General features: G+C 31.1%; 72 protein-coding genes and 8 tRNA genes (1 of these 80 only partly in view). 66 read left to right on the top strand and 14 right to left on the bottom strand.

What is annotated here, in order from left to right:
* The 17 genes from murC to K324_RS16340 form a co-directional block, all read left to right on the top strand.
* Positions 1 to 998 carry the 3' portion of a UDP-N-acetylmuramate--L-alanine ligase gene (gene murC, locus K324_RS0104840; RefSeq protein WP_026748163.1) on the top strand. It extends 364 nt beyond the left edge of the window, so only the last 998 of its 1,362 coding nucleotides appear in the window; the start codon falls outside the window, past its left edge; the stop codon is at positions 996 to 998.
* Positions 999 to 1,074: 76 nt separating this feature from the next.
* Positions 1,075 to 1,929: a UDP-N-acetylmuramate dehydrogenase gene (murB, locus tag K324_RS0104835; protein WP_026748162.1), complete on the top strand. Its 855-nt coding sequence runs from the start codon at positions 1,075 to 1,077 to the stop codon at positions 1,927 to 1,929.
* 142 nt (positions 1,930 to 2,071) lie between these two features.
* The gene (locus K324_RS0104830) at positions 2,072 to 2,743 is read left to right on the top strand and encodes a cell division protein FtsQ/DivIB (RefSeq protein WP_026748161.1); all 672 of its coding nucleotides are present in this window, start codon (positions 2,072 to 2,074) and stop codon (positions 2,741 to 2,743) included.
* A gap of 73 nt (positions 2,744 to 2,816) precedes the next feature.
* Complete coding sequence (ftsZ, locus tag K324_RS0104825) at positions 2,817 to 3,935, top strand: cell division protein FtsZ (RefSeq protein WP_026748160.1); 1,119 nt, start codon at positions 2,817 to 2,819, stop codon at positions 3,933 to 3,935.
* Between the two features lie 238 nt (positions 3,936 to 4,173).
* The gene (gene rpsF / locus K324_RS0104820; RefSeq protein ID WP_026748159.1) at positions 4,174 to 4,458 is read left to right on the top strand and encodes a 30S ribosomal protein S6; all 285 of its coding nucleotides are present in this window, start codon (positions 4,174 to 4,176) and stop codon (positions 4,456 to 4,458) included.
* 104 nt (positions 4,459 to 4,562) lie between these two features.
* A complete protein-coding gene (locus K324_RS0104815; RefSeq protein ID WP_026748158.1) occupies positions 4,563 to 4,988 on the top strand; it encodes a single-stranded DNA-binding protein in 426 nt (141 codons plus the stop codon).
* Between the two features lie 67 nt (positions 4,989 to 5,055).
* A complete protein-coding gene (rpsR, locus tag K324_RS0104810) occupies positions 5,056 to 5,295 on the top strand; it encodes a 30S ribosomal protein S18 (RefSeq protein ID WP_006806119.1) in 240 nt (79 codons plus the stop codon).
* 228 nt (positions 5,296 to 5,523) lie between these two features.
* A complete protein-coding gene (locus K324_RS0104805) occupies positions 5,524 to 6,174 on the top strand; it encodes a hypothetical protein (protein WP_026748157.1) in 651 nt (216 codons plus the stop codon).
* 41 nt (positions 6,175 to 6,215) lie between these two features.
* Positions 6,216 to 6,794: a DUF937 domain-containing protein gene (locus K324_RS0104800; protein ID WP_026748156.1), complete on the top strand. Its 579-nt coding sequence runs from the start codon at positions 6,216 to 6,218 to the stop codon at positions 6,792 to 6,794.
* Positions 6,795 to 6,915: 121 nt separating this feature from the next.
* The gene (crcB, locus tag K324_RS0104795) at positions 6,916 to 7,275 is read left to right on the top strand and encodes a fluoride efflux transporter CrcB (protein ID WP_026748155.1); all 360 of its coding nucleotides are present in this window, start codon (positions 6,916 to 6,918) and stop codon (positions 7,273 to 7,275) included.
* Between the two features lie 79 nt (positions 7,276 to 7,354).
* Positions 7,355 to 8,767 (top strand): MFS transporter, encoded by a 1,413-nt coding sequence (locus tag K324_RS0104790; protein ID WP_026748154.1) that lies wholly within the window; start codon positions 7,355 to 7,357, stop codon positions 8,765 to 8,767.
* 181 nt (positions 8,768 to 8,948) lie between these two features.
* A complete protein-coding gene (locus K324_RS0104785) occupies positions 8,949 to 9,914 on the top strand; it encodes a hypothetical protein (RefSeq protein ID WP_026748153.1) in 966 nt (321 codons plus the stop codon).
* A 176-nt stretch (positions 9,915 to 10,090) separates the two neighbouring features.
* Positions 10,091 to 12,022 (top strand): ABC-F family ATP-binding cassette domain-containing protein, encoded by a 1,932-nt coding sequence (locus K324_RS0104780; RefSeq protein ID WP_026748152.1) that lies wholly within the window; start codon positions 10,091 to 10,093, stop codon positions 12,020 to 12,022.
* A gap of 85 nt (positions 12,023 to 12,107) precedes the next feature.
* On the top strand, positions 12,108 to 13,010 hold the full coding sequence (locus K324_RS0104775) for a hypothetical protein (RefSeq protein WP_026748151.1): 903 nt from the start codon (positions 12,108 to 12,110) through the stop codon (positions 13,008 to 13,010).
* 29 nt (positions 13,011 to 13,039) lie between these two features.
* The gene (gene fic / locus K324_RS0104770) at positions 13,040 to 13,669 is read left to right on the top strand and encodes a protein adenylyltransferase Fic (RefSeq protein ID WP_051354391.1); all 630 of its coding nucleotides are present in this window, start codon (positions 13,040 to 13,042) and stop codon (positions 13,667 to 13,669) included.
* Between the two features lie 70 nt (positions 13,670 to 13,739).
* Positions 13,740 to 14,246 carry a hypothetical protein gene (locus tag K324_RS16345; RefSeq protein WP_248615353.1) on the top strand — a complete coding sequence of 169 codons (507 nt, stop codon included), beginning with the start codon at positions 13,740 to 13,742 and terminating at the stop codon, positions 14,244 to 14,246.
* Positions 14,247 to 14,447: 201 nt separating this feature from the next.
* Complete coding sequence (locus K324_RS16340; protein WP_248615352.1) at positions 14,448 to 15,272, top strand: tetratricopeptide repeat protein; 825 nt, start codon at positions 14,448 to 14,450, stop codon at positions 15,270 to 15,272.
* A gap of 41 nt (positions 15,273 to 15,313) precedes the next feature.
* On the opposite strand, the gene K324_RS0104760 is transcribed toward K324_RS16340, so the two are convergent.
* Complete coding sequence (locus tag K324_RS0104760; RefSeq protein WP_026748149.1) at positions 15,314 to 15,865, bottom strand: phosphatase PAP2 family protein; 552 nt, start codon at positions 15,863 to 15,865, stop codon at positions 15,314 to 15,316.
* A gap of 222 nt (positions 15,866 to 16,087) precedes the next feature.
* On the opposite strand from K324_RS0104760, the gene K324_RS0104755 reads away from it, so the two are divergent.
* The 3 genes from K324_RS0104755 to K324_RS16330 all read left to right on the top strand — a co-directional run bounded on the left by K324_RS0104755 (position 16,088) and on the right by K324_RS16330 (position 17,408).
* Complete coding sequence (locus tag K324_RS0104755) at positions 16,088 to 16,291, top strand: DUF333 domain-containing protein (RefSeq protein ID WP_036095167.1); 204 nt, start codon at positions 16,088 to 16,090, stop codon at positions 16,289 to 16,291.
* 131 nt (positions 16,292 to 16,422) lie between these two features.
* Positions 16,423 to 16,752, top strand: coding sequence for a C45 family peptidase (locus tag K324_RS16335; RefSeq protein ID WP_248615350.1), 330 nt, complete (start codon positions 16,423 to 16,425; stop codon positions 16,750 to 16,752).
* 26 nt (positions 16,753 to 16,778) lie between these two features.
* A complete protein-coding gene (locus K324_RS16330) occupies positions 16,779 to 17,408 on the top strand; it encodes a C45 family autoproteolytic acyltransferase/hydrolase (protein ID WP_248615348.1) in 630 nt (209 codons plus the stop codon).
* 84 nt (positions 17,409 to 17,492) lie between these two features.
* On the opposite strand, the gene K324_RS14270 is transcribed toward K324_RS16330, so the two are convergent.
* A complete protein-coding gene (locus K324_RS14270) occupies positions 17,493 to 18,962 on the bottom strand; it encodes a carbon starvation CstA family protein (protein ID WP_036095155.1) in 1,470 nt (489 codons plus the stop codon).
* 280 nt (positions 18,963 to 19,242) lie between these two features.
* Between K324_RS14270 and K324_RS0104740 the strand changes: the two genes are divergently transcribed.
* The 30 genes from K324_RS0104740 to secY all read left to right on the top strand — a co-directional run bounded on the left by K324_RS0104740 (position 19,243) and on the right by secY (position 39,480).
* Entirely contained in the window at positions 19,243 to 19,956 is a 714-nt protein-coding gene (locus K324_RS0104740; protein WP_026748147.1) for an N-acetylmuramoyl-L-alanine amidase family protein, read from the top strand.
* Between the two features lie 136 nt (positions 19,957 to 20,092).
* A complete protein-coding gene (locus tag K324_RS16325) occupies positions 20,093 to 20,866 on the top strand; it encodes an AlbA family DNA-binding domain-containing protein (RefSeq protein ID WP_026748146.1) in 774 nt (257 codons plus the stop codon).
* Positions 20,761 to 21,555: an ATP-binding protein gene (locus K324_RS16320; protein WP_248615347.1), complete on the top strand. Its 795-nt coding sequence runs from the start codon at positions 20,761 to 20,763 to the stop codon at positions 21,553 to 21,555. Before K324_RS16325 ends, K324_RS16320 begins: the two co-directional genes overlap by 106 nt.
* A gap of 349 nt (positions 21,556 to 21,904) precedes the next feature.
* The gene (rpsL, locus tag K324_RS0104725; protein WP_006806098.1) at positions 21,905 to 22,273 is read left to right on the top strand and encodes a 30S ribosomal protein S12; all 369 of its coding nucleotides are present in this window, start codon (positions 21,905 to 21,907) and stop codon (positions 22,271 to 22,273) included.
* A gap of 32 nt (positions 22,274 to 22,305) precedes the next feature.
* On the top strand, positions 22,306 to 22,776 hold the full coding sequence (gene rpsG / locus K324_RS0104720; RefSeq protein ID WP_021744579.1) for a 30S ribosomal protein S7: 471 nt from the start codon (positions 22,306 to 22,308) through the stop codon (positions 22,774 to 22,776).
* A gap of 156 nt (positions 22,777 to 22,932) precedes the next feature.
* Positions 22,933 to 25,017, top strand: a complete 2,085-nt coding sequence (fusA, locus tag K324_RS0104710; protein WP_026748144.1) for an elongation factor G — start codon at positions 22,933 to 22,935, stop codon at positions 25,015 to 25,017.
* Positions 25,018 to 25,077: 60 nt separating this feature from the next.
* A complete protein-coding gene (gene tuf / locus K324_RS0104705; RefSeq protein ID WP_026748143.1) occupies positions 25,078 to 26,262 on the top strand; it encodes an elongation factor Tu in 1,185 nt (394 codons plus the stop codon).
* Positions 26,263 to 26,804: 542 nt separating this feature from the next.
* A complete protein-coding gene (locus tag K324_RS0104700; RefSeq protein WP_026748142.1) occupies positions 26,805 to 27,908 on the top strand; it encodes a hypothetical protein in 1,104 nt (367 codons plus the stop codon).
* Between the two features lie 300 nt (positions 27,909 to 28,208).
* Positions 28,209 to 28,514: a 30S ribosomal protein S10 gene (gene rpsJ, locus K324_RS0104695; RefSeq protein ID WP_012806349.1), complete on the top strand. Its 306-nt coding sequence runs from the start codon at positions 28,209 to 28,211 to the stop codon at positions 28,512 to 28,514.
* Between the two features lie 61 nt (positions 28,515 to 28,575).
* A complete protein-coding gene (gene rplC, locus K324_RS0104690; protein ID WP_026748141.1) occupies positions 28,576 to 29,202 on the top strand; it encodes a 50S ribosomal protein L3 in 627 nt (208 codons plus the stop codon).
* A gap of 21 nt (positions 29,203 to 29,223) precedes the next feature.
* Complete coding sequence (rplD, locus tag K324_RS0104685; RefSeq protein ID WP_026748140.1) at positions 29,224 to 29,868, top strand: 50S ribosomal protein L4; 645 nt, start codon at positions 29,224 to 29,226, stop codon at positions 29,866 to 29,868.
* Positions 29,868 to 30,152, top strand: coding sequence for a 50S ribosomal protein L23 (gene rplW, locus K324_RS0104680; RefSeq protein WP_026748139.1), 285 nt, complete (start codon positions 29,868 to 29,870; stop codon positions 30,150 to 30,152). The genes rplD and rplW overlap by 1 nt, the downstream gene beginning before the upstream one ends.
* 210 nt (positions 30,153 to 30,362) lie before the next feature.
* Positions 30,363 to 31,190, top strand: a complete 828-nt coding sequence (gene rplB, locus K324_RS0104675) for a 50S ribosomal protein L2 (protein ID WP_026748138.1) — start codon at positions 30,363 to 30,365, stop codon at positions 31,188 to 31,190.
* A 237-nt stretch (positions 31,191 to 31,427) separates the two neighbouring features.
* Entirely contained in the window at positions 31,428 to 31,700 is a 273-nt protein-coding gene (gene rpsS, locus K324_RS0104665) for a 30S ribosomal protein S19 (protein ID WP_006806086.1), read from the top strand.
* A gap of 46 nt (positions 31,701 to 31,746) precedes the next feature.
* The gene (gene rplV, locus K324_RS0104660; RefSeq protein WP_021744153.1) at positions 31,747 to 32,085 is read left to right on the top strand and encodes a 50S ribosomal protein L22; all 339 of its coding nucleotides are present in this window, start codon (positions 31,747 to 31,749) and stop codon (positions 32,083 to 32,085) included.
* Between the two features lie 25 nt (positions 32,086 to 32,110).
* Entirely contained in the window at positions 32,111 to 32,767 is a 657-nt protein-coding gene (gene rpsC, locus K324_RS0104655) for a 30S ribosomal protein S3 (protein ID WP_026748137.1), read from the top strand.
* 1 nt (position 32,768) lies between these two features.
* Complete coding sequence (gene rplP / locus K324_RS0104650; RefSeq protein ID WP_026748136.1) at positions 32,769 to 33,194, top strand: 50S ribosomal protein L16; 426 nt, start codon at positions 32,769 to 32,771, stop codon at positions 33,192 to 33,194.
* Entirely contained in the window at positions 33,194 to 33,385 is a 192-nt protein-coding gene (rpmC, locus tag K324_RS0104645; protein ID WP_006806082.1) for a 50S ribosomal protein L29, read from the top strand. The genes rplP and rpmC overlap by 1 nt, the downstream gene beginning before the upstream one ends.
* 11 nt (positions 33,386 to 33,396) lie before the next feature.
* Positions 33,397 to 33,657: a 30S ribosomal protein S17 gene (gene rpsQ, locus K324_RS0104640; protein ID WP_018451266.1), complete on the top strand. Its 261-nt coding sequence runs from the start codon at positions 33,397 to 33,399 to the stop codon at positions 33,655 to 33,657.
* 95 nt (positions 33,658 to 33,752) lie between these two features.
* A complete protein-coding gene (rplN, locus tag K324_RS0104635) occupies positions 33,753 to 34,121 on the top strand; it encodes a 50S ribosomal protein L14 (protein WP_006806080.1) in 369 nt (122 codons plus the stop codon).
* 15 nt (positions 34,122 to 34,136) lie between these two features.
* On the top strand, positions 34,137 to 34,520 hold the full coding sequence (gene rplX, locus K324_RS0104630) for a 50S ribosomal protein L24 (protein ID WP_026748135.1): 384 nt from the start codon (positions 34,137 to 34,139) through the stop codon (positions 34,518 to 34,520).
* Between the two features lie 25 nt (positions 34,521 to 34,545).
* The gene (gene rplE, locus K324_RS0104625) at positions 34,546 to 35,100 is read left to right on the top strand and encodes a 50S ribosomal protein L5 (RefSeq protein ID WP_026748134.1); all 555 of its coding nucleotides are present in this window, start codon (positions 34,546 to 34,548) and stop codon (positions 35,098 to 35,100) included.
* A 30-nt stretch (positions 35,101 to 35,130) separates the two neighbouring features.
* Positions 35,131 to 35,418 carry a 30S ribosomal protein S14 gene (gene rpsN, locus K324_RS0104620; protein ID WP_006806077.1) on the top strand — a complete coding sequence of 96 codons (288 nt, stop codon included), beginning with the start codon at positions 35,131 to 35,133 and terminating at the stop codon, positions 35,416 to 35,418.
* A gap of 21 nt (positions 35,419 to 35,439) precedes the next feature.
* A complete protein-coding gene (gene rpsH / locus K324_RS0104615; protein WP_026748133.1) occupies positions 35,440 to 35,835 on the top strand; it encodes a 30S ribosomal protein S8 in 396 nt (131 codons plus the stop codon).
* Positions 35,836 to 35,867: 32 nt separating this feature from the next.
* Entirely contained in the window at positions 35,868 to 36,401 is a 534-nt protein-coding gene (rplF, locus tag K324_RS0104610; protein ID WP_026748132.1) for a 50S ribosomal protein L6, read from the top strand.
* A 13-nt stretch (positions 36,402 to 36,414) separates the two neighbouring features.
* Positions 36,415 to 36,777 (top strand): 50S ribosomal protein L18, encoded by a 363-nt coding sequence (gene rplR, locus K324_RS0104605; RefSeq protein ID WP_026748131.1) that lies wholly within the window; start codon positions 36,415 to 36,417, stop codon positions 36,775 to 36,777.
* Between the two features lie 18 nt (positions 36,778 to 36,795).
* Positions 36,796 to 37,305, top strand: coding sequence for a 30S ribosomal protein S5 (gene rpsE, locus K324_RS0104600; RefSeq protein WP_021768819.1), 510 nt, complete (start codon positions 36,796 to 36,798; stop codon positions 37,303 to 37,305).
* A gap of 21 nt (positions 37,306 to 37,326) precedes the next feature.
* Positions 37,327 to 37,506, top strand: coding sequence for a 50S ribosomal protein L30 (gene rpmD, locus K324_RS0104595; protein ID WP_006806072.1), 180 nt, complete (start codon positions 37,327 to 37,329; stop codon positions 37,504 to 37,506).
* A 5-nt stretch (positions 37,507 to 37,511) separates the two neighbouring features.
* The gene (gene rplO / locus K324_RS0104590; protein WP_026748130.1) at positions 37,512 to 38,126 is read left to right on the top strand and encodes a 50S ribosomal protein L15; all 615 of its coding nucleotides are present in this window, start codon (positions 37,512 to 37,514) and stop codon (positions 38,124 to 38,126) included.
* Positions 38,127 to 38,172: 46 nt separating this feature from the next.
* A complete protein-coding gene (gene secY / locus K324_RS0104585; protein WP_026748129.1) occupies positions 38,173 to 39,480 on the top strand; it encodes a preprotein translocase subunit SecY in 1,308 nt (435 codons plus the stop codon).
* Between the two features lie 97 nt (positions 39,481 to 39,577).
* Here the strand turns inward: secY and K324_RS0104580 are convergent, their stop codons facing one another.
* From K324_RS0104580 to K324_RS0104530, 12 genes are all read right to left on the bottom strand, one after another.
* Positions 39,578 to 39,772 (bottom strand): SH3 domain-containing protein, encoded by a 195-nt coding sequence (locus K324_RS0104580; RefSeq protein WP_026748128.1) that lies wholly within the window; start codon positions 39,770 to 39,772, stop codon positions 39,578 to 39,580.
* Between the two features lie 13 nt (positions 39,773 to 39,785).
* Positions 39,786 to 39,914 (bottom strand): hypothetical protein, encoded by a 129-nt coding sequence (locus tag K324_RS16615; protein ID WP_428829215.1) that lies wholly within the window; start codon positions 39,912 to 39,914, stop codon positions 39,786 to 39,788.
* The gene (locus tag K324_RS0104575) at positions 39,911 to 40,153 is read right to left on the bottom strand and encodes a hypothetical protein (protein WP_026748127.1); all 243 of its coding nucleotides are present in this window, start codon (positions 40,151 to 40,153) and stop codon (positions 39,911 to 39,913) included. Before K324_RS0104575 ends, K324_RS16615 begins: the two co-directional genes overlap by 4 nt.
* A gap of 535 nt (positions 40,154 to 40,688) precedes the next feature.
* Complete coding sequence (locus K324_RS0104570; RefSeq protein WP_232056086.1) at positions 40,689 to 41,495, bottom strand: PhnE/PtxC family ABC transporter permease; 807 nt, start codon at positions 41,493 to 41,495, stop codon at positions 40,689 to 40,691.
* A gap of 32 nt (positions 41,496 to 41,527) precedes the next feature.
* The gene (locus K324_RS0104565; RefSeq protein ID WP_026748125.1) at positions 41,528 to 42,322 is read right to left on the bottom strand and encodes a PhnE/PtxC family ABC transporter permease; all 795 of its coding nucleotides are present in this window, start codon (positions 42,320 to 42,322) and stop codon (positions 41,528 to 41,530) included.
* Between the two features lie 9 nt (positions 42,323 to 42,331).
* Positions 42,332 to 43,084 carry a phosphonate ABC transporter ATP-binding protein gene (gene phnC, locus K324_RS0104560; RefSeq protein WP_026748124.1) on the bottom strand — a complete coding sequence of 251 codons (753 nt, stop codon included), beginning with the start codon at positions 43,082 to 43,084 and terminating at the stop codon, positions 42,332 to 42,334.
* 125 nt (positions 43,085 to 43,209) lie between these two features.
* Entirely contained in the window at positions 43,210 to 44,712 is a 1,503-nt protein-coding gene (locus K324_RS0104555; RefSeq protein WP_026748123.1) for a hypothetical protein, read from the bottom strand.
* A 240-nt stretch (positions 44,713 to 44,952) separates the two neighbouring features.
* Positions 44,953 to 45,846, bottom strand: coding sequence for a peptidyl-prolyl cis-trans isomerase (locus tag K324_RS0104550; RefSeq protein ID WP_026748122.1), 894 nt, complete (start codon positions 45,844 to 45,846; stop codon positions 44,953 to 44,955).
* Positions 45,847 to 46,071: 225 nt separating this feature from the next.
* On the bottom strand, positions 46,072 to 46,359 hold the full coding sequence (locus K324_RS0104545; protein WP_026748121.1) for a putative quinol monooxygenase: 288 nt from the start codon (positions 46,357 to 46,359) through the stop codon (positions 46,072 to 46,074).
* Positions 46,360 to 46,453: 94 nt separating this feature from the next.
* Positions 46,454 to 46,530, bottom strand: a tRNA-Met gene (locus K324_RS0104540).
* A gap of 3 nt (positions 46,531 to 46,533) precedes the next feature.
* Positions 46,534 to 46,610: transfer RNA gene (locus K324_RS0104535), tRNA-Met, on the bottom strand.
* A 25-nt stretch (positions 46,611 to 46,635) separates the two neighbouring features.
* A tRNA-Leu gene (locus K324_RS0104530) sits at positions 46,636 to 46,723 on the bottom strand.
* 161 nt (positions 46,724 to 46,884) lie between these two features.
* Here K324_RS0104530 and K324_RS0104525 point away from each other — a divergent pair.
* From K324_RS0104525 to K324_RS0104450, 16 genes are all read left to right on the top strand, one after another.
* The gene (locus K324_RS0104525) at positions 46,885 to 48,417 is read left to right on the top strand and encodes a UDP-N-acetylmuramoyl-L-alanyl-D-glutamate--2,6-diaminopimelate ligase (protein WP_026748120.1); all 1,533 of its coding nucleotides are present in this window, start codon (positions 46,885 to 46,887) and stop codon (positions 48,415 to 48,417) included.
* 14 nt (positions 48,418 to 48,431) lie between these two features.
* On the top strand, positions 48,432 to 48,623 hold the full coding sequence (locus tag K324_RS0104520) for a hypothetical protein (protein ID WP_026748119.1): 192 nt from the start codon (positions 48,432 to 48,434) through the stop codon (positions 48,621 to 48,623).
* A 533-nt stretch (positions 48,624 to 49,156) separates the two neighbouring features.
* Positions 49,157 to 50,986, top strand: a complete 1,830-nt coding sequence (gene glmS / locus K324_RS0104515; protein ID WP_026748118.1) for a glutamine--fructose-6-phosphate transaminase (isomerizing) — start codon at positions 49,157 to 49,159, stop codon at positions 50,984 to 50,986.
* 48 nt (positions 50,987 to 51,034) lie between these two features.
* On the top strand, positions 51,035 to 51,346 hold the full coding sequence (locus K324_RS0104510) for a hypothetical protein (protein ID WP_026748117.1): 312 nt from the start codon (positions 51,035 to 51,037) through the stop codon (positions 51,344 to 51,346).
* A 149-nt stretch (positions 51,347 to 51,495) separates the two neighbouring features.
* Complete coding sequence (locus tag K324_RS0104505) at positions 51,496 to 51,672, top strand: PD-(D/E)XK nuclease domain-containing protein (RefSeq protein ID WP_248615346.1); 177 nt, start codon at positions 51,496 to 51,498, stop codon at positions 51,670 to 51,672.
* Positions 51,673 to 51,770: 98 nt separating this feature from the next.
* Positions 51,771 to 52,535: a site-2 protease family protein gene (locus K324_RS0104500; protein ID WP_026748115.1), complete on the top strand. Its 765-nt coding sequence runs from the start codon at positions 51,771 to 51,773 to the stop codon at positions 52,533 to 52,535.
* Between the two features lie 130 nt (positions 52,536 to 52,665).
* Entirely contained in the window at positions 52,666 to 53,547 is an 882-nt protein-coding gene (locus tag K324_RS0104495; protein ID WP_026748114.1) for a hypothetical protein, read from the top strand.
* Positions 53,548 to 53,564: 17 nt separating this feature from the next.
* A complete protein-coding gene (locus K324_RS14265; protein ID WP_051354389.1) occupies positions 53,565 to 54,683 on the top strand; it encodes a hypothetical protein in 1,119 nt (372 codons plus the stop codon).
* A gap of 226 nt (positions 54,684 to 54,909) precedes the next feature.
* A complete protein-coding gene (locus K324_RS0104485; protein ID WP_026748113.1) occupies positions 54,910 to 55,500 on the top strand; it encodes an IMPACT family protein in 591 nt (196 codons plus the stop codon).
* 121 nt (positions 55,501 to 55,621) lie between these two features.
* A tRNA-Glu gene (locus tag K324_RS0104480) sits at positions 55,622 to 55,696 on the top strand.
* A gap of 42 nt (positions 55,697 to 55,738) precedes the next feature.
* A tRNA-Val gene (locus K324_RS0104475) sits at positions 55,739 to 55,814 on the top strand.
* Positions 55,815 to 55,818: 4 nt separating this feature from the next.
* Positions 55,819 to 55,895 (top strand) — tRNA-Asp (locus K324_RS0104470).
* A 6-nt stretch (positions 55,896 to 55,901) separates the two neighbouring features.
* A tRNA-Thr gene (locus K324_RS0104465) sits at positions 55,902 to 55,977 on the top strand.
* A gap of 23 nt (positions 55,978 to 56,000) precedes the next feature.
* Positions 56,001 to 56,085 (top strand) — tRNA-Tyr (locus tag K324_RS0104460).
* 64 nt (positions 56,086 to 56,149) lie between these two features.
* Positions 56,150 to 56,509 carry a YbaB/EbfC family nucleoid-associated protein gene (locus tag K324_RS0104455; protein ID WP_026748112.1) on the top strand — a complete coding sequence of 120 codons (360 nt, stop codon included), beginning with the start codon at positions 56,150 to 56,152 and terminating at the stop codon, positions 56,507 to 56,509.
* Positions 56,510 to 56,558: 49 nt separating this feature from the next.
* Positions 56,559 to 56,846, top strand: coding sequence for a TM2 domain-containing protein (locus K324_RS0104450; RefSeq protein WP_051354388.1), 288 nt, complete (start codon positions 56,559 to 56,561; stop codon positions 56,844 to 56,846).
* Positions 56,847 to 56,973: the final 127 nt, after the last annotated feature.

Genomic DNA, 56,973 nt, shown 5'->3' with positions numbered 1-56,973 from the left:
GCTCAATGATGAGTGTGGCACTTTTGGAAAAGGAGCCATTTATAGTAGTTGGAGGAATTATTCCAGAAATAAGCAGTAACAGTCAGATTGGTAATTCAGAATATTTTATTGCCGAAGCCGATGAAAGTGACAATTCATTTTTATACATAAAACCAAAATATTCTGTTGTAACAAATGTGGAAGCTGATCACTTGGATCATCACGGAACTTTTGAAAATATAAAGAAATCATTTGAGCAGTTTATTGACAGTACAGAAAAAATTGCTATTCTTTGTAAAGATACTGTTGAAAAAGTTGGGCTTAATATAAAAAATAAAAATGTAGTCTGGTACAGTATAAAAGACGAAACAGCTGATATTTTTGCCAAAAATATAAGAGTGGAGGATGGAATAACAAGTTTTGAAGTTGTGAAAAAAGGTGAGGATTTGGGGACATTCAGCTTGAGCATTCCTGGAGATCATAATGTTGCAAATTCACTTCCGGTAATTTATTTTGCCCATGAGTTTAAATGTAATATGAAAAAAGTAAAAGAGAGAATCTTAAAATTTAAAGGTGCAAACAGAAGATACCAAGTTATTTATGACAATAATTTGAGAATAATTGATGATTACGCACATCATCCGACAGAAGTAAAAGTAACAATTAATGCGGCACACAATACTGAAAAAGGTAAAGTAACAGTAATTTTCCAGCCTCACCGATACAGCCGTACAAAATTTTTCTTTGATGATTTCGTAAATTCATTAAAAGATGCCGATGACTTGATTCTACTTCCAATATATGCAGCAAGTGAAGATAACACTTATGGTGTAACTTCAGAATCGCTTGCAGAAAAAATTGGAGGAAATGTCAGAGTGCAAACTCAGGAAGAAATAGAAGACATTATAAAAAATGATAGAAATAGTGGAAATACTTATGTATTCATGGGAGCTGGAAGTGTATCAAGGGTAGCTCATGAGATTGCAAATGATTTGAAAAAGATGGAAATTGATGGTTAGAATAAATAATATTGTAGAATAACCGATACAATAACGCTTATACAAAGATTCATAGAAAGTGAGAATGAAATAAAAAATGGAAATAATAAAAAATGCCAAGATGAAGGAATATTCAAATATGAAAGTTGGCGGAACTGCAAAAGAGCTTATTTTCATAGATGATAAAAATGAATTAAAAGAAGTTTTACAAACTAGAAATAACATTTTTCTTTTAGGAAATGGAACAAATACTCTTATTAATGATGGAAATTTAGATATAAGTTTTTTATCATTAAAAAGATTAAAAAATATAACAGTTGAAGAAAAAAAAGGCGATTATGATTTGATAAGAGTGGAAGCTGGACTGGATTTGAATGATCTAATAGATTTTATGGAAAAAAATAATTATACAGGGTTAGAGAATATTACTGGTATTCCAGGATCTGTTGGTGGGCTTGTAAATATGAATGGTGGAGCTTACGGGACAGAGATTTTTGATTGTATTGAAGAAGTGGAAGTTTGTAAAAATGATGGAGAAATTGTAAAAATTAAGACAACAGACTTGAACTTTAAATATAGAACTACCGAAATCAAGGAAAATAAATGGATTGTAATTTCTGCCCTTTTCAAATTTGGATTTGGGTTTGACAAGGCTGCTTCAGATGATAAAAGAGAACAGAGAAAAGTAAAACATCCATTAGATTTACCTAATTTAGGAAGTACATTCAAAAATCCGAAAGGGACATTTGCGGCAAGACTTATTTCTGATGCTGATTTAAAGGGATATAGAGTTGGAGATGTGGCAGTTTCACCAAAACATCCAAACTTTATAACAAATTTAGGAAATGCCACTTTTAATGATGTTATTTCCGTTATTGAACATGTAAAGGAAGTTGTCTTTGAAAAATTTGGAGTAAAGCTGGAAACAGAAATAATAATATTAAAAGGTTAATAAAAATAAAATATTGATAAATAAACTTAAATATTTAAACTCAGTTCTTGATTAAATTTATTATAAATTTAAATAAATTTATTTAATATGTTGAATAAAATCAAAAAAAAGTGTATAATAATAGAAAAAACGGAGTTTGAATATGAAAAAGTCAGTTAAGGTACTAATTTTATTATTTTTATTGGCAGGAATGATGTTTTTTGGTAAAAGATTTGTAGATACGGATTATTTTAAAATTCAGGAAGTTCTAATAGAGGGGCAATCAAAATTATTAAAACAGGATATAGCTGCTCAGCTGGAACAGATGAAAGGTAAAAATATTGTGTATCTGAACACCAGTGAAATTGAAAATCTTATAAAAACCGACGTGAGAGTAAAAAAAGTATCGGTAAAAAAACTTTTTCCAAGTAAAATAGAGGTAACTCTGGAAGAAAGGGAACCTTACGCATATGTGAAAAAGGGAGATAAAACGCTTTTAGCAGATAAAGATTTGAATATATACGGCGATATTTTAGAAGATCCTTCAAAAAATATTCCTGTAATAGATTACACAAGTGATGAAAGTTTAAATCAGATAAAAACAATACTTTCTAAAATAAAAAATAAAGATTTTTATGCTATGATTTCAGAAATACGGCAATCTGAGAAAAATTATGAAATAATACTTAATAATAATGTAAAAATTATAACAGATACTTTAGTAACGGAAAAAAAATATAATGATGCATATAAGCTATACGAAAAAATAAAAAAAGAAAGACCTGTGACTTCTATGGATTTAAGATTTATAGATATTGTTGTGAAAGGCGAATAATACTGTGTGTTAAAATAAGAGAAAGGAGAAGCTACTTTAAATAAGTTATAATAATCTAAGTAGCAAAGAAAAAATGGATAACTTTAGTAATGCAGCGAAACTGAAAGTAGTAGGAGTAGGTGGAGCAGGTGGAAATGCAATAAACGATATGATTGAAAGTAATATAACGACTGTTGATTTTATAGCAATAAACACAGATCAGCAGGATTTAGATAGATCAAAGGCACCTATAAAAGTTCTTTTAGGACGAGGAATGGGAGCTGGAGCGGATCCTGAAAAAGGGAGGATTGCGGCAAAGGAATCAGAAGAAAAAATAAAAGAAGTGCTGGAAGGGACAGATATGCTGTTTATAACTGCTGGAATGGGTGGTGGAACAGGTACAGGAGCATCTCCAATAATTGCTGAAGTTGCAAAAGCAATGGGAATTTTAACTGTAGCAATTGTTACAAAACCATTTAGTTTTGAAGGGCCATTAAAGAAAAATAATGCTGCAGTTGGAATTGATAATTTAAGAGAAAATGTAGATACATTAATTGCTATCCCAAATGATAGACTTTTTGAAATACCGGGAATGAATATTTCATTGATGAATGCCTTTAAAGAAGCAAATGGTGTTTTGAAAATGGGAATAAAAGGAATTTCTGACTTGATTACAAAACAGGGAATTGTAAACTTGGATTTTGCAGATGTAAAATCTATTATGCAAAATTCAGGAATTGCAATGTTAGGATTTGGAGAAGCAAATGGTGACGAAAAAGCTAAGAGTGCAACTGCACAGGCATTAAACAGCCCACTGCTGGAAAAATCCATCGAAGGAGCAAGAAAAATCTTGATAAACGTTACAGCAGGGCCAGATATTGGGTTACAGGAAATACAGGAAGTGGCTCAGACAATCGCAGAAAAAGCGGGGCATGACAAGGCTAACTTATTATGGGGATACATTATGGAGCCTGAATTGGAAGGAACAATAAGTGTATCATTGGTAGCAACAGATTTTCAGGAAGAATTTTTGACAGCTAATCCAGAGGCTTCAAGAACAATTAGATTTGCACCGGAAGAAGAAAAAACAGACGCAGAAAATAAAACAGAAGAAACTGATGAAGAAAATAATTATCAAAATGAAGAAGATGGTTACGAAGAAGACAAAGAAGAGGATGATAATTTTGTATTGCCGCCATTTTTTGAAGAGTAATCAAAAAACAAGCCTAATGCAAAGAAAGTTATTTTAAAACAATTTATTATAAAAATACAAACTATTTAGCGGATAATCTTAAATAGTTTTATTTTTGTTTATTCAAATTTTGAAAAAAAATAAACAGTATAAATAATTTTGAAAATGGCTTGATTTTGTTGGGTTTTTTTGTTATAATTATATAACCTGCTCTATTTGTGGAAGTAGGGCTAAAAAAGCCATAGGAAAGGAGAAAGAAATGAGAAATTATGAAATTATGTTTATTTTGTCTACACAATTGACAGATGAAGAAAAACAAGCTGGAGTTACATTTGTAGAAAATACATTGACAGCTGCCGGAGCAACTGAAGTTAAGACAGAAATCTGGGGAGATAGAAAATTAGCTTACCCAATTAAGAAAAAAGAAAACGGATACTACGTTTTAACAACATTCCAGGCAGATGGAACTAGATTTACTGAAATTGAAGCAAAATTAAACATTAACGAATCACTTTTGAAATACATGATTGTTAAAAATGACTAATTTGAAATAACTTAAATTATAAGAGGGTTAATACTTATAAATTAAATTTGAGGTTTTGTTATTTTAAATTTTAAAAATAAATATAAAAATTAGGGGGAAAAATTATGAATGTAGTAATACTGATGGGAAGAATGACAAGAGATCCTGAGTTAAAATATACTTCAGGAGGAAAAGCATTTGCAAATTTTTCATTAGCTGTGCAAAAAACAAGAGATGAAGTGGAATTTATTGACTGTACGGTATGGGAAAAAACAGCTGAAACAATTGCTGAATATTTTAGAAAAGGTAACAGGATTCTTGTACAGGGACGTTTAAGCGTAAGCAGTTACGAACAGAACGGTGAAAAAAGAAGAATGACAAGAGTTGTTGTAAACAGCTTTGAATTTGTTGAAAGTGCAGGAAATTCTGGGAATAGTGGTGGATACCAACAAAACCAATCTTTTAACAATAATAACAGTAAACCAGTACAAAATGACACTTTTGACAATGATAATGATGATATGGATGATGATGAAGAGTTTCCATTTTAATAATAGCTAAGTAAATTTTATAATAAAAAATGAAATTTGCTATAAAAGTTTTAGGAGGTGCAAATTAATGAGAGCTAAACCAGTTACAGAATTTAAAAGAAGAAAAAGACGTCCAAAAGTTAAATTTAAAGTAGAAGACATTAATTATAAAAACGTTGAATTGTTAAAAAACTTTATGAATGATAAAGGAAAAATCTCTCCAGCTAGAGTAACAGGATTAGAAGCTAAAGTTCAAAGAAAAATTGCTAAAGCAATCAAAAGAGCTAGACAAATCGCTTTAATGCCTTACACAAAAATTGAAAAATAAGAAGTTTTTGTTTTTATAAATTTTTAAGACTATTTAAAATGAGTATAACTTATTTTTAGATAGTCTTTTTTTTTGAAAAAATATGGAAAAATTAAGAATAATATTGTATAATGTATAAAATTGCTTCAAAATTGTATTGCTACAAATAAAGAATTGATTACTGTAATAAATTTTAGGCTGATTCGGTTTTGGAGAAGTTTAAGTATATAAAATTAGGTGGTAGTAAAAATGTTGAATAAAAGTAGAGTTGTATTTTTGCTTTTTTTATTTATTTTTATGACTAACTGTGGTAAAAAGGAGAGTCAGGAGAAAAAGAAAAATTCAGAAAATATACAGAATAAAGCTGCAAAGGAGAATATTTTTTCAAATAATTCAATTGAAAAAATAATTGAAACTTTCTCTAAAAAGTCTAAAGATAATAAAATAAGTATTGGAGATTTTGAAAAATTGGTGTATGAAAACAAGAACTACTATTATGCTAAAATACATTCAAAGGGAGATGCTATTTATGCACTGGATTACAGCGGAATAAGTGCTACAAGCATATTTTTAAAGGTAGGAAAGGTGGATGGGGCCAATCTTGCAATAATTGAAAATATGGTAATTAATCTGATACAAGTATCTGATGAAAACATCAAGGAAGCTGAAGCAAGAGCAATTTATACCAAGATTTTGGCAAATTTGGGAGATAAGGAACTGTCAAGTCTGTTGACATATACAAATGGAATAACTTATGGAATACAGATAGACTCTGTAACAAGTGAATTTGTATTTTATGCGAGGGAGTCAGAAACTGAAAACGCTGTAACAAGCATTCAAAACTTAAATTTTAGGAATAATGATGAAAAGAACACTAAAGTGGCAGTAAACTTTAAATAAAAACAATAATTTAAGAAATAAAAGAAAAAATAGGAGGGAAGATGAATTTAGAAGCATTATTTGGACTTTTACAGGGACAGGATCTAGGAAAATTGACAGAACAGATAGGAGGGAGCAGCACACAGGTAAAAGATGGAGTAGCGGCAGCTTTACCTGCAATATTGGCAGCAGTTAATAAAAATGCAAATAACAGTGAAAAGGCAGAAGGATTGAACAATGCGTTAAATCAGCACGACGGTTCAGTATTAAACAATCTTGGAAGTTATTTGCAAAATCCTGATTTAAAGGATGGTGCAGGAATTTTAGGACATTTGTTTGGAAACAATACACAAAATGTGGCCAATGCCGTTTCACAGTCAAGCGGACTTGATAATCAAGGAAGCATGAAAATCTTACAAACATTGGCTCCACTTGTATTAGGAGCATTGGGACAGCAAAAAAAGGAAAATAATCTGGATGTGCAAGGAATTGGAAACTTAACTTCAAACCTTGCAGCAAACTTCACAGGTGAAGGTGGAATTATGAGCACAATTACAAATATGCTCGATGCAAATAAAGATGGAAACGTAGTGGACGATGTAATGGGATTAGTTGGGAAATTTTTTGGCGGTAAAAAATAGAAAGTGTAAAAAATAAGTATGAAATTAGGCAAAGGGACTATTTTATTTTTAAAGTTATCTCATAAAAGCCTAATTTTTTTTACTTTTTATATAAATTTTTAATTATTAAGGATGGTAAATAATGAAATTTTTGATGGTTGGAATTGGTGGGGGAATTGGGGCGATTCTTCGTTATTTGATTAGTGCTGTGCCCCTGAAAGTGAGTTTTCCTGTACAGACTTTTGTTACGAATGTTTTGGGCGCAATATTGATTGGGGTTGTTGTTGAGGTGGTGGCTGGCAGGGAGATTTCGGAGAATTGGAATTTGTTTTTGAAAGTGGGAATTTGTGGTGGATTTACTACATTTTCTACGTTTTCGCTGGAAACGTATAATTTGATTGAGAAGGGAAATACTGGGATTGCATTGGGATATGCGGTTTTGAGTGTTGTGCTGTCGGTTGTGGGGGTTTTTATTGGAAGAGGGATTGTTAGAGTGGCATAAAAAGTGTAATGTAAAAAATTGGAATATTTTTATTAAATTTTGGTATGAGAAAACTTGAATATTTAGTGAAGGAGTTAATATGGATAAGGAACATTCAATAGAAAATACGAAAAAATATGCGATACTGGAGGTTATGTTCTTTAACGGGTATTCAGTTGGGATGCAGAGTTTTGTACTTTTGAGTTTGGCGATTTATTTTAATATGAGTTCTTTTTTTATATCAATTGTATCATCATTGCCAACTGCGGGATATTTACTGCAGATATTTACTAAGCGGGTAAATCTTCTGCTTGGGAGCAGAAAAAGGACGATGGTGATAGCGGCGACTGTTTCAAGGCTGGTTATTTGTGTTATGCCTTTTGCTGTTCTTTTTGATATAAGAAGGCAGGAAGTCTATTTTGCGGTAATGCTTATTTACGCTCTTGTTTCGCCTTTTTCAAATAACGTCTGGACAGCTGTGATGACGAAGATTATTGATAAAAGGGAAAGGGGAAAATATTTTGGGAAACGTAATTTGTTTTCATCGTTGTCTACTGTGGTTTACACTTTGTTTTATGGATATGTCTTATCAATGCCAGACAGGAAAAATGCAATGCTTATCTTGACAACGGCAATGTCACTTTCAGCAATAGGTTCAGCAATATTTATGTGTCTTCATTATGTGCCTGATTCAGAAAGAAATATGAAAAAAGTGAGCATAAAGACAGCATTTAAAAATAAAAATTTTGTCGTTTATCTAAAATTTGCTTCTGTGTGGCTGTTTACATGGGAATTTCTAAAGCCAATGACAGAATATTACAGGATAAAAATACTTGGTGTAAATACAATGTTTATTTCCCAAATGGGAGTTTTAACAGCGATATTGTCAAGTGTACTTTATCTAGTTTATGGGAAATTGTCTGATAAATACGGAAACAAGACAATGCTTAGAATGGGAATATTTTTTACAACATATTATGTGCTTACGTATTTTTCAATGACTCAGGATAATAAAATGTCAATGCTTTTTGCAGCCGCAGTAATTGATGCGATAGGATTTACAGCGATAACATTAAGTTTATTAAATTTGATGATGGAAGTTTCAGGAGAGCCTGCTGATGCTTATGTGGGAGCTTATGCGATGGTTTCAGGGCTTTCAGCAATATTGGCAGGATTGTTTGGTGGGATACTGGGAAAATTTATAAATAATGGGGTAATTTATATTTTCGGAGAACAATTTTACACAATAAGATTTGCCTTTGTTATAGGATTTATTTTAAGATTGTTTTCATTGCTGGAATTAACAAGGGTTTATTCATTTGAAAAAACATTTGTGTACGCTGGGGGAAGCAGCCGTATAAAAAGCATGTTTTCAAAAATAATGTTTTCAGGCTCAAGATACGTTATTCATTCTAATAAAGGAAAAAACGAGGATTCTGATGAAAAGGAGAATGATGTAAGTGGAGAAGAGAATGTCAATGGTAAATCTGATGAAAGTAGGGAAGAGTTATAATTAATTTGTAGCCAGTTATAAGAGTAAAAAGTTGCAGAAATTGAGTAGCATAGCAAGGAATCAAGACTCCTTGTCAAAGAGTGTAGAAAAATAAGGAAATTAAACATTAAAAAATATTGTGTTTATCGGGGTTTTTAGACTTTTACAAATGAGTAAAAGTTTTGTAGAATAGGAGAATTTTATGAAAAAGATTTTAGAGAAAATTGGGAAAGATGAGTTGCTAGAGTATTCACGTTTAGGAGATAGATTTTCTGTTGGGAATTATATTGGAAATAGTAGTAAATTTCATATTTTCACATCAATTAACCCTTACGGAAAGTATGAAGGATACAAATTTTTAAAAGATGAAGAATTAAAGAAATTAGGAAGAAAAAAATGGTATTTAGAATTAATGAAGGAAAATATAAAAGAGAGACTTTCCAATGAGGGAAAAACTGTTATTTTAAGAAAAGATAATTTTTTTGAACATTTATTTGAATATTTTGTAAAAAATAAAATAAGATTACAAATTTCTTATGATAGAGATTGGAATAACAATGGCTATTTAATTAAAAATTCAGATGAGTTTTTTTGGTTTCATTTTTGTGATGAAGAAGATGAAAACGAAGAAGAAATTATAAGAAAATACGGAGTAAAAATTATAAGAGCAGGAAAAAACGTTATAAAAGATATTATTGTAGAAGACGATGAAATTAAAAAAAATAAATTAATAAAAGTTTATGATTTAGAGGATGTTTTAGGTGATATTATTTTTCAAGACGATAATCATATTTTGATTAACGAGAAGGATTTATTTTTTGGCGATTATAAATTTACTATATTAAAAATGTCAGATATTGAAGAAATTAACGATAGAATGAATTTAATAGAAGTAAAAGATATAAATTTAGAAGAAATTTTTCCAAATATTGTAAAAATGAAAATAGAAGAAGTTTTGAAAAAATGCTTTGAGAATAAAATATTAGTACATTTTGAGCATGAGAAATCATATTCTGAAAAATTTGGAATAATTGAAAGATTTGATAACGAGAAAATAATTTTAAAAGAAATAGATAAAATGGCTGGAATTTTTGTTGCTAAATCTGAGATAATGATTGAAGATATTTCGTTTTTATTTGTTAGAAATTGTAAAGTTTTAGGAGTTTGAAATTTAAAAAAAGACTTTGTTTTTTATTGAATGGAGCCTTTTTTTATTTTTGTTGTATTTTATATGATTTCAAAAATTTCACAAACATTGTAAACAAATATCAAAAATGATATAATTTAAAAATAAATTTAAATAAAAATAATTTGATAAAAATGGGGAAAAGGAAAGGATATTTAATGAGTTTAGTTCAGTTTAACAAGGTATATAAGCAATTTGCAGGGGAATATATTTTGAGAGATGTTAATTTTACGATTGAAGAAAAGGATAAGATTGGGCTTGTGGGCGTAAATGGGGCTGGAAAGTCTACGATTATCAGGATGCTTTTGGGAGAAGAGCGGATTGATGGGAATGAGAATAATCTTAATGAGTTTGGGGAAATTGTGAAAAGTGGGGCTACCAAAATTGGGTATTTGTCGCAGAATACCGAGTTTTCAGATGAAAAAAATACGATTTATGAGGAAATGATGACTATTTTTGAGGAAGAGAGAAAAATTTGGGACGAGATTCAGAAGGTTAATATGCTTATGGGAACAGCAGATGAGGATGAAATGGAAAAGCTGATTAACAAGTCTGCTGAACTTTCTTATATTTACGAGGCAAAAAATGGTTATGAGATTGAATACAAGATTAAACAGGTGCTTACAGGGCTTGAGCTTACTGGGGAATACGAGAATTTGCTATTGCAGGATTTGAGCGGTGGAGAAAGGACACGTGTTTCGCTTGCAAAACTGCTTTTATCTGAACCTGACTTGCTGATTCTGGACGAGCCAACAAACCATCTGGACTTGATTTCGATTGAGTGGCTTGAGGATTATTTGAAAAAGTATAATAAGGCGTTTTTGCTTGTTTCTCACGATAGAATATTTTTGGATAATGTCTGTACAAAAATTTTTGAGTTGGAAAATAAAAAATTGCATAAGTATGATGGCAACTTTTCATCGTTTATTCTTCAAAAAGAGATGATTTTGAAGGGGGAAATCAAGAGATATGAGAAGGAACAGGAAAAAATTAAGAAAATGGAGGAATATATTGACAGATTTCGAGCTGGAATAAAGGCAAGACAGGCGAAAGGACGACAAAAAATACTGGATAGAATTGAGAGAATGGAAGATCCTGTATTTAATCCGCAAAGAATGAGGCTAAAATTTGAAGCGGCTAAAATGAGCGGGGAAAATGTGCTAAAAGTTAGAAATTTGTCTAAAAGCTTTGATGGGAAAAAAGTTTTGAATAATATAAATTTTGAACTTTTCCGTGGAGAAAGAGTAGGAATTATTGGGAAAAATGGGATTGGGAAATCTACACTTCTAAAAATACTTTTGGATAAGTTGCCGAAGGATACAGGGGAAATTGAGTTTGGAACAAGGCTAAAAATCGGATATTATGATCAGAATCATCAGGAATTTTCACAGGAAAGCACAATTTTACAGGAAATAAATAATTCACTTGATTTGACGGAAGAATACTTGCGAACACTCGCAGGTGGATTTTTGTTTTCAGGCGACGATGTACAGAAAAAAATCAGTATGCTAAGCGGTGGGGAAAGAGTTCGTGTGGCATTTTTGAAACTTTACATGGAAAAAGCCAACTTTTTGATTTTAGATGAGCCTACAAACCATCTGGATGTTTATTCCATCGAAGTGCTGGAGGACGCTTTGGAGGATTTTGACGGAACAATGCTAGTTGTTTCCCACAACAGACACTTTTTAGACACAGTCTGTAACACAATTTACTGCCTTGATGAAAACGGATTGACAAAATTCAAAGGAAATTACGAAGACTATAAAGAAAGCCTAAAAACAGCAAAATCAGATTCTCAAGGAACAGACATCGAAACGAAGGAAGAGAAAAAACTCTCATATCAGGAGCAGAAGGAGCAGTCAAGAAAAATCGCAAAATTGAACCGTGATATTGAGAAACTGGAAAAGGAAATGGAAAAAATCACAGAAATTAGAGAAAACTTGAATGCTGAATACGAAAAAGCTGGAAAAGAAAATAATGTGGAAAAACTTATGGAAGTGCAGGAAAAACTGGACAGGCTGGAAGAAGAAGAGATGGAGAAGATGGAAGAGTGGGATGTGAAAAGTGGGGAGTTGGAGAGTTTGGAATAGGATTTAATTTCATTTGGAAAAAATTTAAAAGGAATAAAAAATAATTTTTAAATAAAAATACAAAAAACTTAGGAGGATAAAAATTATGCAAAATGAAAAAAGCTACGTAGAAATGGAAAGAATGAGAGAGCAATCAGAATTAGGGAGGAAAGAAGAAAAAATAGTAAACTGTGTGGATATTTCAGACAATCAGAAAGTGTTTATAAAATTTAGCACAGTTACGTATAGAAATTTAATAAAATGGGTTATTATTGGTGGAATTTGTGGGATTTTGATGCCTTTTTTTCAAGTGGCGATGCTTGGTGTGATAGTTTCGGTATTTTGCTGTTTTTCGATATTGATGACGATATTGTTTAATGGGATAAGAACTGTGGAATTGAAGGAAAATACTTTTGTTACAAATGTTGAAAATGAAGATATAGATTATAAATCTTTGGAATATTTTATAATAACAACATATTCAGGGGATTTCCTGGCTTATAGAAATAATAAGAATTACTGGAGAACAATATCTGAAATAGCTTTTCCATCACAAACTATACAAAGTCTTCTAAAAAATCATCTGCTTGACAGAATACCTGTTTCCAAAGAAATTATAAATTCAGATGGGGAAGAAGTTTTTGGCGTACGTTCAGAAGAAGACATAAAAGCTGATTACCGTAAAAGAGATTTTCTTGGAAAGCGTAGAGATAGAGTTTATCGTGCTATGAGAGATAAAGTTGTGCCTCTTGACAGACTTCAAAATGAAGCTCGTAAAGTTTTTGAAAATCCAAATAATAAGTTGATAATAAAAAAAGAAGGATTAGTTGTGGATGGTGCAATTTATCCGTGGAATAGACTACAGCCAATAAAAGTTTCCAGAAATTTTGGAGGAATGTTAGAAATAAAAACAAGAGAAGATGAAATAATTTTTTCTGAAAGGGCAACAGCGATAGTAAAACTTCCTTTATTTGAGGCATTATATAATTCAATGGTTTTTCAAAAATAAGAATAATTTTATGAAAGCAGGAAAAGCAAATGGCAAATAATAAATACATTTGGGAAAACGAAAGTGACAAAATTTTAAAAAGGTTAGTTTCACAAGATGATGAAGAATTTTTGAGTAAAAAAAGGGCAAAAGAGTTATTTGATAATGGGATATTGAAAAAAATTCAAGTGGGAACTTTTGAAGGATTGAAGGAAATACATCGGTATTTGTTTCAAGAATGTTATGGAACTGCAGGAAAAATACGGGAACATGATATTCGGAAAGGCGATACTGTATTTTGTCGTGCGATGTATCTTGAAGATAATTTAAAGACAGTTTCTAAAATGCCTGAAAATAATTTTGAGGAAATAATTGAGAAATATGTTGAGATGAATATAATGCATCCGTTTTATGAGGGAAATGGGAGAGCTACTAGGATTTGGCTGGATCAGATGTTGATAAGAAGTCTTGGAATGTGTGTGAATTGGCAAAATATTAATAGAAATGATTATTTATCGGCAATGAAAAGAAGTGTGGTTAATGATTTGGAATTGAAATTTCTTTTGAAGGAGAATTTGACGGAAGATGTGGAAAGCAGAGATATATTCATGAAAGGGATTAATCAGTCTTATGAATATGAAAATATGAGGAAATATGATGTGAAAGAATTAGGGAAATAAAGGATAAAAATCGTGAATACAATGAATATTGCCAAGTAAAAAAGAAGTTTTAACAGCAGGGAGAAAGTGTATGGAAATATTAATATCGGTATTAATCGTAGTTATCGGAATTGTAATTTTGATAATAATGAATTTTAGAAATCGTAAAAAAATGTATGAATTTGATGATTTTTCGAGAAAAAAAGAAAACAGGGAAAATGAAGAGGAATCAGATAATGTGGATAGATTTGGGCATAGGGTTGTTTCAATAGATGATATTGTTGAAGTGGATTATTCACAAAATTATGAAGGAAATGAAGAAGAAAGAAATGAAGAGTATCAGAAAAGTATTTTTTTTGCACATCAAAGTATAATTCTGGGAAATTTTGAGAGGGCAAAGAAAGAGCTGGAAAGAGCAGCAGGATTGAAGATGAGTGGGAATTATGAGCTGGGTAAATTTTATTATTATTGTAAAAAGGATATACAAAATGCGATTAATATGTTCAATTTTGCGTACAATGATGGAGTAAAAGAAGCGGCTTATTATCTTGGAATGATTGAAGAGGGAGCGGAAAATGATGAGCTTGCACAGGACTAGTATAACGAGGGTGCAAAAAATAGCGAAATTAATTCAATAATTAGGCTAGGAAAAATTGCTGAAGAAAAGAAGGATTATGAAGAAGCAGAAAGTATTTATCTAAAAATTGCTGATACAAAAAATGCTGAATTAATATACAATCTTGTAAGAATTTACTTTAAGCAGAATAAAAGAGAAAAAATACTAGAATGGCAGGAAAAATTGTTAAATGAAAAGCAAATTATGGGATTGAATTCTGAAATAATCAAGAATATTGAATTTATGCTTGGAAATGAAAAAGACAGAAAATACGTGGAACTGATTAATCAGGGAAATGAACTTTTGGAAAAGAGAGATAAGGGAAATGCTCAAAAACTGTTTCTTGAAGCGGCACAATATAATGAAAGAGGATATTTGTTGCTTGCAAAATCATATTATGTTGCAGGCAATGGAGAAAAAGCCAAAGATATGTATAAAAAGGCTTATTCTCTAGGAGTGAAAGAGGCGGCTTATGAACTGGGGAAATATTTTGATACGGTTGAAGAAAATGAGAAAGAAGCTGAAAAATGGTATAAAATTGGGCAGGAACTGGGAGATGCAAAATCTATTTATGAACTTGGGATACTTTATGAATGCAGTAAGGATGAAGAGGAAGCATACAAGCTATATGAAAAAGTCGCTAATATGAAATATGCTCCTGCAATTAGCGATATGATATATTACAATAATAGACAGGAAAGTGGGAATAAATCAAAGGAATGGGCATTTAAAGTATTAAATGAAACAGGATTGATTGAACTTGGGAGAGAAGCAATAAGAGATGCACAGGATTTTCTGGAAGAAATGGGAGAATATACGGGCGATAAAATTTCAGAAAAAAATTATGAAATTGAATACGATAACGATTTGAGATATTTTATAGAAAAAAATTCTAAAGGCAGAAATATAAAGGAAGAAACTTATAAAAGAAAAAAGTCAAATTTCTGGATGATATTTGGAATTATAATTTTTATACTGCAACTGATTATAAAATGTTCAGAGTATTAGTTATGAAAAATAAATTTTTATACAAAAAAAGCTAGTAAATCCTAACTTTTCATCAAATTATTTTTCTTATTAAAAATTTTCTCCCCTAAAAATCCTGCAAACAATCCAATAAGCAATCCAGCCAAAACATCACTTGGAAAATGTACAGTTAAGTATAACCTTGAAAAAGCAATAATAATGCTTGTTATCAGCACAGCTGGGAAATATTTTTTTAAATGTTTGTAAAAAATATATACCATTGTAAAAGATGCTGAAGTATGTCCTGAAGGAAAAGAAAAATCCTTTGGGGCTTTGACTAAAAGAATAATGTCAGATATTTCTGTAAAGGGTCTTGCTTTATGCGTAAGATTTTTTAAAATGACATTTACAATAATTGCATTTATAATCAATGAAATTACCGATAAATATCCGATTTTTCGATATTTTTTGCTAGAAAGCAGAAATAATGTTATTGCAATCCAGATTAATCCGTGATTTCCTAAGCCAGTAAAAAATATCATTATGCTGTTCAGAAGTTTGGAATTTAAGCTGTGCTGGAAATTGTAAAATAGATTAATAGTAAAAATATCAATATTTTGTATAAAGTTTAGCATTTTTTCTCCTAAATAATATATTTTTGGAAATATTATATATGAAAAAGTTAAAAAAATAAAGTGAAAATTTTGGAATTTGAATAGAACAGTAAAAAATATTGTAGAGAGGTTAAGATTCTTTGCTATAAATAAAAGATATTAATTTTTAATGTAAATACATAATACAAAAAAGATACGATATACTATAATCATGTGAAATTAAAGTCAAAAAATAGAACAAAAATGAAAAATTTAAAAGTGGCTGCAAGTGTATTTATGATTGCTGCCTCTATTGTTAGAATGCCAAATCCAGCTTCAGTTTTTTGTGAAAAACATGGTGGAAAGTCTATTAATGCAAAAGATAAAGATGGAAATGAAGCAGGAAAATGCCAGTTTAAAGATGGAACGAGAGTGGATGAATGGCATTATTACAGAGAAAACAATTAGTATGATAAAAAATTATACTTGAAGAAATTATAATTTTGAAATTAGAAGATTTGATTATACGAGTAGACTTATATTTTTTATTGTGGTACATTTTATACAGCAGTAAATAATATTTTTGTGGAGGTATTAGAATGTATCATTCAAGATGGAAAAATAGTCATGAGGTTGCAGGATTTTCATATGGAGAAAGATTATATAAAAATGGAATTAAAATTAATTTTGAAAAATATCTTACAAAAGAAAAATTATCTTATTCTCAAAAAGTAATTCGTATTTATGAAAAATATTATCTTGAAATAGTTGAAGAAATAAAAGGATTTGCGGCAGGCCAAAAGTCAGATTTTGAAAAGGTGTTCGCTTTTTTAGCAGGCATGTATGTTTTTACCTATGATACTCAATGTTCAATGGTTGCAGTATCTAATAAAAATGGTATTTTTTTGCAAGGAATAGCGATTTCTTAACAAAAATTGAAAAACTTGCTGACAGTGTGCTGTATAAGCTGGATAAAGGCTTTTCATTTGTTGGGAATACAACAGCTATGATAGAAATGGAAGATGGAATTAATGAAAAAGGACTTGCTTGTGGGCTGACATTTGTATATCCTACTGTAAAAGGTGAAGGCTTTAATGCGGGATTTTTGGTTAGGTATATTTTAGAAAAATGTGAAAATACTGAACAGGTGAAGGAGTTTTTGGAAAAAGTTCCTATTGGTTCATCACAAAATATAATTGCTGCTGATAGGTTTGGAAAAATTTTATCTGCTGAATTAAATGTTAAAGTTAAAAATATTGTAATAACAGATAATATTAATTATAAAACGAATCATTTTGTAGAAAAAGATATGCTTTGTTATAATTACGAGGCAGAAGATGATATTTTTTCACATAAAAGATATGAAACATTGAAAAAGCAAAATTATTTAGGTTATAATTTAGATGATATATTTGGATTATTGAAAGGGGAGAAAGGTTTTTTGTGTCAGTATAATAGAACCAAAGGTTTTGATACAATTTGGTCTTCAGTTTACGATATAAAAAATAAAATTGTGTATAGATGCGAAGGTAATCCAAGAAGAAAAAAATTTAACATTGATAAAAGATTGAAATTTTCTTATTAAAAAATAAATAAAAACAGTCAAGCAAAGATTTCTGGGTAAAAACTTGTTTGACTGTATTTTATTACATAATTTTTTCAAAAAAGCCTATTTGGCAACTTTTAAGTTTCCAGTTGGATGACTATGCAAATGATGTTTATAGTTAAATAATAATGCTGTACAGATAATTGTAACTACACTTGCGATTAATATTCCGTAAAATTCGATAGTGTGAACAGGCACATTTTTGAAAAATCTTACAAATCCTTCTGGAGCGATTATGATGTAAGTTGTAACAACCATTGTCATAAACATTGAAGGAATTAATGCGAATAAGAAAGGTTTTTCCTTCTTAACAAGCCATACTGTTGCAGTCCATAATGAAACGGCCGCCAAAGTTTGATTTGCCCATGCAAAATATCTCCAGATAATGTTAAAGTCAATAGTTGTCAAATAGATACCGATAACAAACAACGGAATTGCAATTAAAAATCTATTTTTTATTGGACTTTGCTTAATTTTGAAAATGTCGGCAATAATTAATCTTGAACCTCTAAAGGCAGTATCTCCCGAAGTAATAGGACAGGCAACAACACCAAGCACAGCCAGGAATGCCCCAAATATACCAAGCAGCTGAACAGATGCCTTATTTACAACAACCGCAGGAGTTCCAGCAGCAGCAAGTTCCTTAATTCCGCCAAATACTGTCATCGCAGCGGCAGCCCATACTAGTGCAACAACACCTTCTGCAATCATTGCTCCATAAAACACTTTTCTTCCTTCAGTTTCATTTTTTATACAACGTGCAACCATTGGAGATTGAGTAGCGTGGAAACCGCTTACTGCACCACAGGCTATTGAGATGAATAAGTAAGGGAACATTGAAGTTCCTTTAGGATGAGGATTTCCCTTGAAAATTTCAGTAATTTCAGGAATTGCGAAAGCTCCTGTAAATTGTCCATAAATTAACATTCCTCCAATACCAATCGCCATAAATAGTAATGCAAAACCAAAAATTGGATAAATTTTGGCAATGATTTTATCAAGTGGGAGAATTGTCGCCAGAATGTAATAAGCAATTATAATAATTGTAAAAGTCATGGCACTTACACCTGGAATTAAATTATGAAGAATATCAGCAGGTGACTTTATAAACACTACTCCAACCAAAAGAAGTAAAACAATTGAGAAAACTCTCATGATCTGCTGCATAACAACACCCAAGTTTTGTCCCACAAGTTCACCAATACTGCTTCCCTTGTCCCTGAGCGAGAGCATACCAATCAGGAAATCATGAACTGCCCCTCCAAAAATACATCCAAAAACAATCCACAAAAATGCGGCTGGCCCCCACAAAGCACCTGCAATAGCTCCAAATATCGGCCCTGTCCCGGCAATATTCAGAAATTGAATCAAAAATGCTTTTGGAGTGCTAACTTGCACATAGTCAACGCCATCATAATATTCGATGGAAGGCGGTAATCTATCAGGTTCTATTCCAAAAACTTTTTCCACAAATTTGCTGTAAAACATATATCCTGAGATGAGAGCGACAATCGCTAAAATGAAAGAAATCATAATAAAAACCTCCTACAATTTTAAATATTCATTTATTTACTATATAAAAACTTTTAAAATCATTTTACTAATAATATAATAGCCTGATTTTGTAAAAAAACAAGAGTATTTGTAAAAAAATCTAACAGGAATTTAAAAAAGTTGTTGTCAATTTTATTATTATGTGATAGACTAAAACGATGGTAATGTTTTGAAATCAAAGTTAAAAAGGAGATTTTAAGATTAGCTATAAATATATTAACATTAAATTTAAAAATAAAATTTTTAGGAGGAAGAAATGATGAAAAAAGGAATAAAAAAAATATTGTACTTGGCAGTAGCAGGATTGATGATGGCTGCTCCATTAAATGCAGCTCAAAAAAGTAATGAATTAATCTGTATTGATCCAGGACACCAGCTTAAAGGAAATCCAGGGCTTGAAGAAGTTGCACCAGGTTCATCAAAGAAAAAGCCAAAAGTTTCATCTGGGACAAGAGGAGTAGCAACAAAAAAATATGAATATCAGCTTACACTTGAAGTTGGATTGAAATTAAGAAAAGCATTGCAAGATAAAGGTTACAAGGTATTTATGGTACGTGAAACACATGATGTGAATATCAGTAATAAGGAGCGTGCAATCAAGACAAATAATGCAGGATGTACTCTTTATATAAGACTTCACGCTGATGGAATCAACAATTCCTCAACACAGGGAGCCACAGTTTTAACTTCTTCACCAAAAAATCCATACACAAAAAATGTCCAAAAATCCAGTGACAAATTCTCCCGTGACATATTATCAGAATACGTAAAAGCAACAGGAGCCAAAAATCGTGGAGTTTCATATAGAGATGATTTAACAGGAACAAACTGGTCCAAAGTTACAAATACACTAATAGAATTTGGTTTTATGTCAAATCCAGAAGAGGACAGAAAAATGTCAACACCAGAATATCAGGAAAAGATGGTAAATGGAATGGTAAACGGTATTGAAAAATATTTAAGAGAAAAATAATTTTAATGATTTGAAATAGAATTATAAAATAAAGTGCCTTGAAAATTTAGATGGGCACTTTATTTTTTTTAATTGAAAAGGATAAGTTTATATTGTATAATAGAATAAAAATAAAAAATTAAAGGAGGGATTTTAAATGTTAATTGAGGAAATATTGAAAGGGGAAAACGAAAAGATTGAATTTAAGGAAAATGCTAAAACTAATGCTTATATAAAAACAGCTGTAGCATTTGCAAATGGAAATGGTGGAAAAATAGTTTTTGGAGTAAAAGATAATGGAGAAATTATTGGAGTTGAAAATGAGTTTGAAGTTATGGATGGGATAATTAATGTAATCTCAGATAGCTGCTATCCAATGATTGTTCCAGATATAAGTTTACATACGCTGGAAAATAAGACAGTTGTTATTATGGAAATTGAAGGAGGTAAGAAAAAGCCTTATTATTTGAAGTCAAAAGGGATGCAAAAAGGAACTTATATCAGAAGTGGCGCTACGACTAGAATTATTGAAGAGGATTATATTTTGAAGGAATTGGTTTTAGAAGGGGAAAACAAGTATTTTGATCAGCAAATTTGCTATGGGGAAAGTGTTAATGATGAGGAAATTGAGAGGTTCTGTGAATGGCTGGAGGAATTGGCAAGAGAAAATTCTGAAACTGATACAAAAATAAAAAAAGTTACTAAAAATACTTTGTTAAGCTGGAAACTTCTGGAAGAAAAAATGGCAGAATTTTTCCGACAAATGCCTATATTTTACTGTCTGGCAAGGAAAATTGGGAAATTTCACGAAAGATACAATGTGGTGTGTTTAAAGGGGAAACTAGAAACATATTTGTTGATAAGAAGGAATTTGAAGGTTCAATTATTATGCAGCTGGAAAAAGCGTATCAATATGTGCTTGAAAAAATAAATTTAGGTTCAGATATTGTTGGAATTTACAGAGTTGATAAATATGAAATCCCGCCTAAATCAATAAGGGAGGTAATTGCAAATGCTGTAATTCATCGAAGCTATCTTGAGCCAAATGATATTCAAGTTGCACTTTATGATAACAGGTTAGAAATTACTTCGCCAGGAATGCTGCTTTCAGGAGTAAATGTAAAAAGAATGAAAGAGGGATTTTCAAAACTTCGTAACCGTGCAATCGCCTCAGTTTTTGCTTATGTAAATATTATTGAGAAATGGGGAAGCGGTATTCCTAGAATTATGAGTGAATTGGCAGAATACGGACTGGAAGAACCAGAATTCATAACTTTTGAAAACGATTTCAGAATTAATATTTACAGAAAAAGCTATAACACTGCCCAAAGTACCCAAGGTAGTACCCAAGGTAAAACCAACACTACCCAAGCTGTTTCTGAAAAAGAAAAATTGGATATAAAAAATCTTACAGAAACAGATAAAACTATAATAAATACAGTATTAAATAACCCTGAAATGTCCCAAAAACAGATAGCTGACAATTTAAATTGGACGGTAAATAAAGTAAAATATTATATGAAAAAATTTAAGCAGAAAAATATTTTGAAGTATGAAGGAACAAGCCAGAATGGCAAATGGGAAATTCAGGAAGAAAATTTAAAATATTTTTTGAAATGAAAACTGCTTTGAAAATTATTGAATAAAAATCTTTTTATAGCCCTTGACAAAAGGGCTTTTATAGTATAAAATAATTAGGTTAGAACTCATAACTAAATTTTGAAAAATATATTATTTATCAAAATAATGTGTTTTGAAGTGAATTTTAGAGTAAATCGATATACTTAAAATAAGTATGCACTTATGTTTGATAAAGTAAATTTGCAAGAAAAGCAACAATAAAAAACTTTGTCAAATGCAGCTTTATCAAATGTAGATTGAAGAAATGAGCTTTATAAAAAGTTTTAGTTTTGAAATATAACGCGAGAATAAATATATAAATCAAAGAAATTTGAGAGGAGGAAAACAGATGCCTACTATTAATCAATTAGTAAGATTTGGTAGAAGTACAACTGAGAAAAAGAAAAAATCACCTGCATTGAAAGGTAATCCACAAAAAAGAGGGGTTTGTGTAAGAGTATATACAACTACACCTAAAAAACCTAACTCAGCCTTAAGAAAGGTAGCAAGGGTTAAATTAGTAAATGGAATCGAAGTTACTGCTTATATTCCAGGAATCGGACACAACTTACAAGAACATAGTATCGTTCTTTTAAGAGGAGGAAGAACAAAAGATTTGCCGGGGGTTAGATATAAAATAATCAGAGGAGCATTGGATACAGCAGGAGTTGTAAACAGAAAACAAGGTAGATCAAGATACGGAGCGAAAAAAGGGTAATTAATTTTTAAAAAAGTAAGGAGGACAATTAAGTGTCAAGAAGAAGAAGAGCGGAAAGAAGAGATGTATTACCAGATTCTCAATTTAACGATAAAGTAGTAACTAAATTCATTAACGGATTAATGAAAGATGGGAAAAAATCATTAGCTGAAAATATTTTTTATACAGCATTGCAACAAATAACTGAAGAAACTCAAGAAGAAGGAATCGAAGTATTCAGAAGAGCAATGGAAAATGTAAGGCCTCAATTAGAAGTAAGATCTAGAAGAATCGGAGGGGCAACGTACCAAGTACCAGTTGAAGTAAGAAAAGAAAGACAACAAACTCTTGCAATCAGATGGTTGGTTAGATACACAAGAGAAAGAAAAGAATATGGAATGGTTGCTAAACTTAAAAAAGAATTAATTGCAGCTGCCAACAACGAAGGTGGATCAATTAAGAAAAAAGAAGATACATATAAAATGGCTGAAGCAAATAGAGCATTCGCACATTACAAATGGTAATCTCATTTATTTAAAGAAAATTAATGAGTATTCAGAAATGTTTATATTTTTACTAAATTCATTTTTTCAGAACTGGATTTATAAAAATATTGTTTCAAATTTTAAACATACTTTTTTAAAAAGAAGTAGCTTACAAAAACAAGGAGGAAAATTTAAATGGCAAGAAAAGTTGCTTTGAAAGATACTAGAAATATTGGTATCATGGCACATATAGACGCCGGAAAAACAACTACTACTGAAAGAATTTTGTTTTATACAGGTGTAAACCATAAAATCGGAGAAGTTCACGAAGGAGCTGCTACGATGGATTATATGGAACAAGAACAAGAAAGAGGAATCACAATTACATCAGCTGCAACAACAGCGTTCTGGAATGGACATAGAATTAATATAATAGATACACCAGGCCACGTTGACTTTACAGTTGAGGTAGAAAGATCATTAAGAGTATTGGACGGAGCAGTTGCAGTGTTCTCGGCAGTTGACGGGGTGCAACCTCAATCAGAAACAGTTTGGAGACAAGCTGACAAATATAACGTGCCAAGAATGGCTTTCTTTAATAAAATGGATAGAGTCGGAGCAGACTTTGACATGTGTGTAAACGACATTAAAGAAAAATTAGGTGGAAATGGTGTGCCAATCCAATTACCAATTGGTGCAGAAGATAATTTTGAAGGAATTATCGACTTGGTAACAATGAAAGAATATTTATTTAAAGATGAAACTATGGGTGCTGACTACGAAGTGGTTGATATAAGAGCTGAATTGTTAGATGATGCTCAAACAGCAAGAGAACACATGATAGAATCTGTAGTTGAAACTGATGATGAATTAATGGAAAAATACTTCGGTGGAGAAGAAATCACTGAGGAAGAAATCAAAAAAGCATTAAGAGTTGCTACAATCGAAGGAACAGTTGTGCCTGTATTGTGTGGAACAGCATTTAAAAATAAAGGAATCCAACCATTACTTGATGCAGTAGTTGCTTATATGCCTTCACCAGTGGATATTAACGAAGGAAAAGTAAATGGAACTGATCCTAAGACAGAAGAACCTATCCAAAGAACAATTGGAGACGAAGAACCATTCTCAGCATTGGCGTTCAAAATCATTACAGATCCATTTGTTGGAAGATTATCGTTCTTCAGAGTTTATTCAGGAGTGTTAGAAAAAGGATCTTATGTATTAAACTCTACTAAAGGTAAAAAAGAAAGAATGGGAAGATTGCTTCAAATGCACGCTAACAAAAGAGAAGAACTTGATATAGTTTACTCTGGAGATATAGCTGCGGCAGTTGGACTAAAAGATACTACAACAGGAGATACATTGTGTGCTGAAAATGCTCCAATCATCCTAGAAAAAATGGAATTCCCTGATACAGTTATCCAAATCGCAGTTGAACCAAAAACTAAAGCCGATCAGGAAAAAATGGGAACAGCTCTTGCAAAACTTGCAGAAGAAGATCCAACATTCAAAGTGTCAACTAACCAGGAAACAGGACAAACACTTATCGCAGGAATGGGAGAATTACACTTGGAAATCATCGTAGACAGAATGAAACGTGAATTCAAAGTGGAAGCAAATGTCGGTAAACCACAAGTTGCCTACAGAGAAACAATTAACGGATTAGCAGACATTGAAGAAAAATATGCAAAACAATCTGGAGGACGTGGACAATACGGACATGTTAAGATGAAAGTTGAAGCTAATCACGGAAAAGGATACGAGTTTGTTAACCAAATTACTGGAGGAGCAATTCCAAGAGAATATATTCCAGCAGTAGATAAAGGAATTCAAGAAGCATTAGAAGCAGGAGTTGTTGCAGGATACCCTGTTCAAGATATAAAAGTTACATTATATGATGGATCTTACCATGAAGTCGATTCATCAGAAATGGCATTTAAAATAGCAGGTTCAATGGCAGTTAAAAAAGGACTTAGAGCCGCTAATCCAGTATTATTGGAACCAATCTTTAAAGTAGAAGTTACTACTCCAGAAGAATACATGGGAGACGTAATTGGAGATTTAAATGCAAGACGTGGACAAGTTTCAGGAATGACTGACAGAAACAATGCAAAAATTGTTAATGCAGAAGTACCTTTATCACAAATGTTCGGTTATGCAACTGACTTGAGATCAAAAACACAAGGAAGAGCATCTTACTCAATGGAATTTGAAAAATATGTAGAAGTTCCAAAAAATATTGCTCAGCAAGTAATTGATGAAAGACAAGGAAAATAGTAAAAATCTAAAATAACAAATAAAAATCTTAAAAAATTAAAAAACGGAGGAATTATAAAAATGGCAAAAGCTAAATTCGAGAGAAGCAAACCACACGTAAACGTAGGAACAATCGGACACGTAGATCACGGGAAAACAACAACAACAGCAGCAATATCAAAAGTATTGGCTGAAAAAGGACTGGCTGAAAAAGTTGATTTTGAAAATATCGACCAAGCCCCTGAAGAAAGAGAAAGAGGGATTACAATCAACACAGCTCACATTGAGTATGAAACAGAAAACAGACACTATGCTCACGTTGACTGTCCAGGCCATGCCGATTATGTAAAAAATATGATTACAGGAGCAGCTCAAATGGATGGAGCAATCCTAGTAGTATCAGCAGCTGATGGGCCTATGCCTCAAACAAGAGAACACATCCTGCTTGCAAGACAAGTTGGAGTTCCTTACATTGTAGTTTACTTAAACAAAGTTGACATGGTAGACGACGAAGAATTATTAGAATTAGTAGAAATGGAAGTAAGAGAATTACTTACAGAATACGGATTCCCAGGAGATGATGTACCAGTAATTAAAGGATCTTCATTAGGAGCATTAAATGGAGAAGCTCAATGGGTAGAAAGAATCATGGAATTAATGAACGCAGTTGACGAATATATTCCAACACCAGAAAGACCGGTAGACCAAGCATTCTTAATGCCAATTGAAGACGTATTCACAATTACAGGAAGAGGAACAGTTGTAACAGGAAGAGTTGAAAGAGGAGTAATCAACGTTGGTGAGGAAGTGGAAATTGTAGGAATCAAACCAACGACAAAGACTACTGTAACAGGAGTAGAAATGTTCAGAAAGCTATTGGATTCAGGACAAGCTGGGGACAATATCGGAGCATTGTTAAGAGGGACTAAGAAAGAAGAAGTTGAAAGAGGGCAAGTACTTGCTAAACCAGGGACAATCACTCCACATACAGGATTCAAGTCAGAAGTATACGTATTGACAAAAGATGAAGGAGGAAGACATACACCATTCTTCACAGGATACAAACCACAATTCTACTTCAGAACGACTGACATCACAGGAGAAGTTAATTTGCCAGAAGGTGTAGAAATGGTAATGCCTGGAGACAACATTGAAATGACAGTTGAATTGATTCACCCAATCGCAATGGAAGAAGGATTAAGATTTGCGATAAGAGAAGGTGGAAGAACAGTAGCTTCAGGAGTAGTAGCAACTATTACTAAATAGTTTTCTGTAAAGGATTTTCTTAAAATAAGAAAGCAAGAATAAATATTTTATAGTTTTATGGTTTGTTTAAAAAATAAGATGTTTATAAGTAAAATATAACTAATAATAGCACTTAATTAAATTATTAAAAAAATTTTTAGATTTATTTATGGTGCTATTGTTTTTTTTAGAATTATAAGGTATACTAGTTATAAGATTTATAGAAATATTACAATTTATATTATCTATAAATATTTCATATAAAAATTGTCTTAGACTTAAGGTGCATTTTTAAAGAAGCGTTTTCAATGATAAAGTTATATTTGTTTTCGTTAAAATTTTTACTTGATTTGAAATTTGTAAATAACTTATAGTTAGTTTTTTAAAAGTAGATATGCTGTGATACAAGGGTATTTAATTTGATTTTGAAAATTATTTTAACTTTAGTATTGATAAATTACCTTTTTTTTAAAAAAAACTTTACAAATTCATATTATTGTGCTAAAATTAGCTGTGAATTGTTAAGATATATTTGTTAAAATTATTTTTAGGAGGAAAAAACAATGAAAAAAGTATTAGGAGTATTAGCATTAGCATTAAGCGTATCTAGTCTTGCCTTAGCTGAACAAGATCAAGATACATTAAAAGACATTCATTTCTCTACTGAAGTTAGACAAAGTTATACTGACAAAAAATCAAATACAGGAAATGGATTAGGAGTTGCCGGATTTAAAGGTGACAATAAAGAAAAAACTAGATGGAGAAACATCTTTGGTGGAGATTTACATTTAGTAGATGAAGGAAACTTAGGATTAAGATTTGAATTCCAAAATGATCAAGACAGAGTTAAAAACAAATTTGATTATGAATCTAAAACAGGAGTAAAAGGAACTTACGATAAATCTCAATCTTGGGAAAATGATATTGCATTATATAGAGATATTACATTAGGTTCTTGGACTTCTAAATGGGATTTAGGATGGACATATAAATCTACAAGTGGAACAGGAAGATATTCTGGACATAGAGGAACATCAAATGAAATTTATGTAGGACCAACATTTGGAATTAGTTTCTTTGGACAAAATTTTAATGCAAAAACTCAACTTGTTTATTTTGATCAATCAGGAAGTAAAAGTGCAGACAATGCTTGGGATGGAAGTGACTTCCAAAAAGGAAAAGTATCTGGATGGGGATTTAACTTCGCTTTAGAAAATAGTGGAAAAATCTTTGACAATGGAATTGGAAGTTTAGATTATAATGTTAGTTTAACTAACAAATTAAGAGATGCAAAAGGTAAATTAGTTGAAACTGGAAAAGATGCTAAATCTACTGTGTATTTGGACTATGTAGTAGGAGCAACTTATAAAACACCTAGTTTTGGTGGGTTCTATGGATTAGTGAATACTGAAAATGAATGGGAAAAACAAACAGCTAGACATGGGTTCTCAAATAACTTCTCAGTATGGACTGGATTAGGATATAAGACAGGAATTGATTTACCAGTAGGAACATTAACATTAAACCCTATGGTTAAATACAGAGTTGTTAACAAAGAAACTGTTAAAGGATATGCTAATGATGGACGTTATAGAAATACTGATAAATATACAAGAGAATATAATGAATTAAGAGCAGGATTGAATGTTGGTTTAGAAGTTAAATAATTTTTAATTATTCTGTTTTTATAATAAGAAGAGATGAAAGATTTTTTCATCTCAGATTTGCGATAAGAGAAGGTGGAAGAACAGTAGCTTCAGGAGTAGTAGCAACTATTACTAAATAGTTTTCTGTAAAGGACTTGGAAATAAAAAATAAATATTGCAGATAATGAAAATATTTGTTATAATGTTTAGAAATGTAATAGAAAATAGTTCACAAATGTTAAGTAAAGGAGAGATTAGGTTTTAATAATCTAATTTCTCTATTTGCTAAGATAAACAAAGAAATAAACAGGAGGAAAGACTTTGGATAAAATAAGAATATATTTACAATCTTATGATCACAAACTGTTGGATCAATCTGCTAAAAAAATCGCAGAAGTAGCTAAGAAAAATGGTTCAGAATTAGCAGGACCGCTTCCATTGCCTACAAAAACTAAAAAATATACAGTTTTAAGATCAGTTCACGTAAATAAAGATTCAAGAGAACAATTTGAAATGAGAATTCACAGAAGATTTGTAGAAATCAAAAATTCAAATCAACAAATCGTAAATGCATTAGCATCATTAAACTTGCCATCAGGTGTGGGAGTTGAAATTAAGCAATCGTAAGGCTTAGTACAAGTTGGCATAAAAAATTGTCAACCAATATATTAAGGAGGAAAAATAAAAAATGATATTAGGTAAAAAAATCGGAATGACTCAAATTTTTGAAGATGAAAAATTAATTCCAGTTACAGTAATTGAAGCAGGAACTAACTTCATTACACAAATTAAGACTGAGGAAAAAGAAGGGTACAATGCTATCACACTAGCTTATGGAGATAAAAAAGAAAAAAATACTACTAAACCATTATTAGGTGTATTTAAAAAAGCAGGAATTACTCCAAAAAGATTTCTTAAAGAATTTAAAGTAGCTAATCCAGCTGACTTTACATTAGGACAAGAAATTAAAGTAGACGTATTGGAAGGTATCGAATTTGTTGATATTTCTGGAACTTCAAAAGGTAAAGGGACTGCAGGGGTTATGAAAAGACATAACTTTGGTGGAAACAGAGCTTCACACGGGGTTTCAAGAAACCATAGACTTGGAGGTTCTAACGCAGGAGGAGCCGCATCAAACAGTAATGTGCCAAAAGGTAAAAAAATGGCTGGAAGATTGGGAGCTGAAAAAGTAACAGTTCAAAACTTGCAAGTTATTAAATTTGATGTGGAAAACAGTCTTTTATTAGTAAAAGGTGCTGTTCCAGGGCCAAAAAATGGTTATTTAGTTATCAAAAAATCGGTAAAGAAATATTAATAGGAAAGAGAGGAGGATAACATGCCAGTTTTAAATATATATAAATTAGACGGTTCACAAGCAGGAACTATTGAAGTAAATAACGACATATTTGGAATTGAACCAAATAAACACGTAATGCACGAAGTTTTAGTAGCAGAATTAGCTGAAGCCAGACAAGGATCTGCCTCAACAAAGACAAGAGCAGAAGTAAGAGGTGGAGGAAGAAAACCTTTTAGACAAAAAGGAACAGGAAGAGCCAGACAAGGTTCTACAAGAGCACCACACATGGTAGGTGGAGGAGTAGTTCACGGGCCAAAACCAAGAAACTATGCTAAAAAAGTAAATAAAAAAGTTAGAAAACTAGCTTTGAAATCAGCTTTAGCAACAAAAATTAGCGAAGGAAACTTAATTGTATTAGATGATTTCGTATTGGAAACACCAAAAACAAAAACATTTATTAATTTTGCAAAAGCATTGAATTTTGATGGAGCAAAACAATTATATGTAACAAATGATGACGCTGATAATATAGATAGAGATTATTTCTTATATTTATCAACTAGAAATATTGAAAAAGTTGCAGCAATAAATACAAGAGATTTAAGCATCTACTGGTTAATCAAACAAGACAAGGTAATCTTAACTAAAGAAGCTCTTGCAACAATCGAGGAGGTGTTAGCATAATGCATATTACTGATATTATCAAAAAACCTGTAATTAATACAGAAAAAGCAAGAAATTTATTGGAAAATAATGAATATGTTTTTATAGTAGATAGAAGAGCAAACAAACTTCAAATTAAAGATGCAGTTGAAAAACTATTCAATGTAAAAGTTCAAGGTGTAAATACTTTAAACGTTAAACCGAAAAACAAAAGATTCAGAATGTCAATGTATAAGACAGCCACTATCAAAAAAGCAGTTGTTAAATTGAAAGATGGAGAATCTATTACAGCTTACGAAGGATAAGGCGAATCATAAAAATCATAACATCTATTTCTCGGGGGATTCCCCGAAAAATAATTTTTATAAAAAGTAAAATTAACTATATTTTTTTGTGGAAATTATTTAGTAAAAATGCTATAATAGATAAGTTATGTAAAATTATAGAGATTATTTAAAATTTTTTTGAATAATGAGAAAATAAAATGAGAAATAGGAAGAGAGGGAACGGAAATTATGCCAATAAAAAAATTAAAACCGATGACTAGTGGGACACGGCATATGTCGATATTAGTTAATAAGGAATTAGATAAGGTAAGACCTGAAAAATCTCTAGTTGAACCGTTAAATTCATCTTACGGAATTGACAACTATGGACATAGAACAGGTAGAAACAGACATAAAGGACACAAGAGATTATATAGAGTAATCGACTGGAAAAGAAATAAAATTGGAATACCAGCAAAAGTTGCAACTCTTGAATATGATCCAAACAGAACTGCAAACATTGCATTGTTACACTATGTTGATGGAGAAAAAAGATATATCTTAGCTCCAAACGGACTTAAAAAAGGTGACATTGTATTAGCAGGAGAAGGTGCAGATATCAAACCTGGAAATGCGTTAAAATTAAAAGACTTACCAGTAGGGACAGTTATTCACAATGTAGAACTTATGCCTGGTAAAGGTGGACAGTTGGCAAGATCAGCAGGAACAGCTGCAAGACTTGTTGCAAAAGAAGGGACTTACTGCCACGTGGAATTACCATCTGGAGAATTAAGACTTATCCATAAGGAATGTATGGCTACAATCGGAACAGTAGGAAATTCTGAACATTCATTAGTATCATTAGGAAAAGCTGGAAGAAATAGACACTTAGGAAGAAAACCTCACGTTAGAGGATCAGTAATGAATCCTGTGGATCACCCACACGGAGGAGGAGAAGGAAGATCTCCAATTGGTAGAAAATCACCAGTTACACCTTGGGGTAAACCTACACTTGGTAAAAAAACTAGAGGTAAAAAACTTAGTGATAAATTCATCGTTAGAGGAAGAAAAAAATAGTAGTTTAAAAATAAAGTCAATATCAATTCTGATAACACAATTTTTAGATGAAAAACGCAGAAATGGACTGTGCCAGTCAAACAGACAGATAAAATATCTAAAAAGAAGTTTGGCTGAATATAAAAATATTGCTTGATACATTGAATTAAAATTTAAATATCTTAGATAATAGATAATTAGAAATGAGATGTATTAAGTAACATTTCTCAATTTAAAAAATGAAATAAGGAGGAAAGAATGGCTCGTTCATTAAAAAAAGGACCTTTTGTTGATGCATATTTATTAGAAAAAATAGAAGCATTGGGAGGTAAAAAACAAGTTATTAAAACATGGTCTAGAAGATCAACTATATTCCCTCAATTTATTGGACATACTTTTGCTGTCTATAATGGTAAAAAACATATACCTGTATATGTAACTGAGGAAATGGTTGGACATAAATTAGGTGAATTTGCACCAACTAGAACTTTCTACGGACATGGAAAAGACGCTAAAAAAGGTAAAAAATAATTAAATAAACCGATAGACATACATTGATGAAAGGAGAGGACTTTGAATGGCAGTAGTAGCTAAATTGAAATACCAAAGATTAAGCCCTCAAAAAGCAAGATTAGTTGCTGATATTGTAAGAGGGAAAAATGCATTGCAAGCATTGAACATTTTAAAATTTACAAATAAAAAAGCAGCATTATACATAGAAAAAACATTAAGATCAGCAATTGCAAACGCTGAACATAATAACAATATGGATCCTGATAAACTGTTTGTATCAAAAATATTAATTGATAAAGGGCCAGTATTGAAAAGAATCAGCCCAAGAGCAATGGGAAGAGCTGACATTATTAGAAAACCAACAGCTCACATCACAGTAGAAGTTGATGAAAGAGAAGATTAATTTAGACAAATAAGGAGGTAAGTCTGTGGGACAAAAAGTAGATCCTAGGGGGATAAGATTAGGAATCACAAGAACTTGGGATTCAAAATGGTTCGCTGAGGGAAAAGAATACGTAAGTAACTTTCATGAAGATTTAAAAATTAAAGAATATATTAAGAAAAACTATTACCACGCAGGGATTTCTTCTATTCAAATAGAAAGAACATCACCTACAGAAGTAGCAGTTATTATAGAAACTGGAAAAGCTGGAATCTTAATCGGAAGAAAAGGGCAAGAAATCGAGGCTTTAAAAGTAAAATTAGAAAAATTAACTGGTAAAAGAGTACAAATTAAAGTACAGGAAATTAAAAACCCTAATAAAGACGCTCAATTAGTAGCAGAAAGCATTGCAACAGCAATTGAAAAAAGGGTTGCTTATAAAAGAGCAGTTCAACAAGCTATTCAAAGAGCAGAAAAAGCTGGGATTAAAGGAATTAAAGTTATGGTATCGGGAAGATTGAATGGTGCCGAAATTGCAAGAAGTGAATGGACACTTTCAGGAAGAGTACCACTACATACTTTAAGAGCAGATGTTGATTATGCAACAGCTACTGCACACACTACATACGGTGCTTTAGGATTAAAAGTATGGATATTTAATGGTGAAGTTCTTTCTACTACAAAGGAAGGAGAAAACGAATAATATGTTAATACCTAAAAGAACGAAATATAGAAAACAGTTCAGAGGAAAAATGGGTGGTGTAGCAACTAAAGGAAACAAAGTTGATTTTGGTGAATTTGGACTTGCCGCTAGAGAATTTGGTTGGATTACTTCAAGACAAATCGAGGCTTGTAGGGTAACAATCAATAGAACATTTAAAAGAGAAGGTAAAATCTGGATAAGAATATTCCCTGATAAACCTTATACTAAAAGACCTGAAGGAACAAGAATGGGTAAAGGTAAAGGTAATGCAGAAGGTTGGGTAGCAGTAGTTAAAAAAGATAAAGTAATGTTTGAAGTTGGTGGAGTATCTGAAGAGAAAGCCAAAGAAGCATTAAGAAAAGCTGGACATAAACTACCTATAAAAGTTAAATTTGTTAGAAAAGAAGAAGTAGGTGGTGATAAGTAATGACAATTAACGAAATTAGAGAATTATCATTGGAAGAATTGGAAGTTAAAGTAAATGAATTGAAACAAGAATTATTTAATTTAAAATTTCAAAAAACTCTTGGACAATTACAAAACACTGCTAAAATACGAGATGTTAAAAGAACAATAGCAAGACTAAAAACTGTTGTAACTGAAAAAACTGGTAAATAGGAGGATCAAGAGTGGAAAATAAAAGAAACGAAAGAAAAGTAAGAGAAGGAATCGTTGTTTCTAACAAAATGGATAAAACGGTAGTTGTTCTTGAAGAAACAATGAAATTACACAAACTTTATAAAAAAAGAGTAAAAACTTCTAAAAAATATAAAGCACACGATGAAAACAATGACTGTGGAATCGGAGATAAAGTGCAAATTATGGAAACTAGACCATTAAGTAAAGATAAGAGATGGAGAGTTGTTACTATCTTAGAAAGAGCTAAATAATTTAATCTTACTAAAAAATTACTTGATGTTTTATTTTCAATATTAAAACAGGAAGAGAATAGTGTGAGTTAACATTTGAGAGGAGGAAATTTTAAATGGTTCAACAACAAACGATGCTTAATGTTGCTGATAACACTGGAGCTAAAAAAATCATGGTTATTAGAGTATTAGGTGGATCAAGAAGAAGATTCGGTAAAATAGGAGACATCGTAGTAGCAACAGTAAAAGAAGCTATACCAAACGGAAACGTTAAGAAAGGTGATGTAGTAAAAGCTGTAATCGTTAGAACAAGAAAAGAATTAAAAAGAGCAGATGGTTCATATATAAAATTTGATGACAATGCGGCAGTTATATTAAATACAGCATTAGAAGTAAGAGGAACAAGAATTTTTGGACCTGTAGCAAGAGAATTAAGAGCGAAAAACTTTATGAAAATAGTTTCTCTAGCACCGGAAGTATTATAGGAAGGAGAGTTAAACGTGGCTAAACCAAACTTAAAATCAGTACCTAAAAGATTACATGTTAGAACTGGAGATACAGTTATTGTAATTAGTGGTAGATCAAAAGATTTGTTACGTAATGAAAACAGTACGCAAACTGGAGATAAAGGAAAAATTGGAAAAGTATTAAAAGTATTCCCTAAAACTGGAAAAATAATTGTTGAAGGTGTAAATATCAAAAAAAGACATATTAAACCTAATGCAATGAACCCACAAGGCGAAGTTGTAGAAAGAGAAATGCCAATTTTCTCATCTAAAGTAATGCTTTGGGATGAAGGGGCAGGGAAACCTACAAGAGTAAGAAAAGAAATTAGAGATGGAAAAAAAGTAAGAATATCAGTTGTGTCTGGTAATGAAATATAATATTTTAGAGAGGAGGATGTAATAAATGGCTGAAAAATATATTCCAAGATTACAGAAATTATACAAAGATGAAATAGTTTCATCATTATTGAAAGAATTAAATTTATCTAACGTTATGCAAGTACCAAAACTTGATAAAATAGTAGTGAATATGGGGATTGGAGAAGCAGTAAGCAATCCTAAGTTAATAGATACGGCTATTGCTGAATTGGCACAAATTACAGGACAACAGCCTGTACCAAGAGCAGCTAGAAAATCAGAAGCTGGATTTAAATTAAGAGAAGGACAAAAAATTGGAGCAAAAGTTACATTAAGAAAAGAAAAAATGTATGAATTCCTAGATAGATTAATCAGTATCACATTACCAAGGGTAAGAGATTTTGAAGGTGTTTCACCTAAAGGTTTTGATGGAAGAGGGAACTATACATTAGGATTAAGAGAACAAATCGTATTCCCTGAAATTGAAATTGATAAAGTAGATAAAATCTTTGGATTAGGAATTACAATCGTGTCTACAGCACAAAATGATGAGCAAGGAAGAGCTTTATTAAAAGCATTCGGAATGCCGTTTGCAAAATAGTATTATTTTGAAGGAGGTGTAATTTAATCAATGGCTAAAAAAGCAATGGTTGAAAGAAACTTAAAAAGAGAAAAAACAGTTGATAAATATGCAGCTAAAAGAGCTGAATTAAAAGCAAGAGCTAAAAAAGGTGATAGAGAAGCAATTTTAGAATTATCTAAATTACCAAGAAACGCTTCACCTACAAGAGTTAGAAATAGATGTCAAATTAACGGAAGACCAAGAGGATATATGAGAGAATTTGGTATTTCAAGAGTTATGTTCAGACAATTAGCAGGAGAGGGAGTTATCCCTGGAGTAAAAAAATCAAGTTGGTAATTTTGAGAGGAGGAAGAATTAATGTATTTAACAGATCCTATTGCTGATATGCTTACTAGAATCAGAAACGGAAACATGGCTAAACATGCACAAGTTGCAATACCATTTTCAAGAATTAAAGAAAGTATAGCGAATATATTAAAAAATGAAGGATATATAAACGGTTATGAAATCAAAGAAGAAGGAGCTATAAAAAATATAGTTGTATCTTTAAAAACTGTAGATGGAGAAGCTGTAATCAAAGGATTGAAAAGAATATCAAAACCTGGAAGAAGAGTTTACACATCTGTAGAAAGCTTGCCTAAAGTATTAGGTGGATTAGGAATTGCCATTGTCTCAACACCACAAGGTGTTATTACAGACAAGGAATGCAGAAAGCATAACGTTGGTGGAGAAGTTCTTTGCTACGTGTGGTAATTTACGCATTTTATAAATTAGGAGGATAAACAATGTCAAGAATAGGTAAAAAACCTATAACTATACCTGCTGGTGTTGAGGTTAAGCAGGATGGAAATACTTTTACTGTAAAAGGGCCAAAAGGGCAATTAGTAAGAGAATTAAGCAGTGAAATTAAAGTAAATATTGATGGTAATGAAATTACATTTGAAAGATCAAATGATTTACCAAATATCAGAGCTCTTCATGGGACTACAAGAGCAAACTTAAACAATATGATTGTTGGAGTAAGTGAAGGATTCACTAAAGGATTGGAATTAGTCGGAGTAGGATACAGAGTACAATCTAGCGGAAAAGGATTAACTTTGTCTTTAGGATATTCACATCCAGTTGAAATTGAAGCAGTAGAAGGAATTACTTTCAAAGTTGAAGGAAATACTAAAATTTCTGTTGAAGGAATTGACAAACAATTAGTTGGACAAGTTGCCGCAAACATCAGAGCTAAACGTCCACCTGAACCATATAAAGGAAAAGGTGTTAAATACGCTGATGAAGTAATTAGAAGAAAAGAAGGTAAGAAAGGATAGGAGGTAGATTTTAATGGTAAAAAAACTTGATAGAAATAAATTAAGACAGAAAAAACATAGAAGTATTAGAAAAAAAATCGTTGGAACTGCTGAAAGACCTAGACTTGCTGTGTATAGAAGTTTACAAAATATCTTCGTTCAAGTAATTGATGATACAACAGGAAACACTTTAGTTTCTGCATCAACTATTGAAAAAGGTGCAAAAATTGAAAAAGGTTCAAATATTGAAGCAGCTAAACAAGTTGGAGAAAGAATTGCTAAAAAGGCGTTAGATAAAGGTATTACTGCTGTTGTATTCGACAGAGGTGGATATGTGTACACAGGAAGAATTAAAGCTGTGGCAGATGCTGCTAGAGAAGCAGGATTAAAATTCTAAAGATAAGGAGGATTTATTTTGGCTAGAGATAGAGATAACAGAGAAAGAGAAAGTGAATATAAAGAAAGACTTTTAAGAATAAGCAGAGTTTCTAAAACTGTTAAAGGAGGAAGAAGAATTTCGTTCTCAGTATTAGCAGCTGTTGGAGATGAAAAAGGAAAAGTAGGTATCGGTTTAGGAAAAGCTAACGGTGTACCTGATGCAATCAGAAAAGCCATCGCAAATGCTAAGAAAAACTTAGTAACTGTTTCATTAAAGGGTGGAACATTACCGCATGAGCAAATTGGTAAATATAATGCAACTTCTGTATTATTAAAACCAGCTTCAAAAGGGACAGGAGTTATCGCTGGTTCAGCAACTAGGGAATTATTAGAGTTAGCAGGTGTAAAAGATGTGCTTACAAAAATTAGAGGTTCAAAAACTAAAGATAACGTTGCAAGAGCAACTTTAGAAGGATTAAAACAATTGCGTTCTCTTGAAGATGTAGCAAGACTTAGAGGAAAATCAGTTGAAGAAATTTTAGGATAATAAGGTTAGGAGGTAAAATTAATGTCTAAAGTAAAAGTAACGCTTGTAAAAGGAATTAATGGAAGAAAACCTAATCATGTTGCGACTGTAAAATCACTTGGATTAAGAAAAATCAGTCAAAGTGCAGTTCATAACAAAACTGCTGATATTGAAGGAAAAATTAAATTAGTTTCTTATTTACTTAAAGTAGAGGAGGTTTAGAATAGATGAATCTTAATGAATTAAGACCTGCTGCTGGATCGAAGAGAGAAAGAAGAAGAGTAGGAAGAGGACACGGAACTGGTTGGGGAAAAACTGCCGGTAAAGGTCACAATGGACAAAAACAAAGATCAGGTTCATATGTATCACCTATATTTGAAGGTGGACAAATGCCTATTATTAGAAGAATTCCTAAAAGAGGATTTTCTAATGCACCATTTAAAAAAGATATAATTGTAATTACATTGGCTAATATTGTTGAAAAATTTAACGATGGAGATGTAGTTAGCTTACAAACATTAGTTGAAAATGGAATAGTTAAAAACCCTAAATTTATAACAAAATATTCTGATGAGGTTTTAAGAAATACAAAAGGTAGAAGAGCTGTAAGAGAATATTTAAATGTAAATATTGAATCATATGTAAAAGAAAAAGATTTTACAAGTCTATTAAAAATTATAGGGAATGCAGAAGTTAATAAAAAATTAACTGTAAAAGCACACAAGGTTTCTAAAACAGCTAAGGAATTAATTGAAAAAGCTGGAGGAAATGTAGAATTATTAGAAGTAAGATCATATTCAGCTAAAGCAGGAAATAATAAAAAAGAAGATGGGAATAAGTAAGATTTGATATCTTGCTTTTTCTTCATACACTAAAGGAGTGATAGAATTGACTCTAGCTGAAGCAGTAACAAGCAGGGTAAAAGCTATTTTTAATATACCCGAACTAGAAAAAAGAGTAACATTTACATTACTTATGATAATGGTTGCAAGAGTTGGAATTCACATAGCAGTTCCGGGAATTAATACAGAGGCTTTTAAAAATTTCCAGCAGGGAAATGCAATTGCTCAATTTTTAAATTTATTTTCGGGTGGAGCTGTTGAAAGAGCTTCAATTTTTGCATTGGGAATAGTCCCGTATATTAATGCTTCCATTGTATTTCAATTATTAGGAGTAATTTTCCCTAAAATAGATGAAATGCAAAAGGAAGGTGGAAAAGAACGTGATAAAATAACACAATGGTCAAGATATGTAACAATTGTATTAGCAATCATTCAATCATTTGGAATTGCAGTTTTAATGCAAAATCAAGGGTTGGTATTGGAACCGGGGCCAAAATTTATACTTAGTACAGTAGTTCTAATTACAGGAGGAACTTCATTCCTGATGTGGATTTCTGAAAGAATCTCAATAAGAGGTATCGGAAATGGTACATCAATGCTAATTTTCTTAAACATTGTTGCAGGATTGCCATCTGTTATTAGTGCTATGCTTGCAGGATTGCCTAGTGGAATGGGAAAAGTTTTATTAGGGGTATCAATTGTAGTATTTGTAGTATTTATTGCACTTATGGTAATTATACAGCTGGCTGAAAGAAGAATTCCCATTCAATATGCAGGAAAAGGAAGTCTTGGGTTTGGCGGGGGACAAAGTACAGTTGGGAAAAGAACATATTTACCATTAAAAATAAATATGTCTGGAGTAATGCCAATAATCTTTGCGTCAGTATTAATGGCAGCACCGCCGTTTTTAGTTTCAATGATGAAAACAGGAGATTTAAAGAACTTTTTGGCAGCTCAGTTTGAGCCAAAAGGAGTTTTATATCTATTATTATTTGCAATATTAATTACAGTATTTTCATTTTTCTATACACTTACTATTGCTTTTGATCCAGATAAAGTATCTGATGATTTGAAGCAGAGCGGGGGAACAATTCCTACGGTAAGAGCTGGAAAGGAGACGGCTGATTATTTGGAAAAAGTTGCTACAAGAGTAACGTTTGGGAGTGCGATTTTCCTATCATTATTGGGTATTATGCCAAATATCTGGTTTGGATACGTCCTAAAACTTCCAGTTATGCTTGGAGGAACAAGTTTACTGATCTTAGTCGGAACTGCGGTGGAATTATTGTTACAAATAGATTCTTACTTAGCAGTTAAACAAATGAAGAGTTTTGTAAATAGAAGAAATCGTTAATAGAAATTAATGGTTAAAATAAATTTTAAAAGCACACTAAAATTGAATGTGTGCTTTTTTGTTTTAGACTTAATTTTAGCTAGCAAAATTATTTGTCTTACTTAATAATTTCCACTTGTCTTTTGTGTATATATCCTGTACCAGCAGGATATTCAAAAATGATATAATACCAATCACCATATTTGTTTATTACCATAAATTCTTTTTCCTTTTCAGTTTTTCCCAAAATAGGTGCATTAATTTCAGGTAATTTTTTTACTTCTGTATTTTCTTTAGGTTTTATTTTTTTCATGAAAATTACCTCCTTAAATTTTATTAATATTTTTTTTTAATATTTCATCTATTATTTTTATCCTATCCTCATAAATATATTTAGGTATATAAACCTGTTTATTCGGTTCATACCAGAAAAACTGGCTAAAATAATTTTTCAGCTCTTTTTTAGAAAAGTCATATCCAAATTTTGCAAAGATGAACTGTCAAATACAAAGTTTACTGATACCTCCATAAAATTATCATCTCTTAGATTAAATTCTATTTTTTCTTTTTTAATAGCCATATTAGAAATTTGAAGTGGAATAAGATGTTCTCCCCGTGACTCAAATTCCCAGTCATTTCCAAAAGAAAATATACAAGTTATCAAAAATATCACTATACTGATCAGTTTTTTCATAATAATCTACTTCTTTTCTTATTAATATTTATATTTTAACATCTAATATTTTCATTGAATTTCAAAATCTTTTTGAGTAATATGTTTTCTAATAATTGAAATAATCAGATTTTGTATAAATTGGAAAAACAAAAAAAATTAATATATTTTTTCTTGAATTTGATAAATAATTCACATAATTTTATATAACTTTATTATATTTGTCAGCAACTGGAAAGATAATTTGACTTATATATTGTTATATCTATTTTGAAGTTGGTTTATTAGTATTGATATGAACGTATGTTTGGAAAATTTAAATTTTTTGTGTTAGTAATAAACAGACTCTACTTATATAATTAATATAGCATAAGTAGATTGAAGAAAAATGAGAGCTTTAAGATTTTATAAAACTTATAGTTGATACTAAATTAAATGATTTGAGTATATGATAGAAAAAATAAAAATAGTTTATATAATTATTAACTAAAAAAATCTCTAAAAAAGAAATTACCTTAATTTAGAGATTTTTTATTTATAAATCTATATTTTCCATTTAGTTTTTTAAGTATTTTCTTTTCAACAAATATGAAATAAGTTCCAATATAATTGCTACTCCAAATATTAGATATACAAAGACTCCTATTTCTCTTATATCAAAATACATGCTTCCTGACATAAACATATCGTATCCAATTCCACCTGCTCCAGCCGCCGCTCCCACTAATACAGCATTTGTAAAATTTATTTCAAAACGGATAAATGTCCACGATAAAAGGGATGTAATAGTGCTTGGCAATACAGCCTGAAATATTATTTTCCAGAATGAAGCACCTGTTGCCCTGAGAGCCTCAATGATTCCATTATCAATTTCTTCAATGCTTTCGGAGTAGGCTTTTACAAGGTAGGCGACACTGTGAAAAGTCATTCCGATAATCGCTGCTTCTACACCGACATTTGCCACTACTGAAAATACCATAACCCATAATATTGTTGGAATCGCACGGATAAATGATATTCCTAGTTTTATAGTTCTGGAAATGTATCTGCCTGATAAATTCTGTGCTGCAAAGAAAGATAGAAACAGTGCTATGAATGAACCTATAATTGTTGTAAGTGCAGCTAAGGCAATTGTTACCGCAAGACTAAACAAAATTTGATTAAAGGTATTTCTTTCAGATAGCTTGGGAGAAAAGAACATTGTTCCTAAATCTTTAAAAAAATGTCCAGTCGCTTCACCAATGTTTACACCGCCAAAATCCATTGTGACTAATGTATAAATTGTAATAATTGACAATAGGGACAAGGTTATGTATAAATAAATTTTTGATTTTGTGAGTTTTTTAATTCTTATTTTTTCCAAAAGAAAATTCACCTTCCTTCTGTTAATTTGTTTTACATCATTTCTTTTCTAAGTTTGTTAGACAGAATTTCGATTCCAATTACAATAACTGTAACTATTAAAATTACAAGCCCAGCGGCATCATATCTAAAACTTTTGTAATACAGGCTAAATGTGAATCCAATTCCAGTTCCTGTCAAAATTCCAATTAATGTAGATTCCCGAACACCTGTTTCGATAAAAAACAGAAGCCACGACAATAGCTGCGAGGAAACGCTCGGGATAACACCACAGAATACTATTTGAAAGTATGAAGCTCCAACTGATTTCAATGCTTCAATTACATCACCTGCAACATCGTCAATTGTTTCAGAAAAGGCACGTGTCAAGTAACCAAATGTTATTAGAAATAATGCGAGAAAACCTGTAAATTGGCTTTGTTTAAAGGAAAATACCAGTATTAAAGCCCATGCGACAATTGGAATATTTCTAAAAAATGAAGCGATTACTTTTGTTGTAATTTTTGTAAAAATATTGATTCCAGTTGAGTTTGAGCCAATTATTGCGAGAAATAACGCAAAAGTTGCAGAAACCGTTGTGGAAGTTATGGCAAGTAGAACGGTTTTTATTGCTGAATCCATAATTTCTGGAAAATACTGCAAAGCATTCTGTGTAGGTATAAACTTTTGTAACAGCCAAAAAATGCCAGCTGGAATTGAGGAAAAAGCCATTCCATTCTGAAAACCTGAAATAATGGAGGATATTGTATAAATCAGGATAATTATTGATAAAAATATAATTTTGGAATAAAATCTCCGTTTAAAAATGTCTTTTTCATTTAAATTCATAAAACCTCCTTATTGTGTCTGTTCTTCATCTTTGTAAATAAATTCAATCATATCATCTGTAAGCCGTCCTGTTTTATCGTCAAAAATTTTCTCGCCTTTATTTAAGGCAATAATTCTGTCAGAATACTTTTTGGCAATATCAACCTGATGAAGATTCACAATGCACGTAATTTTTAGCTCGGAAACAATTTTTTTTAAATAGTCCATTATATTTTCAGCGGTTTTTGGATCAAGTGAAGCGATTGGTTCGTCGCAAAGTAAAAGTTTTGGTTTTTGCATAATTGCCCTTGCAATTCCTACACGCTGTTTTTGCCCTCCAGACAGTTCATTACACTTCTGGTAAGCATACTTAGTCATATTTACCTTTTCCAGAAAGTTAAAAGCCTCTTTTTTCTCCTCTTCTGAATAAATGCCTAATATTCCAGCAATTATCGATTTATATCCAAGTCGCCCATGAAGCACGTTTTCAATAACGGTAAGCCTTTCCACAAGGTTATAATTTTGAAAAATCATTCCAATTTCCCGTCTGACAAGCTCTATTTCTCCCTTTTTCAAGTTTTCAATATTTTTATCTTCAAATAAAATTGAACCTTCTGAAATATCAATCATTTTATTAATACTTCTGAGAAGTGTCGATTTTCCCGAACCTGATGGCCCAATAACCGATATAAATTCACCCTTTTCCACATCGAATGAAACATTTTTTAAGGCAATTGTCCCATTGTCATATATTTTTGAAACATTTTTTATACTTAATAACATAAATATTTCCTTTCTCTGAACTTTTGATAGCGAAAGCTGTGAGTCTTAAAATGGTTTCGCTATACAAACAAAAGTTTAAAAAATAAGGCATATCAGTTGTGGTATGCCTATAATTTTCAAAAAATTTATCTGTTTCCAATATTAATTTTGTTGGAATTCTGATTTTCATTCTGATTTTTGATATTATTGTCAGTGTTATTATTTGAATTATTTAAAATATTAATAGTGGAGTTATTAGTTTGATTATTGTTTTCGGTAGCTGCATTGTTAGTTGGCTGTTCAAATTTGATAATAGTTCCTAATGACAATAGATCTTTTTGCAGTTTATCGAGTTTATTTTTTTGTACATAGACATTGTCAATTAATGCTTCAATATTTTTATTATCTTCCTCATATTTAGTCATAATCTGTTGATAATTGTTATTTTTCAAATTTTCAATTTTCTGAGTCAGCAATGTTTTTTCTTCATCAGTCAGTACAGTGTGATTTAAGTTTTTAAAGTTATTGTTTTCAAGAACAAGCTCTGAAGCAAGTTTTATAACTTTTCCTTCAAGTAAATCATTTTTTGCGTATTCAATAACGGAACTTATTTTATTAGCTGCAAATAATGTTTTGGAAGTGAAATTATCCTTATTATAAGTAATTTCATAACCATTGTTCAGTCCTTTTATTAATGATTTTGCATTGTTTTCCAATAAAACTTCTCCATTTACTTGGACATTACTTCCATCCAGCCCTCTAGCCACTATTTTTCCATCGTTAATATTAATATCTGATATTCTCATATTCAAATCTTTTATCTCTTTTATAAGGGCAGTTGCCTTTAAGGCTGTGTTTAGGGAAGTTTCCAAGTCTTTCCCTTTATCTAGGAATATATATAGATTCATATTCTGAGCATTATTGTTGGAATTAATGTTATTGAAATCATTTAACGAAATTTCCTTTTCCAGCTTAGTCAGATTATCTGAAATATTTGTAAGTGCAATATTTCGCTCCATTTCAATTTCAGAAATATTTTTTTCAATATTTTCCTTTTCCACGTTAATAGCCTTTGCTAAAGGTTTTATTTCATTGTTAAGCTCCACAATCTTCTGAGCCTTGCTTTTTAAGTCTGTAAGTCCTACGTAATCCTGTTTTAATACATTAACTTTTTCAATATTTTCACGTAATTTGCTATTAATGAAATTATCAGTATTAGTTGTCAAAGTTGTAACTTTGTTTGTTGTTTCCTTAATAAAATCAGCCGTTGATTTATCAGACTTCTCCTGAGTAGTAAGTGAATTTATCTTATCAGTAAAAGTATCAATATGAGAACTTTTTTCCTTATAAATTCCATCCAGATTAACATCCTCCAGCTTCAAGTTAGACAACGTCAATTTTGGTACAAGGTTGAATAGCCCAGTTCTGACAACTCCGACAGTAGCCCGTCCTTTTCCCAGACTTTTTCCATTAACTACAAAATTATCAAAATTCATCTCACTATTTTTTATGGAAAATTTTACATTCTCAAATTCCGAATGTTTAGTTTTCGTCATGTATGAAACAATATTGCTGGAAAACATTACACCAAAAAGTAACATAATTAGAACTATTAATACAAGGCTTAATAAATATTTCAATATTTTCATAAAATAACCTCCTTTTCAGCATTTAGTATTCTTTTACATTAAATAAGCTGTTAAAAATAGATGCTATAAATTTTATATCTATTTAAAACAGCTCCTTTCTATTCCAAATCCCCTTTGAAATAAAATTCAGGGATTTAAGTAATATAGCCAAAACTTTTGAGTTAGTTTTAAAGCAGTTTTACTACATAATTAAATTTTAAACTTAGAAATTGTTTCCTATTTAATTTTACTTGTAGTGAATTATTTAATATTTTTTATTGCTTCATCAATATTTGATAATTTATATTCATCAGTTATGGATTTTATAAATTTTTGCTGTTCAGCTTGTCTTTTTTGATTTCTTAATTGAGTTTTTATAGCTTCCTTAACTTTTTCAAAAGGAATCAAACCTTTAGCATTTTTTTCCAAAACTTTTACAATGTATAAATCATTTCCAACAGTAACTACACTATTTACGATTTGTCCAGCCGCTACATTTTTAATAGCTTCATTTAAAGGGCCAAAACGGCTTTCCAATTGACTTAATGGAATTTCCTGAGTTTCACCATTTTCAGCAACTCCTTGAATGCTTGCGTTATATTTTTGTGCATAAGCAGTAAAATTAGCAGGATTTGCAACGGCTTCCCTTAATACTTGGTTTGCCTTTGCTGAATCTGAAGTATTAAATACGATAAGCTGTAGTCTTACAGAGTCTTCCTGACGTGTAAAATTAGCCGCATTTGCATCATAAATATTTTTTGCATCCTGATCGCTGATTTTTGCCTTGTCATTAAGTTCGTTAAATATAGCTAAGTTAGCCAGTAATTGCTCTTGTAAGATATTTTGGCTTTCAGTATATTTTTTGTCCTTGTTAAGTTTTTGCTCTTTTCCTTTCAAGGCGATTGCCCTGTTTATAGCAATATTTTTTATGATAGACTGTTTCATTTGTGTAATTTGCTCAGGAGTGAGATCTTTTTCAGTCAATCCATTGGAAAATAATCCCTTTTCCAGTTCATTATTAACTTCACTCTCATATACTTTTATTTTTTTATCTGATGACTCAAATAAAACCTTTCCATTTTGTCCTCCATTTCCGCAAGACATAGCAAATATACATAATAGAGTCAAAACACCTATTTTAATTTTATTTTTCATTATATTTGTCCTCCAAACTAATTTTTAGATTTAATTTATGTTTTTAGTATATCATAACATTACAAACATTTCAAATTTTTAATTTTATTTGGACAGAGTAAAAAATTTAGAATAATATGTCTGTTTTAAAATAAGAATTGGATAAATAACAAAAATTTTATCTATTCTCATAAAATATTTTTTAAATAAAAAAATGCAGTCAAATAAGCTGCATTCTGATAATTTTTAAATTATTCTGTTAAATGTCTGAATAACTGGAGCATTTTCACACATTTCTACTAATAGCGGTACAATTCTGGTAAAATGTTCACTTGAATTATGTTTTTCAATAGCTTCATTGGATTTCCATTCCTCAACAAATACAAATTGATTTTCTTTTTCTGTATTTTGCTGTAAATGATAAGAAATACATCCTTCTTCCTTACGGCTTTCTTCTATAAGTTCATTACAAAGTTTGATAAAGTCAGATAATTTATCGTTTTTCACTTGAAAACTTGCCAGTATATGAATCATGCTTATTTTCTCCTTAAAATTTTTTAATTTAGTAAATATTTGTAAAAAAAAATACCTACAATAATCGCAAGTACAAATTAACTAGTATAATTAATGGTGCCTAGAAGAAGATTCGAACTTCCGACCCTACGGGTATGAACCGTATGCTCTAGCCAACTGAGCTATCTAGGCATTTGGTGGCGGGAGCTGGATTTGAACCAACGACCTTCGGGTTATGAGCCCGACGAGCTACCATGCTGCTCTATCCCGCGACAATGTAATACAGTTTCTATTAAGTGGTGCCTCGGGCCGGACTTGAACCGGCACGGGATAAATTCCCACAGGATTTTAAGTCCTGTGCGTCTACCGATTTCGCCACCAAGGCATAATTTACTTAAAAGCAAACTTACAAATGATATTATATAGTATTTTTTTGAATTTGTCAACAACTTTTTTTCTAGATTTTTTTTGAGTAAAGTGATAGAATAAAGTATAAGATAAATTTGAGAATCCTGAGATTCTTGGAAAAGGGAGAGAGTGTATAAGATGTATAAAATGTTTAAAGATGTAGAGTATAAAGTGCTCAAAGATGGAAAGAACTTTGAAATAAAGGGTATTGAGTATGATTCACGAAAAATCAGTAAGGATTTTGTATTTGTGGCAATGTCTGGAAGTGCTGTGGATGGACATAGTTTTATTCAAAAGGCAATTGACGGCGGTGCCAAAATGATTATTGTGGAAAGAAATGTGGATATGGCCGAGTATAAGAATGCTGCTGATATAACTTTTGTTTTAGTGGAAGATATAAGAAAAAAATTAGGGACAATAGCATCCAATTATTATGGTTATCCGCAAGATAAAATAAAAATTATTGGAATTACAGGGACAAATGGGAAAACTACATCAAGTTTTATTTTAGAAAACATTTTGGAAAAGACAGCTAGAATAGGAACAACAGGAAACCGTATTTTAGATGAGGAATTTGAAACAGTGAATACAACTCCTGAATCGCTGGAATTAATAAAATTAATAGATAAAAGTGTAAAAAAGGGTGCAGATTATTTTATAATGGAAGTCAGCTCGCACGCATTGGAAATTGGACGTGTGGACATGTTGCAATTTGATTCTGCAATATTTACGAATTTGACACAGGATCATCTGGATTTTCATAAGACAATGGAAAATTATTTTAATGCCAAGAAAAAATTATTCTCAATGTTGAGAAATGACAAAAAAAATAACGGGACAGGTGTAATTAACATTGATGATGAATATGGATCAAAAATTTATTCTGAAAAAAAATCCAGCAACTATATTTCGATAGGTGTGAGAAATGAAGAAGCTGACATCTGGGGAGATATTGTAAATTATACAAATAACGGAATGAAAGTGAAAATAGACTTAAAAAATTATTTAGAAAAAACAAATCCTCGTTTAAAGGATATAAATGAAGAACAAAAGGAAGAATACAAATTTGAAGTCGATTTAGTCGGAGAATATAATTTATATAATATTCTTGGCTGTGTGGCTTCTGTATTGTCACTTGGCATTGAAATGAGCTATATTGTGAAAAAACTGGAAAAAATGCCGCCTGTACCAGGAAGATTTGAAACAATAAAAAATGATTTGGAAGTACGGATTGTAGTTGACTTTGCACATACAGACGACGGGCTTTTAAATGTTGGGAAAACTTTAAAGCAAATCACAGACGGGCATGTGATAACAATATTTGGTGCAGGTGGTGACAGAGATCACGAAAAACGTCCAAAAATGGCAAAAGCAGCCGCAAAATTCAGTGATTACATCATTTTAACTTCAGACAATCCCCGTACAGAAAACCCGGTAAAAATTTTAGCGGATATAGAGAAAGGGCTTATTGAAGAAAAATATCCATTTGACAAATATTTAATTATCGCTGATAGAAAAAGAGCAATAAAACACGGCATGAAATTGCTTCAAAAAGGCGACAGCCTGTTAATCGCAGGAAAAGGACACGAAACTTATCAGATAATCGGGACTGAAAAAACACATTTTGATGATAGGGAAGTTGTGAGAGATATTTTGGAAGAAATGGAGTAATTTGAGGTAGCAAAGTGATAAAAAAATTAATGCTTAGTGTTGTAATACTTTTAGTATTTTGTACTGCTTCGTTTTTGGAATCAAAACATATGTCCAAATTTATATTAAATTTTTTTAGAACAAGGCCTATGTCAATTGGTAGTTATAAACTGGAAACTTCTAAAATAATTGAATTTGAAATGAAAATCCGACAATTTATGAAATAATGTACAGAGGTTATATATTTGAATTAGTTGGAGATGAAAAACTTTATCAAAATCAGGAAATAAAGGATTTTATAAAATATTTGAAGAGTTTAGAGATTTATATGTAAAAGACGATTTTATTATTAAGAGTACCAATAAAAAATATTAGAAATAATTTTAATACTAAACCCCATTAGAAATTAAAAGTTTTAATTCCTTGCTAAAATAGTATGTAATTCAAAATTTATTAAATATTCGCTATGCAAATGGGGAATAGTATAAAAAGTTATACAAAAAATAAAGATTTCACATATTGAAAAAATATAAAAAATTTGATATAATCATATGAACTAGAAAATAAAGATTGAAAAGCGCCAGTCCTTTAAAGGTAAAATATGGATAAAGGAGACGAGGGAAAGAGTTATCGAAATAATCGGCGGATGCTCTTTGGGTGGTTACAACCTTAATAATATACAAAAATTCTGAGTAATTGGAGTTACAAAGGTATTATAGTAACATTTTCTAGTAATTTTATATTATAAAGGAGAAAAATTATGTGTGGAATTGTAGGTTACATCGGGGCAAAAAACGCTCAGGAATTTGTTATTGACGGGTTGGAAAAATTAGAGTACAGAGGTTATGATTCGGCTGGGATTGCTGTTAATACTGGAAATGAGAAATTTGAGATTGTGAAAAAAGTGGGAAGATTGCAGAATTTGGCTGATGAGCTGAAAAAACATCCGCTTTCAGGGACAGTTGCGATAGGGCATACAAGATGGGCGACTCACGGTAAGCCATCTGATGAAAATTCACATCCCCATTTTAACAAGGATAAAACATTAGTTGTTGTTCACAATGGAATTATTGAAAATTATCTGGAACTAAAAAAGGATTTAGTTGCAAAAGGGTATAAGTTTAAATCAGAAACTGATACAGAAGTTGTGGCACATTTGCTGGATGAACTTTATACTGGAGATTTGCTTGAAACAGTAAAGAAATTATTAAAAGTTATAAAAGGAGCGTATGCACTTGGAATTATGTCTGTAAATGAGCCTGACAGAATTATTGCAGCAAGAAAGGAAAGTCCACTTATTGTGGGGCTTGGAGATGGAGAAAACTTTATTGCGTCAGATATTCCTGCGATTTTGAAATATACTAGGGATGTATATTTGATTGAAAATAATGAAATTGTGGAAATAAAAAAAGATTCTGTAAAAATTATGGATGTAGACGGAAATGAGATAAAAAGAGATGTAACTCATATTGAGTGGGATTTGGAAGCTGCTTCTAAAGGTGGATATGAGTATTTTATGGAAAAAGAAATTTTTGAACAGCCAGAAGTGCTTGTAAAAACTTTGAACAGCAGAGTTGATGAAAATTATAACATTAATTTTGATGATGCGGGACTTACAAAAGAATATTTGAGCGGAATTAATGATATTTATATCGTAGCTTGTGGAACTGCTTATCATGCCGGGCTTGCTGGAAAGCACATCATTGAAAAGAAAACAAGAATCCGTGTAGATGTTGACATTGCGTCAGAATTTAGATATAGAAACCCTGTAATTAATGACAAGGCTTTAGTTGTCGTGTTAAGTCAGTCTGGAGAAACTTTGGATACGCTGGAGGCTATGAAAGAGGCTAAAAGGCATGGTGCAAGAGTTGTTGCAATTACAAATGTAGTTGGTTCTTCGATAGCAAGGGAAGCGGATCACGTTATTTATACTTGGGCAGGGCCTGAAATTGCCGTTGCTTCCACAAAGGCGTATACAACTCAAATGGTAATTTTAAACTTGATGGCAATAGACTTTGCATATAAATTTGGAAAAATTACAAAAGATGAAGCAATAAAGGATATTAAGAAATTATATGAAGTGGAACAAAGTATTCAGAAAATGCTGGAATATAATGAAAAAATAAAAGATGTCGCAGATAAGATTAAAGATAGCGAAAACATGTTCTATCTTGGACGTGGGCTTGATTATGTAATTGCTGTGGAAGGTGCATTAAAATCTAAAGAAATCTCGTATATTCATTCAGAAGCCTTTGCTTCAGGAGAATTAAAACACGGTACGATTGCACTTATTACGGATGGGGTACCAGTTGTTGTAAATGTTACACAATCTGACTTGTTTGAAAAATCAGTATCAAATATAAAAGAAGTTACTTCAAGAGGGGCTTATGTAATTGCAATCGCAAAAGAAGGAAACACAGTTGTAGAAGAAGTGGCGGATGAAGTATTTTATATTCCAGATGTGGAAGATGATTACGCAGGATTCCCTACGATTGTAATTCATCAGTTATTGGCATATTATTTATCAAAATTAAAAGGAAATGATGTTGATAAACCAAGAAATTTGGCAAAATCGGTAACTGTAGAATAAGATAATGAGTTAATAATTATAAATAATAATAAAATGGAGGAAAAAGTTATGAATTTTGATGATTTGAAAAAAGGAGCAGAAGATGCTTTGAAAAAAACTGCAGATGGAGCAAAGGATTTAGCTGATAAGGCTGTTGATAAAACAAAGGAAATTGCAGGAAGTGAAGTTGCTCAAAATATAAAAAAAGGAACTGAAGAAGTTTTAGGAAAAACTGTGGAAGGTGCAAAAGATTTAGCTGAAAAAGCTGCAAATAATAAAATTGTTCAAGATGTAAAAAAAGGTGCTGAGGAAGCAGTAGACAAGACAGTGGAAGGTGCTAAGGGATTAGCGGATAAAGTTACTGGAATGTTTAAAAAATAGTAAAACAAAAATGTAATAAAGGAAACTTTAGATTGGAGTATCAATTTTGGTACTCCATATCTTTTTGTGCTAATTCTTTAAAATGCTTTGTTATTTTTTATGAAATTTGGTATAATTAACTTAAATAAAAATAAATTGGGGTGATGGATTTGGGAAAAAATGGGGAATTGAAAAAAGAGGATTTATCATTCAATATAAAAGAGGCTCTTAAACAGATAAACGAAAGAGAGTATGCAAAAAGTTTAGAATATGAAAATTACAATGTTGTGAAAATTGGGATGGCGTTCTGGAAGAAGGATGTGGAAGTGGGGATTGAAGAGGGATAGAAAATGAATAACCTGATTATATACTCGAACAGCTATTTTTAACTATTTCGTTTGGGTATATTTTAAAATTAAAATTGTAACTTTAGAAAGGAAATTTTGTGAAAATAGTAAAAGAGTATTATAATAGATTTAAAATTTTGAATCCTCAATATCCAGAATTGAAACTGGGAGTTATTGCCACAATTATTATTTATTTTATTGCAAAAAGTTTTTTTGTGATGGAAATTTCAAGGGATATGATAATTTCACTTGTGGTTTTTGTAATATCAATGACTCTTCACGAGGTGGCACATGGATATGTAGCTTATAAATTTGGTGATGATACTGCCAAAAGAGAGGGTAGAATCACACTAAATCCACTAAAACATATTGATTTGACGGGAATAATCCTGCCAATTCTTATACTTTTGAGTGGATTCAAATTTTTGGTAGGCTGGGCAAAACCTGTTCCAGTTAATTTTTATAATTTAAGGCCACATCGGTTGGGATTATTTTGTGTTGCAATTGCTGGAATAGTGGTAAACTTTATTCTTTCGGCAATTTCACTTGTACTGTTGAAATTTTTAGGAAAACATCTGGAGATTGAGAATATTTTTATGACAATTCTACTTTATATTTATTCAATAAATCTTTTGCTTGGATTGTTTAACCTGATACCTATAACACCACTGGATGGGGGTAGGATAGTTTATTCTTTTTCAGGGGAGAAAATTAGGGCATTTTATAATAAAATTGAAAGATATGGAATTTTGATTATTTTTGCAATTGTTTATTTGGGAAGTTCACACTTAACAAATGGTTTTTTTGCAATTGTGGAATTTTTTTTACGGCTGGCAGGAATAAATATTAGCTTAATTTTTTAAAAAAATATAAGAAAATTCAATAAAAATTTTTGAAAATCGAAAATATGGGATATAATATAGTGTTGTAATTTTAGACATGAACAGTAAGTGTATAAAATGTTTTTATCAAAATTTTAAGGACGTGGTAAAGATGAAAAAATTATTTTTGATTTTAGGAATATTTTTAATGATGAATTTTGGAGTGTATGGTTTTTCGCAAAAGGAAAAAATTCAGGAAACATTATCAAAACTTGGGGTGAAACAGGCGTTGATTGATGAAACGGTGGCACTGGATTATGAAATAAGGGATACACAGTATTTTGAAAATGATGAGAAGATTATTCGGGAAAGGGTAGAAAAGCTGGAAAAATTGCTTCAGAAGGATGAGAGGAACTACATAGTGGCACAGGCTTTAATTACAATTTTTGAATCAAAAATAAGTGGAGATTACAAAAAATATCTTGATTTGTTTGTAAAATATACGCCGTATGAATATGAAAAGACTTTTTCAAAAATGATGTACGCTCTGGACAAGGGAGATATGCCAAGTTTTGAAAAATATATGGATGAAATTCCTAAAAAATATAATGATACAATTGTAGTTACACTGGCAAAAATTTTTGTGGCAAAAGATTTTGAGGAAAAACAGATGCTTACGGAAAAAGTGCTAAAATTGTTAAAAAACGAGAGTGAACGTCGAAAAGTGGGAGTTTCTGACGAGGAATATTATTTTATGAAATTGACTTATTATTTGAACAAAATTCGTAATCTTTTTGATAAGGGAGAAGTGAAACAGGCTGTTTCAGAATATTTGAATAATATTGTAAATGAAAGTGTGAGTGAGGAAATACAAAATTATAATTTGCGTGCGGAAGTTATACTTTATTTTAATGTTGTAATAATGAATGAGGAGATAAAAGAAGATTTATTAAAAATAAGCAATGGGGCAAAATTGGAAGATACGTGGATTGCTAAGAAAATTCAGGCTGAAACTGAAAAGGACAAGGATTTCTTGTCAAAAATGGTAAATTAAGAAAGAGGAGAAGGTTCATGAAAAAAATTTTTATATCGTTATCATTGCCATTCTTTTTAACACTGGGATGTGAATTATCGGCATACACTAGAGCTGAACTTATACAGGACAGGCTTTCCAAAATTGGGATAAAGCAGGATGTAATTGATGAAACGATAAAGTTTGAATACGAGATCAAAGATGAAAAAAATTTTTTTACAGAAGATGGGCAAGAAAACGATAATCTTTTAAAATTAAAGAAAATTTATGAAAAAGATGAAAGAAATGAAACATTGGGTGCAGTTCTTGTGGGAGCCTATATGGTGGGTGAAAAAAAGAACTTTAGAAAAGCAAGGGAATATATGGATAAAATTGCTCCGTATTCAACACAATTTGATAAACTTTCAAACGAATTTACCTATTATAAGCTGAAAGGCGATGAAAAAAAAGCAAAATTTTATTATAATCTCATAAAACGACGTTATAAAAATTCTATAGTAATGGAACTTGTTGATACATTAAGTGAAAATCTGGATATGGTAATGTTCATTGAAACATTGGGTGATTACTTGGTTGAAGATGAGAAAAAACCTAACACTGAGGCAAATGACTTACCAGATGGCTTTTCTTATGACAATAAAAAAGGAATTATACAAAATAAGGATGCTGCTGATATTTCTGATAAAGATACGGAAAATGTTTTGGAGGATACAAGGACTTATGGTGAAAGCGTAAAGGAAATTCTGGACAGTGGGAAAGAAACTTTGGAAAATCAGAAGAAGGAAATTAATAAATATCAACGTATAATTGATTATTTTAAAATTGGGAAAAATCAGAAGGATTTTGGTATTCCGGATGACTATATAAGAGGTTTTGAGTTAAAAATTGCTGAAATTAAAATAGCTAAAAATATGATGAATTATGGAATAGAAAATGCAGTAAAATATTATTTGGATAACGTTTCAACGAAAGATGTAAGCTATGAGGATGTTTATTTTAACGAGCAGTCAGAATTAGCACTATATCTTGCAGTTGCACAAATGCTTTCTGTTGCGGATGAAAATGTAATGAATAAATACAGAAAAGAATTTGAAAATACAAGGGTAATAAAATTATTGGATGAAATATTAAAAAATGAAAGAAAAAATAATTATTAAACAAAATAATCTAATACTATTTCCCATTTAAATAGTAGAAATCAGAATTGTGAAAAATATTTATTAACAATAAGAGATTTTTCAAATTTTGAATAGGAATCCCTTATATGGATACTTAAAAATTAGATTTAATTTTTTTAATAAGGTTATCAAATTAATTATTATAGAATTTTATTTCTATTTTTTAAATAAGGTTTAGTATTAATAAAGCGAAGGGAGGAATAATTTGAAAACTGTGCAAAAGGAGACAATAATTGAATTTGAAGAAAAAAAATCGAAGTTTATTGGGTATATTAAGCCAGTTTCGACGGTAAATGAAGCAGAAAAGTTTATTGATTCAATAAAAAAGATGCATCCAAATGCAACTCACAATGTGCCACTTTACAGGGTTATGGAAAATGGACAGGAATATTTTAAATATAATGATGATGGGGAACCGAGCAATACAGCGGGGAAACCGATGGCGGAAATACTTAATATTCTGGATGTGTATAATGTGGCAATAGTTGCAACGAGATATTTTGGTGGGATAAAACTAGGTGCAGGAGGACTTATAAGAAATTATGCCAAAACTGCAAAATTAGCTATTAATGAGGCAGAAATTGTAGAATATGTGGAAAAATCCATTTTCATCCTGGATTATGATTACGAATATACTTCAGAAATAGAAACTTTTTTAAATGCAAATACACTAAAATTTGGAATAGAAATACTTGAAAAGAATTATTCAAATAGAGTTACTATGAAAATATCGGCAAGTGATGAAATTGAACATGAATTGAATGGATTGCAGAAAATAATAGTAATAAAAATGTAAAAAATAATAAATTTTAAAGAAACCCAAAATTTTTTTATAAAAGTTGTTGACAAACAAAATTAAATATGATATTATATTTCTTGTCTGTGAGTAGTAAGAAAACAAATAAGGGAATGAATGTGCGGCCTTCGTCTAGTGGTTAGGACCTCGGGTTTTCATCCCGGTAACAGGGGTTCGATCCCCCTAGGCCGTACCAATTTAAAAATTGAATATTAATGTTAAATGGTGATTGTTTTATGGTCGCATAGCTCAGCTGGGAGAGCACCTGCCTTACAAGCAGGGGGTCATTGGTTCGAACCCAATTGTGACCACCATTATGGAGGTGTAGCTCAGTTGGTTAGAGTGCTTGCCTGTCACGCAAGATGTCGCGAGTTCGAGTCTCGTCACTTCCGCCATTTAATGCCGCTTTAGCTCATCTGGTAGAGCAACTGACTTGTAATCAGTAGGTGGTTGGTTCGAGTCCGACAAGCGGCACCACTATTTAAAATTTAGAATGTTGTGGAGAGGTTCCCGAGTGGCCAAAGGGATCAGACTGTAAATCTGCCGGCTCAGCCTTCGAAGGTTCGAATCCTTCTCTCTCCACCATTTTTTTTTGTAAAAAATAAAATTTGTTATAAATAAATCATAATTCGCAGGAGGATTATTAACTATGGTTAGAAAAATAAAAGGAGCAGGAAGTAAATCAGGTGGAAACCAACAGGATATAATTAAAAAGGCTCAAGTAATGCAACAGGAAATGTTAAAAATTCAAGAAGGTTTGAAGGACAAATTTGTAGAAACATCTGTTGCTGGTGGAGGAATCACTGTAAAAGCAAATGGACAGAAAAAAATTGTTGACTTGTCAATTTCATTGGATGTATTAAAAGATGCAATTGAAGAAAATGATGCAACAATAGTTTCTGATTTAATTGTAAACGCAGTAAACGAAATCTTGGATAAAGCTGAAGAAATGGCTGAAAAAGAGATGGAAGTAGTTACTGGCGGAGTAAGTATTCCAGGTTTATTCTAAAAAATTAAAAATTATGCTTATATATAAATATATTTAAGGAGGACTTATTATGTCAGAAACTAATTTGCCTGAAAATATAGAAAATGAAAAACCTAAATACAATAAAGTAATTTATTGCTTATTAGCCTGGTTTTTTGGAGCTTTCGGAATCCATTCATTTTATGCGGGTAGAAAACAGGAAGGAATATATTTTTTAATTGCAGGAATAATAGGAGTATTAACATATATTCTTTTGGTTGGAATGGTAATTCTTTTTGTAGAATTTGTAATATGTGTTATTCAAATAATAAAAGCAGTACAAAAGCCAGCTGATGAATTTGGTAGAATATCAGATTAGCAAGGTTTAAGAATATTTAAAAATGGGAAATCAATAAATAATTTTTATTGATTTTTTTTATTTATAAGGAAATTAAATTCATATTTTTTAGGTATTTACTGATATATTTGATAATTTTAAAAGAGGC

The organism is Leptotrichia trevisanii DSM 22070, assembly GCF_000482505.1.
Lineage (GTDB): Bacteria > Fusobacteriota > Fusobacteriia > Fusobacteriales > Leptotrichiaceae > Leptotrichia > Leptotrichia trevisanii.
Note: the sequence above shows the minus strand (reverse complement) of the source record. Positions and strands in the feature narration are given on the sequence as shown.

Coding starts and splice junctions, on each gene's coding strand:
- murB (WP_026748162.1), top strand. CDS start 1,075: ATGGAAATAATAAAAAATGCCAAGATGAAGGAATATTCAAATATGAAA.
- K324_RS0104830 (WP_026748161.1), top strand. CDS start 2,072: ATGAAAAAGTCAGTTAAGGTACTAATTTTATTATTTTTATTGGCAGGA.
- ftsZ (WP_026748160.1), top strand. CDS start 2,817: ATGGATAACTTTAGTAATGCAGCGAAACTGAAAGTAGTAGGAGTAGGT.
- rpsF (WP_026748159.1), top strand. CDS start 4,174: ATGAGAAATTATGAAATTATGTTTATTTTGTCTACACAATTGACAGAT.
- K324_RS0104815 (WP_026748158.1), top strand. CDS start 4,563: ATGAATGTAGTAATACTGATGGGAAGAATGACAAGAGATCCTGAGTTA.
- rpsR (WP_006806119.1), top strand. CDS start 5,056: ATGAGAGCTAAACCAGTTACAGAATTTAAAAGAAGAAAAAGACGTCCA.
- K324_RS0104805 (WP_026748157.1), top strand. CDS start 5,524: ATGTTGAATAAAAGTAGAGTTGTATTTTTGCTTTTTTTATTTATTTTT.
- K324_RS0104800 (WP_026748156.1), top strand. CDS start 6,216: ATGAATTTAGAAGCATTATTTGGACTTTTACAGGGACAGGATCTAGGA.
- crcB (WP_026748155.1), top strand. CDS start 6,916: ATGAAATTTTTGATGGTTGGAATTGGTGGGGGAATTGGGGCGATTCTT.
- K324_RS0104790 (WP_026748154.1), top strand. CDS start 7,355: ATGGATAAGGAACATTCAATAGAAAATACGAAAAAATATGCGATACTG.
- K324_RS0104785 (WP_026748153.1), top strand. CDS start 8,949: ATGAAAAAGATTTTAGAGAAAATTGGGAAAGATGAGTTGCTAGAGTAT.
- K324_RS0104780 (WP_026748152.1), top strand. CDS start 10,091: ATGAGTTTAGTTCAGTTTAACAAGGTATATAAGCAATTTGCAGGGGAA.
- K324_RS0104775 (WP_026748151.1), top strand. CDS start 12,108: ATGCAAAATGAAAAAAGCTACGTAGAAATGGAAAGAATGAGAGAGCAA.
- fic (WP_051354391.1), top strand. CDS start 13,040: ATGGCAAATAATAAATACATTTGGGAAAACGAAAGTGACAAAATTTTA.
- K324_RS16345 (WP_248615353.1), top strand. CDS start 13,740: ATGGAAATATTAATATCGGTATTAATCGTAGTTATCGGAATTGTAATT.
- K324_RS0104760 (WP_026748149.1), bottom strand. CDS start 15,865: ATGCTAAACTTTATACAAAATATTGATATTTTTACTATTAATCTATTT.
- K324_RS0104755 (WP_036095167.1), top strand. CDS start 16,088: ATGAAAAATTTAAAAGTGGCTGCAAGTGTATTTATGATTGCTGCCTCT.
- K324_RS16335 (WP_248615350.1), top strand. CDS start 16,423: ATGTATCATTCAAGATGGAAAAATAGTCATGAGGTTGCAGGATTTTCA.
- K324_RS14270 (WP_036095155.1), bottom strand. CDS start 18,962: ATGATTTCTTTCATTTTAGCGATTGTCGCTCTCATCTCAGGATATATG.
- K324_RS0104740 (WP_026748147.1), top strand. CDS start 19,243: ATGAAAAAAGGAATAAAAAAAATATTGTACTTGGCAGTAGCAGGATTG.
- K324_RS16325 (WP_026748146.1), top strand. CDS start 20,093: ATGTTAATTGAGGAAATATTGAAAGGGGAAAACGAAAAGATTGAATTT.
- rpsL (WP_006806098.1), top strand. CDS start 21,905: ATGCCTACTATTAATCAATTAGTAAGATTTGGTAGAAGTACAACTGAG.
- fusA (WP_026748144.1), top strand. CDS start 22,933: ATGGCAAGAAAAGTTGCTTTGAAAGATACTAGAAATATTGGTATCATG.
- tuf (WP_026748143.1), top strand. CDS start 25,078: ATGGCAAAAGCTAAATTCGAGAGAAGCAAACCACACGTAAACGTAGGA.
- K324_RS0104700 (WP_026748142.1), top strand. CDS start 26,805: ATGAAAAAAGTATTAGGAGTATTAGCATTAGCATTAAGCGTATCTAGT.
- rplC (WP_026748141.1), top strand. CDS start 28,576: ATGATATTAGGTAAAAAAATCGGAATGACTCAAATTTTTGAAGATGAA.
- rplD (WP_026748140.1), top strand. CDS start 29,224: ATGCCAGTTTTAAATATATATAAATTAGACGGTTCACAAGCAGGAACT.
- rplW (WP_026748139.1), top strand. CDS start 29,868: ATGCATATTACTGATATTATCAAAAAACCTGTAATTAATACAGAAAAA.
- rplB (WP_026748138.1), top strand. CDS start 30,363: ATGCCAATAAAAAAATTAAAACCGATGACTAGTGGGACACGGCATATG.
- rpsS (WP_006806086.1), top strand. CDS start 31,428: ATGGCTCGTTCATTAAAAAAAGGACCTTTTGTTGATGCATATTTATTA.
- rplV (WP_021744153.1), top strand. CDS start 31,747: ATGGCAGTAGTAGCTAAATTGAAATACCAAAGATTAAGCCCTCAAAAA.
- rplP (WP_026748136.1), top strand. CDS start 32,769: ATGTTAATACCTAAAAGAACGAAATATAGAAAACAGTTCAGAGGAAAA.
- rpmC (WP_006806082.1), top strand. CDS start 33,194: ATGACAATTAACGAAATTAGAGAATTATCATTGGAAGAATTGGAAGTT.
- rplN (WP_006806080.1), top strand. CDS start 33,753: ATGGTTCAACAACAAACGATGCTTAATGTTGCTGATAACACTGGAGCT.
- rplE (WP_026748134.1), top strand. CDS start 34,546: ATGGCTGAAAAATATATTCCAAGATTACAGAAATTATACAAAGATGAA.
- rpsN (WP_006806077.1), top strand. CDS start 35,131: ATGGCTAAAAAAGCAATGGTTGAAAGAAACTTAAAAAGAGAAAAAACA.
- rpsH (WP_026748133.1), top strand. CDS start 35,440: ATGTATTTAACAGATCCTATTGCTGATATGCTTACTAGAATCAGAAAC.
- rplF (WP_026748132.1), top strand. CDS start 35,868: ATGTCAAGAATAGGTAAAAAACCTATAACTATACCTGCTGGTGTTGAG.
- rplR (WP_026748131.1), top strand. CDS start 36,415: ATGGTAAAAAAACTTGATAGAAATAAATTAAGACAGAAAAAACATAGA.
- rpmD (WP_006806072.1), top strand. CDS start 37,327: ATGTCTAAAGTAAAAGTAACGCTTGTAAAAGGAATTAATGGAAGAAAA.
- rplO (WP_026748130.1), top strand. CDS start 37,512: ATGAATCTTAATGAATTAAGACCTGCTGCTGGATCGAAGAGAGAAAGA.
- K324_RS0104580 (WP_026748128.1), bottom strand. CDS start 39,772: ATGAAAAAAATAAAACCTAAAGAAAATACAGAAGTAAAAAAATTACCT.
- K324_RS0104575 (WP_026748127.1), bottom strand. CDS start 40,153: ATGAAAAAACTGATCAGTATAGTGATATTTTTGATAACTTGTATATTT.
- K324_RS0104565 (WP_026748125.1), bottom strand. CDS start 42,322: ATGAATTTAAATGAAAAAGACATTTTTAAACGGAGATTTTATTCCAAA.
- phnC (WP_026748124.1), bottom strand. CDS start 43,084: ATGTTATTAAGTATAAAAAATGTTTCAAAAATATATGACAATGGGACA.
- K324_RS0104555 (WP_026748123.1), bottom strand. CDS start 44,712: ATGAAAATATTGAAATATTTATTAAGCCTTGTATTAATAGTTCTAATT.
- K324_RS0104550 (WP_026748122.1), bottom strand. CDS start 45,846: ATGAAAAATAAAATTAAAATAGGTGTTTTGACTCTATTATGTATATTT.
- K324_RS0104545 (WP_026748121.1), bottom strand. CDS start 46,359: ATGATTCATATACTGGCAAGTTTTCAAGTGAAAAACGATAAATTATCT.
- K324_RS0104525 (WP_026748120.1), top strand. CDS start 46,885: ATGTATAAAATGTTTAAAGATGTAGAGTATAAAGTGCTCAAAGATGGA.
- glmS (WP_026748118.1), top strand. CDS start 49,157: ATGTGTGGAATTGTAGGTTACATCGGGGCAAAAAACGCTCAGGAATTT.
- K324_RS0104510 (WP_026748117.1), top strand. CDS start 51,035: ATGAATTTTGATGATTTGAAAAAAGGAGCAGAAGATGCTTTGAAAAAA.
- K324_RS0104495 (WP_026748114.1), top strand. CDS start 52,666: ATGAAAAAATTATTTTTGATTTTAGGAATATTTTTAATGATGAATTTT.
- K324_RS14265 (WP_051354389.1), top strand. CDS start 53,565: ATGAAAAAAATTTTTATATCGTTATCATTGCCATTCTTTTTAACACTG.
- K324_RS0104455 (WP_026748112.1), top strand. CDS start 56,150: ATGGTTAGAAAAATAAAAGGAGCAGGAAGTAAATCAGGTGGAAACCAA.
- K324_RS0104450 (WP_051354388.1), top strand. CDS start 56,559: ATGTCAGAAACTAATTTGCCTGAAAATATAGAAAATGAAAAACCTAAA.